Source organism: Lactococcus sp. S47 (assembly GCF_016517475.1).
GTDB lineage: Bacteria > Bacillota > Bacilli > Lactobacillales > Streptococcaceae > Lactococcus > Lactococcus lactis.
Map to the genome: position 1 here is coordinate 1 of NZ_JACVUB010000009.1, position 57,671 is coordinate 57,671.

59 protein-coding genes and 2 tRNA genes (1 of these 61 running past the window's edge) are annotated in these 57,671 nt (G+C 35.7%); 22 read left to right on the forward strand and 39 right to left on the reverse strand.

The window, feature by feature from the left end:
- Window positions 1-4,007: collagen binding domain-containing protein (locus IAE52_RS09420; protein WP_200136784.1), on the reverse strand; the 4,007-nt coding region annotated here is incomplete at its 3' end.
- Window positions 4,008-4,480: 473 nt separating this feature from the next.
- Between IAE52_RS09420 and IAE52_RS09425 the strand changes: the two genes are divergently transcribed.
- Together IAE52_RS09425 and IAE52_RS09430 are read left to right on the forward strand one after the other, a co-directional pair.
- Window positions 4,481-4,801: a hypothetical protein gene (locus tag IAE52_RS09425; RefSeq protein ID WP_003131836.1), complete on the forward strand. Its 321-nt coding sequence runs from the start codon at window positions 4,481-4,483 to the stop codon at window positions 4,799-4,801.
- 127 nt (window positions 4,802-4,928) lie between these two features.
- Window positions 4,929-6,875, forward strand: coding sequence for an alpha-amylase family glycosyl hydrolase (locus tag IAE52_RS09430; protein ID WP_109990581.1), 1,947 nt, complete (start codon window positions 4,929-4,931; stop codon window positions 6,873-6,875).
- An 80-nt stretch (window positions 6,876-6,955) separates the two neighbouring features.
- On the opposite strand, the gene IAE52_RS09435 is transcribed toward IAE52_RS09430, so the two are convergent.
- Window positions 6,956-7,501 (reverse strand): TetR/AcrR family transcriptional regulator, encoded by a 546-nt coding sequence (locus IAE52_RS09435; RefSeq protein ID WP_010905153.1) that lies wholly within the window; start codon window positions 7,499-7,501, stop codon window positions 6,956-6,958.
- A gap of 111 nt (window positions 7,502-7,612) precedes the next feature.
- Between IAE52_RS09435 and IAE52_RS09440 the strand changes: the two genes are divergently transcribed.
- From IAE52_RS09440 to IAE52_RS09455, 4 genes are all read left to right on the forward strand, one after another.
- Window positions 7,613-8,398: an SDR family oxidoreductase gene (locus tag IAE52_RS09440; protein ID WP_109990580.1), complete on the forward strand. Its 786-nt coding sequence runs from the start codon at window positions 7,613-7,615 to the stop codon at window positions 8,396-8,398.
- A gap of 9 nt (window positions 8,399-8,407) precedes the next feature.
- Window positions 8,408-8,719, forward strand: coding sequence for a DUF2316 family protein (locus IAE52_RS09445; protein ID WP_012896982.1), 312 nt, complete (start codon window positions 8,408-8,410; stop codon window positions 8,717-8,719).
- A 19-nt stretch (window positions 8,720-8,738) separates the two neighbouring features.
- The gene (locus tag IAE52_RS09450) at window positions 8,739-9,524 is read left to right on the forward strand and encodes an SDR family NAD(P)-dependent oxidoreductase (RefSeq protein ID WP_012896981.1); all 786 of its coding nucleotides are present in this window, start codon (window positions 8,739-8,741) and stop codon (window positions 9,522-9,524) included.
- A 93-nt stretch (window positions 9,525-9,617) separates the two neighbouring features.
- A complete protein-coding gene (locus IAE52_RS09455; RefSeq protein WP_003131824.1) occupies window positions 9,618-10,169 on the forward strand; it encodes a TMEM175 family protein in 552 nt (183 codons plus the stop codon).
- Window positions 10,170-10,199: 30 nt separating this feature from the next.
- Here IAE52_RS09455 and IAE52_RS09460 read toward each other — a convergent pair whose 3' ends face one another.
- From IAE52_RS09460 to IAE52_RS09500, 9 genes are all read right to left on the reverse strand, one after another.
- Window positions 10,200-10,523 carry a DUF1292 domain-containing protein gene (locus tag IAE52_RS09460; protein ID WP_003131822.1) on the reverse strand — a complete coding sequence of 108 codons (324 nt, stop codon included), beginning with the start codon at window positions 10,521-10,523 and terminating at the stop codon, window positions 10,200-10,202.
- 152 nt (window positions 10,524-10,675) lie between these two features.
- A complete protein-coding gene (gene ruvX / locus IAE52_RS09465; RefSeq protein WP_012896980.1) occupies window positions 10,676-11,107 on the reverse strand; it encodes a Holliday junction resolvase RuvX in 432 nt (143 codons plus the stop codon).
- Window positions 11,107-11,373, reverse strand: a complete 267-nt coding sequence (locus IAE52_RS09470) for an IreB family regulatory phosphoprotein (RefSeq protein ID WP_003131820.1) — start codon at window positions 11,371-11,373, stop codon at window positions 11,107-11,109. Before IAE52_RS09470 ends, ruvX begins: the two co-directional genes overlap by 1 nt.
- A 319-nt stretch (window positions 11,374-11,692) precedes the next feature.
- Window positions 11,693-12,604: an aldo/keto reductase family oxidoreductase gene (locus tag IAE52_RS09475; protein WP_109990579.1), complete on the reverse strand. Its 912-nt coding sequence runs from the start codon at window positions 12,602-12,604 to the stop codon at window positions 11,693-11,695.
- Window positions 12,605-12,811: 207 nt separating this feature from the next.
- Window positions 12,812-12,946 carry a 50S ribosomal protein L34 gene (gene rpmH / locus IAE52_RS09480; RefSeq protein ID WP_003131818.1) on the reverse strand — a complete coding sequence of 45 codons (135 nt, stop codon included), beginning with the start codon at window positions 12,944-12,946 and terminating at the stop codon, window positions 12,812-12,814.
- A gap of 131 nt (window positions 12,947-13,077) precedes the next feature.
- Window positions 13,078-13,992: an RNA-binding cell elongation regulator Jag/EloR gene (gene jag, locus IAE52_RS09485; protein ID WP_003131817.1), complete on the reverse strand. Its 915-nt coding sequence runs from the start codon at window positions 13,990-13,992 to the stop codon at window positions 13,078-13,080.
- A gap of 88 nt (window positions 13,993-14,080) precedes the next feature.
- Window positions 14,081-14,890: a YidC/Oxa1 family membrane protein insertase gene (locus tag IAE52_RS09490; protein ID WP_010905140.1), complete on the reverse strand. Its 810-nt coding sequence runs from the start codon at window positions 14,888-14,890 to the stop codon at window positions 14,081-14,083.
- Entirely contained in the window at window positions 14,887-15,255 is a 369-nt protein-coding gene (gene rnpA, locus IAE52_RS09495) for a ribonuclease P protein component (protein WP_003131815.1), read from the reverse strand. Before rnpA ends, IAE52_RS09490 begins: the two co-directional genes overlap by 4 nt.
- A gap of 136 nt (window positions 15,256-15,391) precedes the next feature.
- Window positions 15,392-15,967, reverse strand: a complete 576-nt coding sequence (locus IAE52_RS09500) for a TetR/AcrR family transcriptional regulator (protein ID WP_003131814.1) — start codon at window positions 15,965-15,967, stop codon at window positions 15,392-15,394.
- 195 nt (window positions 15,968-16,162) lie between these two features.
- On the opposite strand from IAE52_RS09500, the gene IAE52_RS09505 reads away from it, so the two are divergent.
- A complete protein-coding gene (locus IAE52_RS09505) occupies window positions 16,163-17,359 on the forward strand; it encodes a multidrug efflux MFS transporter (protein ID WP_012896978.1) in 1,197 nt (398 codons plus the stop codon).
- A gap of 15 nt (window positions 17,360-17,374) precedes the next feature.
- Here the strand turns inward: IAE52_RS09505 and argH are convergent, their stop codons facing one another.
- Complete coding sequence (gene argH / locus IAE52_RS09510) at window positions 17,375-18,754, reverse strand: argininosuccinate lyase (protein ID WP_003131811.1); 1,380 nt, start codon at window positions 18,752-18,754, stop codon at window positions 17,375-17,377.
- Window positions 18,755-18,784: 30 nt separating this feature from the next.
- A complete protein-coding gene (locus tag IAE52_RS09515; RefSeq protein ID WP_026138845.1) occupies window positions 18,785-19,978 on the reverse strand; it encodes an argininosuccinate synthase in 1,194 nt (397 codons plus the stop codon).
- Between the two features lie 156 nt (window positions 19,979-20,134).
- Between IAE52_RS09515 and IAE52_RS09520 the strand changes: the two genes are divergently transcribed.
- Window positions 20,135-20,221, forward strand: a tRNA-Ser gene (locus IAE52_RS09520).
- Between the two features lie 194 nt (window positions 20,222-20,415).
- Here the strand turns inward: IAE52_RS09520 and IAE52_RS09525 are convergent.
- Together IAE52_RS09525 and IAE52_RS09530 are read right to left on the reverse strand one after the other, a co-directional pair.
- A complete protein-coding gene (locus IAE52_RS09525; RefSeq protein ID WP_014570341.1) occupies window positions 20,416-21,579 on the reverse strand; it encodes an MFS transporter in 1,164 nt (387 codons plus the stop codon).
- Between the two features lie 121 nt (window positions 21,580-21,700).
- Complete coding sequence (locus IAE52_RS09530) at window positions 21,701-22,021, reverse strand: SugE family quaternary ammonium compound efflux SMR transporter (protein ID WP_021723289.1); 321 nt, start codon at window positions 22,019-22,021, stop codon at window positions 21,701-21,703.
- A gap of 241 nt (window positions 22,022-22,262) precedes the next feature.
- Between IAE52_RS09530 and IAE52_RS09535 the strand changes: the two genes are divergently transcribed.
- The 3 genes from IAE52_RS09535 to IAE52_RS09545 all read left to right on the forward strand — a co-directional run bounded on the left by IAE52_RS09535 (window position 22,263) and on the right by IAE52_RS09545 (window position 23,886).
- Entirely contained in the window at window positions 22,263-23,198 is a 936-nt protein-coding gene (locus IAE52_RS09535; RefSeq protein ID WP_109990578.1) for an alpha/beta hydrolase, read from the forward strand.
- Window positions 23,199-23,282: 84 nt separating this feature from the next.
- Window positions 23,283-23,368, forward strand: a tRNA-Leu gene (locus IAE52_RS09540).
- 218 nt (window positions 23,369-23,586) lie between these two features.
- Window positions 23,587-23,886, forward strand: a complete 300-nt coding sequence (locus IAE52_RS09545) for a YbaB/EbfC family nucleoid-associated protein (protein ID WP_010905131.1) — start codon at window positions 23,587-23,589, stop codon at window positions 23,884-23,886.
- 41 nt (window positions 23,887-23,927) lie between these two features.
- Here IAE52_RS09545 and IAE52_RS09550 read toward each other — a convergent pair whose 3' ends face one another.
- From IAE52_RS09550 to secA, 5 genes are all read right to left on the reverse strand, one after another.
- Window positions 23,928-24,236 (reverse strand): hypothetical protein, encoded by a 309-nt coding sequence (locus tag IAE52_RS09550; protein WP_033900257.1) that lies wholly within the window; start codon window positions 24,234-24,236, stop codon window positions 23,928-23,930.
- 162 nt (window positions 24,237-24,398) lie between these two features.
- Complete coding sequence (gene ptsP, locus IAE52_RS09555; protein ID WP_010905129.1) at window positions 24,399-26,126, reverse strand: phosphoenolpyruvate--protein phosphotransferase; 1,728 nt, start codon at window positions 26,124-26,126, stop codon at window positions 24,399-24,401.
- A 2-nt stretch (window positions 26,127-26,128) separates the two neighbouring features.
- Window positions 26,129-26,395 (reverse strand): phosphocarrier protein HPr, encoded by a 267-nt coding sequence (locus tag IAE52_RS09560; RefSeq protein ID WP_003132292.1) that lies wholly within the window; start codon window positions 26,393-26,395, stop codon window positions 26,129-26,131.
- A 250-nt stretch (window positions 26,396-26,645) separates the two neighbouring features.
- Window positions 26,646-27,683: a 3-deoxy-7-phosphoheptulonate synthase gene (locus tag IAE52_RS09565; RefSeq protein WP_012896956.1), complete on the reverse strand. Its 1,038-nt coding sequence runs from the start codon at window positions 27,681-27,683 to the stop codon at window positions 26,646-26,648.
- A 128-nt stretch (window positions 27,684-27,811) separates the two neighbouring features.
- Entirely contained in the window at window positions 27,812-30,409 is a 2,598-nt protein-coding gene (secA, locus tag IAE52_RS09570) for a preprotein translocase subunit SecA (RefSeq protein ID WP_010905127.1), read from the reverse strand.
- A gap of 173 nt (window positions 30,410-30,582) precedes the next feature.
- Here secA and IAE52_RS09575 point away from each other — a divergent pair, with 173 nt between their 5' ends.
- A complete protein-coding gene (locus IAE52_RS09575) occupies window positions 30,583-31,227 on the forward strand; it encodes an NAD(P)H-dependent oxidoreductase (RefSeq protein ID WP_033900259.1) in 645 nt (214 codons plus the stop codon).
- Between the two features lie 34 nt (window positions 31,228-31,261).
- On the forward strand, window positions 31,262-31,753 hold the full coding sequence (locus IAE52_RS09580; protein WP_010905125.1) for a MarR family transcriptional regulator: 492 nt from the start codon (window positions 31,262-31,264) through the stop codon (window positions 31,751-31,753).
- 38 nt (window positions 31,754-31,791) lie between these two features.
- Here IAE52_RS09580 and IAE52_RS09585 read toward each other — a convergent pair whose 3' ends face one another.
- From IAE52_RS09585 to dtd, 5 genes are all read right to left on the reverse strand, one after another.
- A complete protein-coding gene (locus IAE52_RS09585; RefSeq protein ID WP_003132283.1) occupies window positions 31,792-32,433 on the reverse strand; it encodes a 1-acyl-sn-glycerol-3-phosphate acyltransferase in 642 nt (213 codons plus the stop codon).
- A gap of 148 nt (window positions 32,434-32,581) precedes the next feature.
- Window positions 32,582-33,991: an APC family permease gene (locus tag IAE52_RS09590; RefSeq protein ID WP_047206169.1), complete on the reverse strand. Its 1,410-nt coding sequence runs from the start codon at window positions 33,989-33,991 to the stop codon at window positions 32,582-32,584.
- Between the two features lie 139 nt (window positions 33,992-34,130).
- Window positions 34,131-34,754, reverse strand: coding sequence for an HAD family phosphatase (locus IAE52_RS09595; RefSeq protein WP_025016997.1), 624 nt, complete (start codon window positions 34,752-34,754; stop codon window positions 34,131-34,133).
- A 2-nt stretch (window positions 34,755-34,756) separates the two neighbouring features.
- Complete coding sequence (locus tag IAE52_RS09600) at window positions 34,757-35,752, reverse strand: TMEM175 family protein (RefSeq protein WP_021723310.1); 996 nt, start codon at window positions 35,750-35,752, stop codon at window positions 34,757-34,759.
- On the reverse strand, window positions 35,745-36,200 hold the full coding sequence (dtd, locus tag IAE52_RS09605) for a D-aminoacyl-tRNA deacylase (RefSeq protein ID WP_109990577.1): 456 nt from the start codon (window positions 36,198-36,200) through the stop codon (window positions 35,745-35,747). Before dtd ends, IAE52_RS09600 begins: the two co-directional genes overlap by 8 nt.
- A gap of 190 nt (window positions 36,201-36,390) precedes the next feature.
- Here dtd and IAE52_RS09610 point away from each other — a divergent pair, with 190 nt between their 5' ends.
- Entirely contained in the window at window positions 36,391-37,326 is a 936-nt protein-coding gene (locus tag IAE52_RS09610) for a glycosyltransferase family 2 protein (RefSeq protein WP_038603046.1), read from the forward strand.
- A gap of 15 nt (window positions 37,327-37,341) precedes the next feature.
- Here IAE52_RS09610 and IAE52_RS09615 read toward each other — a convergent pair whose 3' ends face one another.
- The 8 genes from IAE52_RS09615 to IAE52_RS09650 all read right to left on the reverse strand — a co-directional run bounded on the left by IAE52_RS09615 (window position 37,342) and on the right by IAE52_RS09650 (window position 45,564).
- The gene (locus IAE52_RS09615; protein ID WP_003132277.1) at window positions 37,342-39,564 is read right to left on the reverse strand and encodes a bifunctional (p)ppGpp synthetase/guanosine-3',5'-bis(diphosphate) 3'-pyrophosphohydrolase; all 2,223 of its coding nucleotides are present in this window, start codon (window positions 39,562-39,564) and stop codon (window positions 37,342-37,344) included.
- A 200-nt stretch (window positions 39,565-39,764) separates the two neighbouring features.
- A complete protein-coding gene (locus IAE52_RS09620; RefSeq protein ID WP_012896949.1) occupies window positions 39,765-40,721 on the reverse strand; it encodes a polysaccharide deacetylase family protein in 957 nt (318 codons plus the stop codon).
- Window positions 40,722-40,749: 28 nt separating this feature from the next.
- The gene (locus IAE52_RS09625) at window positions 40,750-41,502 is read right to left on the reverse strand and encodes a 16S rRNA (uracil(1498)-N(3))-methyltransferase (RefSeq protein ID WP_014570338.1); all 753 of its coding nucleotides are present in this window, start codon (window positions 41,500-41,502) and stop codon (window positions 40,750-40,752) included.
- 99 nt (window positions 41,503-41,601) lie between these two features.
- Entirely contained in the window at window positions 41,602-42,555 is a 954-nt protein-coding gene (prmA, locus tag IAE52_RS09630) for a 50S ribosomal protein L11 methyltransferase (RefSeq protein WP_012896947.1), read from the reverse strand.
- A 17-nt stretch (window positions 42,556-42,572) separates the two neighbouring features.
- A complete protein-coding gene (locus IAE52_RS09635) occupies window positions 42,573-43,061 on the reverse strand; it encodes a YdeI/OmpD-associated family protein (protein WP_033900273.1) in 489 nt (162 codons plus the stop codon).
- Between the two features lie 37 nt (window positions 43,062-43,098).
- A complete protein-coding gene (locus IAE52_RS09640; RefSeq protein ID WP_010905114.1) occupies window positions 43,099-43,383 on the reverse strand; it encodes a hypothetical protein in 285 nt (94 codons plus the stop codon).
- 130 nt (window positions 43,384-43,513) lie between these two features.
- Window positions 43,514-45,067 carry an ABC-F family ATP-binding cassette domain-containing protein gene (locus tag IAE52_RS09645; RefSeq protein ID WP_033900266.1) on the reverse strand — a complete coding sequence of 518 codons (1,554 nt, stop codon included), beginning with the start codon at window positions 45,065-45,067 and terminating at the stop codon, window positions 43,514-43,516.
- Window positions 45,068-45,096: 29 nt separating this feature from the next.
- Window positions 45,097-45,564 carry a DUF3013 family protein gene (locus IAE52_RS09650; protein WP_010905112.1) on the reverse strand — a complete coding sequence of 156 codons (468 nt, stop codon included), beginning with the start codon at window positions 45,562-45,564 and terminating at the stop codon, window positions 45,097-45,099.
- A 151-nt stretch (window positions 45,565-45,715) separates the two neighbouring features.
- Here IAE52_RS09650 and IAE52_RS09655 point away from each other — a divergent pair, with 151 nt between their 5' ends.
- The 3 genes from IAE52_RS09655 to IAE52_RS09665 are packed head-to-tail and all read left to right on the forward strand — an operon-like array spanning window position 45,716 to window position 48,347.
- Window positions 45,716-46,204: a GNAT family N-acetyltransferase gene (locus tag IAE52_RS09655; RefSeq protein ID WP_012896945.1), complete on the forward strand. Its 489-nt coding sequence runs from the start codon at window positions 45,716-45,718 to the stop codon at window positions 46,202-46,204.
- Window positions 46,205-46,247: 43 nt separating this feature from the next.
- Window positions 46,248-47,507 carry a replication-associated recombination protein A gene (locus IAE52_RS09660; protein ID WP_109990576.1) on the forward strand — a complete coding sequence of 420 codons (1,260 nt, stop codon included), beginning with the start codon at window positions 46,248-46,250 and terminating at the stop codon, window positions 47,505-47,507.
- A 54-nt stretch (window positions 47,508-47,561) separates the two neighbouring features.
- Window positions 47,562-48,347 carry a ParB/RepB/Spo0J family partition protein gene (locus IAE52_RS09665; protein WP_021722894.1) on the forward strand — a complete coding sequence of 262 codons (786 nt, stop codon included), beginning with the start codon at window positions 47,562-47,564 and terminating at the stop codon, window positions 48,345-48,347.
- A gap of 51 nt (window positions 48,348-48,398) precedes the next feature.
- Here the strand turns inward: IAE52_RS09665 and IAE52_RS09670 are convergent, their stop codons facing one another.
- Window positions 48,399-50,180 (reverse strand): heavy metal translocating P-type ATPase, encoded by a 1,782-nt coding sequence (locus IAE52_RS09670; protein ID WP_109990575.1) that lies wholly within the window; start codon window positions 50,178-50,180, stop codon window positions 48,399-48,401.
- Between the two features lie 363 nt (window positions 50,181-50,543).
- Between IAE52_RS09670 and rpmF the strand changes: the two genes are divergently transcribed.
- On the forward strand, window positions 50,544-50,717 hold the full coding sequence (gene rpmF, locus IAE52_RS09675) for a 50S ribosomal protein L32 (RefSeq protein WP_010905107.1): 174 nt from the start codon (window positions 50,544-50,546) through the stop codon (window positions 50,715-50,717).
- A gap of 29 nt (window positions 50,718-50,746) precedes the next feature.
- Window positions 50,747-50,896: a 50S ribosomal protein L33 gene (gene rpmG, locus IAE52_RS09680; RefSeq protein WP_003132258.1), complete on the forward strand. Its 150-nt coding sequence runs from the start codon at window positions 50,747-50,749 to the stop codon at window positions 50,894-50,896.
- A gap of 78 nt (window positions 50,897-50,974) precedes the next feature.
- Here rpmG and IAE52_RS09685 read toward each other — a convergent pair whose 3' ends face one another.
- From IAE52_RS09685 to IAE52_RS09705, 5 genes are all read right to left on the reverse strand, one after another.
- On the reverse strand, window positions 50,975-51,565 hold the full coding sequence (locus IAE52_RS09685; RefSeq protein ID WP_003132255.1) for a flavin reductase family protein: 591 nt from the start codon (window positions 51,563-51,565) through the stop codon (window positions 50,975-50,977).
- A gap of 10 nt (window positions 51,566-51,575) precedes the next feature.
- Window positions 51,576-52,745: a ring-cleaving dioxygenase gene (locus IAE52_RS09690; protein WP_017863957.1), complete on the reverse strand. Its 1,170-nt coding sequence runs from the start codon at window positions 52,743-52,745 to the stop codon at window positions 51,576-51,578.
- A 50-nt stretch (window positions 52,746-52,795) separates the two neighbouring features.
- Entirely contained in the window at window positions 52,796-53,416 is a 621-nt protein-coding gene (locus tag IAE52_RS09695; protein WP_012896940.1) for an alpha/beta hydrolase, read from the reverse strand.
- 30 nt (window positions 53,417-53,446) lie between these two features.
- Window positions 53,447-53,644, reverse strand: coding sequence for a DUF4649 domain-containing protein (locus tag IAE52_RS09700; RefSeq protein ID WP_012896939.1), 198 nt, complete (start codon window positions 53,642-53,644; stop codon window positions 53,447-53,449).
- 127 nt (window positions 53,645-53,771) lie between these two features.
- Entirely contained in the window at window positions 53,772-54,239 is a 468-nt protein-coding gene (locus tag IAE52_RS09705; protein ID WP_010905090.1) for a universal stress protein, read from the reverse strand.
- A 400-nt stretch (window positions 54,240-54,639) separates the two neighbouring features.
- Here IAE52_RS09705 and IAE52_RS09710 point away from each other — a divergent pair, with 400 nt between their 5' ends.
- The 3 genes from IAE52_RS09710 to IAE52_RS09720 all read left to right on the forward strand — a co-directional run.
- Window positions 54,640-55,473, forward strand: a complete 834-nt coding sequence (locus tag IAE52_RS09710; RefSeq protein ID WP_033900271.1) for an SDR family NAD(P)-dependent oxidoreductase — start codon at window positions 54,640-54,642, stop codon at window positions 55,471-55,473.
- Window positions 55,474-55,698: 225 nt separating this feature from the next.
- Entirely contained in the window at window positions 55,699-56,979 is a 1,281-nt protein-coding gene (locus IAE52_RS09715; protein ID WP_033900272.1) for an O-acetylhomoserine aminocarboxypropyltransferase/cysteine synthase family protein, read from the forward strand.
- A 273-nt stretch (window positions 56,980-57,252) separates the two neighbouring features.
- Window positions 57,253-57,671, forward strand: the 5' portion of a protein-coding gene (locus tag IAE52_RS09720) for an Rgg/GadR/MutR family transcriptional regulator (protein ID WP_033899627.1). It continues 415 nt past the right edge of the window; the window shows 419 of its 834 coding nt (coding positions 1-419); its start codon is at window positions 57,253-57,255; its stop codon lies off the right edge, out of view.

Consider the following 57,671-nt stretch of genomic DNA (forward strand, 5'->3'; position numbering starts at 1 on the left):
CCTGTTGGAGCTTTGGTTTCAACAAAGGAATAATCTCCAGGGGATAAACCAGTAGCCGTAACTTTACCATCTTTATCAGAGCTTAAATTAGTTTGGATTGTATTACCATCTTTATCAATAACTTTGAAAATCGCACCTGATAAAGCTTGACCATTACTGTTATGTTTAATGAGTTGTGCTGAACCCTGATAGTTAACTTTTTCCAAGTTGATATCTGGGATGATTCCTTCTTCATTGGCTTTAAGCTCAAAGTCAATTGGGGTTGGGTCCAAAATATAACCCGCTGGGGCTTTGGTTTCAACAAGTGAATATTTACCAGGTGTTAGTTTTTCAATCGTTACATTTCCAGAACTTTCAGAAGTAAGTTTTTCGTAACCTGAAACAACTTGACCGTTGCTGTCTAGTACTTTAAATTCTGCACCTTGAAGTGGATTTTTTACCTCTTTACCATTTTCAATGGTTAGTCCTACTTTTTTCAAGATTACTTTCGTTGGTTCATTTTCAACGTCTTGAATTGGGAAATTAGAAACTTCTCCGTCTTTTGCAACTGTTATTTTCTTACCTTTGACTAGTTCTTCATCAAGTGTATACCCTGTTGGGGCCTTAGTTTCAATAAGAAGATAATCAGTAACACGCAAATTCCCAAGTTTTAAATCACCATTTTTGTCGGTATCTCCTTCACGAATTAATTTATCTTTTTTACCATCTGTACCGATAGACCAAAGTTGAAGATGAGCTCCCGCAAGTTTTGCTTTGCCGGGACCAACTTTTTCCAAAGTAACTGAACCTTTTGATCCGTTTGCACTTCCGTTATGATTAGTTACGGGTACATCTTTTTCAACATCTTGTTCTATTGTTTTCTCGTTGTCTCCAGTAATATGGGCTTGATTAGTTACCACATCATTAGCTTTGTCAGAAGTAATTAATGCACGATATTCTACAACATATGCTGTGTTAATTTCTGATAAAAATTTAATTTTAACTGTTTGAGCCCCTGTAGAATTGTCAGTTTGGATATCAACAGAATAATCTTTGCCTTGTTCAAGAATAATATTTTTGTTCTCAGTAATATTACCAGAAGCATCAATACTTGTTCCATAAATAAGAATATCTTTTGCTACAATATACTGATTTGAGGAAGGATTATCAGTGACTTCAACATTTTTTAAGGTAGATTGCGAGGCGTTTACTGTAAGTTTCCAATTTACATAATTAGAATCTGTACTTGACTGTGAACCATCTTTCGTTACGAATTCTCCTTGATGTGCTGGAGTAACACTAGCACTTAAATCATGTGAAATGTCCTTATTTGTAAATGTCGCTTTGTTTTTGTACTCCTTCTGATTGATGAGGTTACCTTCTAGACTTGTTTCAAATATTAGAACATAGGCTTTTGTGCTTCCATCTGGTAGTTCTACCTTAACACTTCCTTTGCTTTCTACTATTTTTATTCCCATATCTGAAGTAACTTCAGCACCTAAAGTATAAGTACCATTTTTATTAATCGTAGCTTCATATACTTTAGCACTTCCAGAAACATAGTTTTGATCATCAGAGATTGGATCAGTTATTGAGGCATTGCTTAATTCTTGTTGATTGAAATTTGCTGCAATTGTCCAGGTAATTTTTTTGCTGGTTGCATTATATGAACCAGATTTTTGTCCATTATATTGGAACGGAGGTATTGGTTTAAATTCTTTATGATCATTATTAGTATGATCTCCTCCATTTTTATCCTTCCAAGTCATTGAAGCATCATTTACAAATTTGATATCTCCTTCATGACCAGACCCATTATCAATCACACTAGTATCAAATTTTGTTTTGTATTTAATTTGATATTTATGATCTGTCCCCTCCTTAAGTGGGGAATTAAAGGAAACTGAAAAGCCTGCTGTTGTTTTTATCAGTGTATATTCTGTTGGGGAGAGTACTTTATTTCCAGCAGTTTTATCAATAATTTGGAAAGTATTTTCAAGGAAAGTCAAACCTTCAGACATTTTGTCTTCAAGTGACCAGTTTTCCATCCAATAGCCTGCACTATTAATATCTATTTTCCATGGAATTTCTCTATTCTCGTAATCAATAGCTCCATCAATATTTTTAACGATTCCTTGTTGAGTTGCATTACCACCTGACTCGCTGTTATCTCCCGTATCAGTTGTTACTGAGTTATCAATGGTAACATTTCCATCTACGATATCTTTAACCTTCGTTTGATATTCAACTTTTACTGCATAATCGATATCAGTAATAAACTCAATTTTAAATTTTTGAGGATTATCAGGGTCTTGTACAAGTTTATAATCTTCCCCTTCTTTTAATTGAGCACCTTTAATTTCTTTTCCGTTACTATCAAAAGTAATTTTATAAAGTTTAACACTTCCGTTCACCAGCTCGATGGCATCACTCATGGTATCTTCAATAAATGACCCTGCTTTATGATTTTTTTCATTATAATTGTATTCTATATTCCAATTATAAATTTGATCGTTCCCTGTTGTAAATGGTCCATTTTTTTTAATTGGCCCTTTATATTGCGCAGTAACAGAGGCACTTGCATTGGTATCTGTTTTTCCATCATTTAATGTCGCTGTATTTTTAAAACTTACAGATCCCTCTTTTTCCGGAAAACTACTTTCATCGATAGTTGTTGTATAGACAACATTGAACGCTTGATCGGTGGTAGCATATTTACCAATAAAAGTAATTTTTCCATTTGAATCAACAGTATAATCTGTACCTTTTACTAAAGGATGTTCTTTATCAATGGAAATGATTTCTCCATTTTTTCCAACTGTCTCAGGGTAAATTTCGACGGATTCATAAGTTGTTCCTTCTGGCATTGGATCGGTAAGTGTAGCATTTTCCATTGTATTTAATGGACGGTTAATATTTATTTCCCAAATCACTTTACTAGGATTTGGAGTTTTATCGAAATGTCCTGATTTATCAATTGCTTGGTCATAGGTTGGCCGAACATGAATTTCTGAAGGGGGAAAATTTTCCTCCGTTGGTGTATCAACTACAACTTCTCCTGGAACAATTGTCTTATCGAAATGTGCATCATAATGAAAGGTACCCTTAATATCATGATAGGTTTCAACTTTTTCATTGAAGACGAAACGAACGGTTCCATCTGCATTAATTGTATAGGTTCCATAATCTCCCAGTGACGATGTCGCTTGCTCAATTGTTACACCATCAGGAAGTTTAAAATCAAAGTAATCTCCTGATTTCAATGGTAAAATATCTTCTGGAATACTCCAGGTATAATCGATTTGAACTTCTGCATCTATCGGAACATCTGTTTGATCTGGATAAGGTTTTCCTTCTTTATCAAGATATATGACCTTAGCTGAGTCGATAATAGTCGCTGGTGAAATTCCTGAGTCTTCTAGAAGTTTACGAATATCTTGACTTTCCACAGTTTTTATAGCTTGCTCTGAATGTTTAGTCGTACTACTTTCTTTTTCTTTGATTTCAGGTGTAACAGTATTTTGAGTCACAGTGGAAGTTGACTGACTTGGGGTTTCTGAAGTTGAACTCGTTTTTGGCAACAATACATCAACCTGGCTATCATTTAATTTGGCTGTTAATCGCTCAAAGTTTTTCAAAACTTCTTTAGAGATTGAAAAATTGACTTTCACTTCGCCTGTATTTAGTGAATTAAGGTCTATTGTCAATCTATTTTCGTCAGCAGTATAAGATGCTGTTGACTTTTGTCTGTTAGCCTCATTTGGTTCATTAATTTTAATTGATTTATCTAATTCAATAATAGTTGTTTTACTTTTCAATATTGACTGATTAATCTTGAGACTTAAATCAAATGTCATTAAATCAGCATTACTTTCGGATTCATCTATTTTAAATTGACTTAATGTTATATCCGAATCATTTGTTTCTTCATTTATTGCTCCTGCAATTGCTCCAACTGGGGTAATAACATATTGTAAAAGCAGCATTAAACCTAAAATTATAGAAATAACTTTTTTTCTACTTTTCATAATGTCCTCCTTTTGATTTTAAATCAGTTTTGTAAGCGATGTATTTTATTAATTACATTTTCTTATAAAAATTGCTGATTCTAGGACATTATAGCATAATACAATACAAATGTGTAATAAATTTCGTACATTAAATTCTATTGTCTTACTTTTATTTATATTTTTGTTAGTTCCTAATATAGCCTTTTTGCAACATAATGGCTCCATAAAGCCATTAGCCCCTTTTTTTAATATTTCATAAATATTTAAATGATTAATAAAAAAAGACCGATAAAAATTAAAAATTTGAGTCTAAATCGACTTTTATAACAAAAAAAACAAGATAATGCTTTTTTAAAAGGGGAAAGTTTCACATTCGTTTTATTATTTTTACATTACACCTCTAAATTGAGTCTTATTTTAAATAATAAATATTACCGCTTAAGCATTAAGGATAATAATGTATAATAAAGAGAAAGGAACGAGGAACAAATATGGATTATAATGATTTTATGAAAAGTAAGCACATTGCTGAACGTTGGGGAGAGTTTCAGGCTAATTATAAAAATTTAAATAAAACAAGTGAATTAAAGGCTTATCATGATTTACTGACAGAGTTTTATGATTATATTCAAAGCCTAGAAGCTCATCTTTTTAATGACGAAAAAGTTGCTGACCAAAAAAATTTACTGACAGAAAATGTAGCAACTCCTTCGCAAATTTTTAATGCTCCCAAAATTCCAGAAACAGTTTCTTTTGGTCAAGAAGCACTCGGAGGTGAGGAAGACCCTTGGTTTGGTTTTAATGATGAATAAAAAATATTTACTGACCCATTCTGTCAGTAAATATTTTTTATTTTATATGGGAATTTCATTGTGAAAACCTTTGCAAAAGTGATAAAATAGAGCTAGAAATGATTTTCAGTAAAAAGGAGAATAGCTTATGCCTCTAAATATTTTGGATTACGACCCTTATTTGGAACCTTTCAAAGAAGATTTGTCTTTGCGGCTTTTTGAATTTGCTCGAACAAAAAAACGGCTTTTAGGAACTGATGGTTCGCTTGTTGATTTTGCTAATGGTTATAAGTATTTTGGCTTTCAACAAGAAAGTAAACACTGGACTTTTCGCGAATGGGCACCAAATGCTAAAAGAGCTTGGTTGGTTGGAGATTTCAATAATTGGGAAAACAATTTTGAGTTGAAACAGGCCTATGGTGGGACTTGGGAAATTTCAATTCCGGGTATGCTACCTGTGGGTTCTAAGGTGAAGGTTAAGCTGCTTTTACCGTCTGGTGAAACAGTTTATCGTGTTCCCTCTTATATTATGTTTGCTGTCCCCAATGAGCGCCATGAATTGGATGGAGTGATTGTTCAACCAAAATATGATTGGAAGAATAAAGCCCCTCAGTTAAAAGAAGCTCCTTTGATTTATGAAGCACATATTGGTATTTCAACTGAAGAATATAAAATTAATTCTTATAAAGAATTCACGCGCGATGTCTTACCAAGAATTAAAAAGGCTGGTTACAATACTATTCAACTGATGGCAATTATGGAACATCCGCTCTATGCTAGTTTTGGTTATCAAGTTTCCAATTTCTTTGCAATTTCTAGTCGCTTTGGTCAGCCAGAAGATTTGATGGAATTGATTGATCAAGCTCATGGTATGGGTTTGCGAGTGCTTTTAGATGTGGTTCATTCACATGCTGTAAAAAATATCGAAGATGGTCTCAACTATTTTGATGGGACAGAAAATCAGTATTTTCATGAAGGTGAACGAGGAAATCATCCAGCTTGGAAGACAAAACTTTTTAATTATGGCAAAGATGAAGTGATTCATTTTCTACTTTCAAATCTTAAATTTTGGTTGGATACCTATCATTTTGACGGTTTTCGTTTTGACGGTGTGACTTCAATGCTTTATCATGATCATGGTTTAGGGACTGCATTTACTGATTACAGCAAATATTTTTCGCTCAATACAGACATCGAAGCGGTGACTTATTTGATGTTGGCAAATGAATTAACACATTTATTCAATCCATCAGCAACAACAATCGCTGAAGAAATGTCAGCCATGCCGGGAATGGCCCTACCTATTTCAAGTGGTGGAATTGGTTTCGATTACCGTTTATCAATGGGAATTCCTGATTTTTGGATTAAACAATTGAAAGAAAAAACGGATAATAGTCTTGACTTATTGAGCCTTTGGTGGGAATTAACAACGCGACGTCCCGGTGAAAAAAATATTGGTTATTCTGAAAGTCATGACCAAGCTTTAGTTGGTGATAAAACGATTATGATGTGGTTAGCTGATGAAGAGATTTATTGGAAAATGGACCTTAATAGTCAATCTCTAAAAATTGACCGTGCCATAGCACTTCATAAATTAATTCGCCTAATTACTTTTAGTTTGGCTGGTGAGGGTTATTTAAATTTCATGGGTAATGAATTTGGCCACCCCGAATGGCTTGATTTTCCGCGTCAAGAAAATCATGATGATTTCCAACATGCTAGAAGACAATGGTCTTTAGCTGATAATAAAGATTTGCGTTTCCAATATTTATTGGCATTTGACCAAGCGATGATTAATCTAGAGCGACATTACAAGTTTTTAGAAAGCCCAGAACCTGTCCAACAACTTTGGATAAAAAATTCGGATAAATTACTAGCTTATAAAAAAGGGCAACTTCTTTTCGTCTTTAATTTCCATCCTAGTTATGAACAAGAGCTTCAACTCCAATTTCCTGAAAAACCAGAACTTATCTTCGATAGTGATGACCAAAAATTTGGTGGTTTTGGTCCAAGAAGTAGTTTTGGTTGGTCAAAAGGGCATTTAAATCTAATCCTTGAACCTAGAACTGCCATGGTTTTCCGAATTAAAGAATAAAAACCTGTCAATTGACAGGTTTTTTTACTGACAAAATCGTAAAAGTTACTGACAGAAATCCAAAAAGTCTGTCAGTAACTTTAAAAGGCATTTAAATTCGGTTCAAGCAAAGTCCAGAGATTTTCAAATTGATTTTGAAATTGGTCATCCCACTGTGGGGCAATTTTTGGGTGATGAAAATAAACAAAAGCTTGAATATAAGCAGCAGCTTCCTCTTCACTTTCAAATTTAGCAGCTGTCTTTAGACTCTCAACCATTTCTAAAATATGTTTACGTCCCAATTCTAAATTTTCTCCAATGTAGGTTGTGTATAAGGCAAACATTTCTGGAGTTTTTCGATGTGCTTCATATTTGGCAATGGCGACTGACCAGAGCCAATCATGAACAATCTCTTTTTGATGTTCATACTTGCTTGTGTCAAAAGGAAATATTTTTACAAGTGTCTGACCATTGAGCCAACGAAGGGCAAGTATCGTTAAAAGTTCATCTTTACTTTTAAAGTGCTTATAAATAGCTGGTTGACTAATATTGAGTTCCTTAGCAATTTTTGAAATGGTGAGTTTCTCTATTCCATTCTCTAAGATAAATTCTTCTGTTTTTCCTAATATCTTTTCACGTGTATTCATAAATTAATTGTAACACAAGTTATAATTCTTGACAAATATAACTTTCTGGTTTATAATTCATTTTATTGGTTATAAAAGTTAAAAAAAATAACCTCATAAAAAGGAGAAATCATGACATTTACAGGACATACGATTTTAATCACAGGTGGTACAAGCGGAATCGGACTTGGTTTTGCTAAAAAGTTTTCCGAATTAGGAAATAAAGTCATCATTACCGCCCGAAATGAAAAACGTCTTAATCAAATTTTAAATGAAAATCCAACTTTTACAGGATTTGTCAGTGATGTTGCTGACAAAGACTCCCTCCCCCAATTAGTCAAATTCATCAAAGAAAATTTCCCTCAACTTGATGTCATTATGAACTGTGCCGGAATTATGCGTGCGATTAATTTATTTGAACAAGCTGACAATTCTCTGGAAGTACTGACAGAAGAAATTCATATTAATTTATTAGGAACAATTGCTGTGACACAAGCATTTTTGAAAATCCTTGTCGCAAATAACGGACTAGTCATTAATGTTTCATCAGGATTATCAAATCTGGCTGACGGTGCACACCCTATTTACAATTTGACCAAAGCTGGGGTTCATTTTTACTCTGATGCGCTTCGAGAACAAGCTAAATATTTTGAAAAGACTTTAAAAGTCATCGAATTAGTTCCACCATTAGTTGCTGAAACAAATCTCGAAAGCCATACAAATACTGACGCACCCAATAACCTGGCACTTTCAGACTTAATTAGTGAAACTTTAGCCGGGCTTGAAAATGGCTTAGACCGGATTGACGCTGGTTTTGCTAAACAACTTCACCAAATGGGCAAAGTAAATAGTGACGAAAACACCAAACTACTTTCTCAACAAATGCTCAGCAATTATTTTCCCAAAATGAAAGATTAGAGAAGAAAAATGTCACTTAATCCCCTTCAAATGCATAATACCAAAAAAGAACTCCGCAAAAATTTTGAACTCACAGGACTTAGCAAATCTGAAATTGCTAATGATTTAAAAATTAGCGAAGTAAAACTTGAAAAAATATTTAATCTTAAACAAAGAACACTCGAAGATACTTGGATTTTACGAAATTATTTACTAGAAAAAGTAGAAAAAACAGGTCAACAACCTGTTCCCTTTACCGCTTTATCTGGAGATTGGCACCGTCACTGGTTTTTAAATTCCAATCTAATTGACCAACAACAAATGTCTAAAGGCGACAACTAAAACTCAAAGGAGAAAAATCATGAAAACACTTATCACTGGCGCAAATAAAGGAATTGGTTTTGCACTTGCTCAAAACCTTGGTCATCGCGGCTATGAAGTCTTGGTCGGAGCCCGTAATGAAACGCGTGGACAAGAAGCCGTTGAAAAGCTGAAAGCCGAAGGAATTACTGCCAAATTTGTCAAAGTAGATTTAGATGACTTAAATCAATTGACGAGCTTGTCAGCACTGACAGATATTGATTTACTTATTAATAATGCTGGAATTTCTGGGAATATTCATTCAGATAAAGGGCATCTTGATATGGAAAAATCAGCTTTTGATTATTCAACAACTGATTTAGAAGAAACAATTAAAACCAATTTTTTGGGAACACATGCTGTGATCAAAGAACTTCTTCCACATTCACTGACAGAAAATGCTAAAATTATTAACATCACCGTACCCGTTTCTCAAGAATATTGGATGCCACTTGCTTATGTCACTTCAAAAGCTGCACAAAATGCCATGACCTTTGCTTTTGGTCATCAATTCAAAAAAGATAAATCTAAAAAACAAATCTTTGCTGTTATGCCTGGTGCAGTTGCAACAGATTTGAACGGTGCAAAAGTTGGGGATAGTCCATTTGTAAAATCTCCTGAAGAAACAGCTCAAATGATTAGTAAATTTATTTTTGATGACAAAAATCATAATGCTCAAATTATTAATTTTGACGGAACAATTTATGATAACTATGAACCAGGCTTACGTAACAAAGTCATTAAAGATGTCGCTAAAAATGGTTTAAAGCGTAAATTTAAAAAATAAATAAAAAAGTTACTGACAGATTAGTCAGCAACTTTTTTATTGTTTTTTGAAAAAAGCGTAAGCAAATCTTAACATTTATGATAAAATAATTCCATGGAAAAAGAAAGATTTTTGGCTTTTACAGATGCTATTATTGCCATCATTGCAACGATTATGGTTTTAGAATTTAAAACCCCTGATAAAAGTGGCTGGCCTGCTCTGGCAGAATTAACCATCCCACTTTTAGCTTATGCTTTGAGCTTTTTTATGATTATGACCGTATGGTATAATCATCATCAACTTTATCGTGATATTAAAAATATTACTCCTCGAATATTCTTATTGAATACGCTCTGGCTATTCATTATGTCATTTTTCCCCTTCACCACGGGTTGGGTCGGAAAACATGCAAGTGAGTTTCTCCCTGAATTTTTCTATTTGATTGTTATTTTTCTCTGGGCGGCTGTTTTTCATCTTATGGACCATGAGCTGCTCAAAGAAAATCCTGATAAAGAATACAAAGAACTCACACACAGTCTTTCAGGTAGAAATCTTTTTCTCATCAACTTTCTTTCTATTGTTATCGTTTGGTTTTGGCCTCCTATCGGCTTAGTTTGCGTTGCTATGCTTGCTACAATATCCCTCATAAGTTTCTTAAAGAAATAAAAAGCCGTCAGTTAATGACAGCTTTTTATTTTAATCTTCTTGTTCATCCATAAAGCTATTGAAGACTTCTTCAATCATATCCCATTCATCTTCAGCATCTTCAGGGATTGGTTGCAAATCACCCTCAGTACCGTCAGCATTCTCAGTAAATGAGTAAGCCAAAACATCGATAAGACCTTGTTCATCTTCTTCAAACTCAGTAGGTTGTAAAACAACATAGTTTTTGCCAAATTCTTCTTGTCCATCAATGGTAATCAAAATTTGGAACAAGCTTTCGTTTCCATTTTCATCAACCAAAGTAATATAGTCAGGTTCATGATTATGGTCATGTTCGTGATCATGTGTATGAGTCATTTTATTTCCTTTTCTTCATCCTTAATTAGAGGAATTTTCTGCTATTCATAATAAAATAAATAGACAACTTTTACTGACAGAAAATCCTACGAATACTTGTCAGTATTTTTATACTTACAAATAAACTAAAGCTTTCATCAGTAAACCAAAAATTATAATTTTAATGCATGAGCATCCAAATAATTTTGTAAAATCAAAACAGCAGCCAATTTATCAATCGATTTTTTGCGATCTTTACGACGCACACCACCATCAATCAATACTTTTTCAGCTTGCGCAGTTGTCAATCGTTCATCTTGATAAGCGACTTCCAAACCGAATTCATTGGCTAATTTTGTACCATAATCCCGTGATGCTTCGGCACGAACCCCTTCATCACCGTTCATATGTTTTGGAAGACCAAGAACTACCTTTTCAGGTTTGTATTCTTTAATCAAAACGCCCAAACGTTCAAAGCCAAGCTCACCGGCTTCACTGTCAATCTTAATGGTTTCAACAGGTTGAGCGGTCATCCCAAGTAAATCACTGACAGAAACTCCCACAGTTTTTGTTCCGACATCAAGCCCTAAAATTCGTGCAAACACTATAAATTGACACCATTATCTTTCAAATAATTCTTGATTAATTCCTCAACAATATCATCTCGGTCAAAACGGCGAATTTTATTACGCGCATCATCATGACGAGGGATATAAGCAGGGTCTCCCGACAAAACATAACCCACGATTTGATTGATAGGATTGTAACCCTTAGCCTCAAGCACATTGTAAACATCAACGAGTGTTTCGCCAATTTCTTTCTTGTCCGAATCACCAAATTCAAAACGGACTGTTTCATCTGTAAAACTCATAAGACACCTCCTTTAAATTTATCTGTAAAGCCAGATTAAACTAAAAATCAATAATTTCCATCCCGTCAGCCAACTGATGTCCACATTTTTAGAAGACAATCATTTTATTTACTGACAGAAATATCCCATTAAAAATTTCTTAGATACATGTTAATTATACGTTATTTTTTGCTTGAATTCAACCGTTTTCTCCATTAAAGTAAATAAAAGCCTTCTATCAAGGCTTTTAAATTTAAGTTAAAAATTTCCAAAGATATAAATTATAAAAATAAGTTCAATAAAAGACTAGTTTTAAAAACTAGTCTTTACTACAATGATTTTAAGGTAAAATATTTCCAGCTGCCATGTACAAGTCGTACCATTCCGCACGTTCTAAGACAATATCTGAAGCAGCCGCAATTTCTTCAATTCGGCTCAATGTCATCGTTCCAATAATTGTTTGGATATTAGCAGGATGCCGATTAATCCAAGCGACAGCAATTCCAGTTGGAGTAGAATTGTATTTTTCTGCATAAAATTCCAATTTTTTATTCAAATCAGGGAATTTTTCATTTCCAACAAAGACGCCTTCAAAGAAACCATATTGGAAAGGTGACCAAGCCTGAATAGTCATCTTATTAATACGAGAATACTCTAAAATACCATTATCATGAACAAAAGAACCTTCATCACTCATATTTACATGAATCCCAGCATCAATCATTCCCGTATGTTTTAAGCCAAACTGTAATTGATTAAACAACAACGCCTCTTTCACCGCTGTTTTCAACAGTTCAACTTGACCAGGATTTTGATTAGAAACCCCAAAATAACGTACTTTTCCTGCTTTTTCCAATTCATAAAAAGCCTCAGCTACTTCTTCAGGTTCGACTAAAGTATCTGGACGATGCAAGAGCAAAGTATCCAAATAATCAGTTTTTAAACGAGATAAACTCCCCTCAACCGATTCAATAATATGTTTTTTTGAAAAATCGAACATTTTCCCAGGAACAATTCCGCATTTTGACTGTAAAATAATATCTTCTCGTTTTACTGACGATTTTTCTAGAGCATCTGCAAAAATCGATTCACAAGCTCCACCCCCATAGATATCAGCATGGTCAAAGAAATTTATCCCTTGCTCCACTGATTTTTCAATGACAGCAATCGGATCTTTTCCCTCTTCATTAATTCTCATACAACCTAAAATAATTTGAGAAGCTTCAAGTTCACCAATTTTGAATTTTTTCACGACAAAACTCTCCTTTAAGTGTGAGATTTCACCTTATCTTCAATCAACAAAGGAAAAAATTTCACTAATTATTTAATAAAACCATTATAACACAATTAATGAAACCGTTTAACAAAATATATTTAATCATCAGCCGACTCCTGCCTTATTTAGGAATAATCAAATAAAAAAAATCAGCCATAAGCTGATTTCAATTTCATTTACAAATTAAACTGTAAGTGAAGCACGTCCTTTACGACGACGAGCTGCAAGGACACGACGTCCGTTTTTAGTTGCCATACGGCTACGGAATCCGTGAGTAGTCTTACGAGATTTTTTGTGTGGTTGGTAAGTACGTTTCATTTTATATAAGTCCCTGGGCTACTTCACTTTTGGTTGAAAGTAGCTCCACCTTTTCGGTGTTCCTTTCATCTTTTTACTGCTATTAAAAGCATACCTTACAATTCTACACTATGAAAGGTCTTTTGTCAAGGCTAAATCTCTTTAGCCACAACAATATAGCGATTATATTCCTGTCCTTCTGAATGACTTGATACACCATTTTCCTGACCAATAATAGTGTGAACAATTTTACGTTCATTAGACTGTAAATCATTAATATAAACAGTTTCACCGCCACGCGCACGTTCAGCTGCACGATGAGCAAGACTTACGATATAAGCTTTGCGTTTTTCATGATAATCACCCACATTAACAGCAATATTCATTCGTGTATTCAAAATACTATTAGCGTAAGCTTTTGCTAAAATTTGCAAACTTTGTAAAATTTTACCATGTTTGCCAATAAGCAAAGCATCATGATTAGAAGTCAAATTGAAAACTGTTAAATTTCCGTCACGAGAAACTGAAACACGCGTTGCAATTCCCATTTCTTGTGTGATAGTTGTTAAATAGCTTGAAATTTTTGAAGCAATTTTTTCATCTTCGTTTGAAACTTCTTTCTTCGCTTCAACTTCTTCTTTAACAGCAGAAACCACATCAGAGAGGTCTGCTGTTCCTTGACGATTTTGAACAACCGTCTTTTTAGCCACTTCAATAATCGCATTACGCTCTTCTTCAGTGATTTCACCATTTTGTTCTCTCTCAGCCGCACGGACAGCTTTAACCACTTGGCTTAATTCAAGTGTTGCTTCCATAGCAGATTGTGACTTAGGCACACCAAGATTAATTGTATCATCCACACCACGTTCTGCTAAATGGTCAGCTTTACGCACTGTTTCTTCATGGATTGGCTCAATATTAACCCGAGCCCGTTTTTTTCCAAATCCTAAGAAACCCTTTTTTTCTTTTTGTTCAATATGAATATGAACATTTTCACGCTTAACATTTAAGCGATTTAAGCCACGTTCGATTGCATCTTCGACCGTTTCACCAGTAAAAATAGCCATAATAAAACTACTCCTGTCATATGATAAAGCCTATTGACAATTTCTAGCACAACTTCCAAATTAAAATAAAAACTGCCAATGGTATTTTTTATTTTTTTCTTGCTTTCTTCAATGCTTTTTCGCGAGCTTTAATTTTGTCTTTTTCGACCTGTACCTTAGCTTCACGCGCCGCAATAATTTTGTATGGGTTTGCCAACAACATTGTTTGGAATACTTGGAAAGCATTAGAGATTACCCAGTAGAGTGCAATCCCAGCAGCAAAGTTAACCCCCATAATCAAGATGAAAATAGGCATGATATAAGTCATTGAAGTTGTCATTGCATTTCTTTCTGGAGCAGATTTCATCATCAAGTATGAACTCAAGAAAGTAAAGACCGCAGCCAATATAGGCAAAATAAAAGTAGGGTCTTTAGCACCAATTTCAAACCATAGGAAAGTTCCGTGTTTCAAAAAGTCCACACGAGACAAGGCTTGATAAAGTGCCCATAGCACTGGCATTTGAACAACTAGTGGTAAACAACCCATGTAAGGGTTGACTTTATTTTCTGCATAAAGTTTTTGAATTTCCTCGTTCATCAAACGACGAGATTCCATATCTTTGCTTGGGTATTTAGCCTGAATTTTTTTGATTTCTGGCTGAATTTCTTGCATACGTTGGCTAGATTTGATTTGGATATTCATCAAGGGAAGCAATGCTGCCCGAATAACAATCGTGAATAAAATAATACCAACTCCGGTCAAACCACCAAATGACAAGAAACGAATAACCTGTGCAAAGCCATATACAATTTGGTCCCAAAGGTTGGTTGAACTACTTGTCACAGCTGTTGTTCCACAAGCTGTAAGCAACAAAAGAGCCGCCCCTGCCATTGCGATCAAACTAAATTTCTTTTTCAATCGTTTTCTCCATCCACATAGATTTTTGACAACTTCAAAACGTGTTTTAGATTTTTCTTTACTTCCTCAAAACTGAGTGTTTCAACACCCGAACGTGCAATAATTACAAAATCTTCATCTGTCAAATAAGGCTTAAATTCAGCAATGGCATGGCGTAAAAGACGTTTAATTCGATTACGCAAAACCGCATGACCAAGCTTTTTGCTTACTGATAGACCTACACGAAAATGAGGTTGATTTGTGTTTAATTTATAGACCACAAATTTTTTATTGGCAAAGCTATGTTTCGCTGAAAAAATTTGGTCAAAATCCTTTGAGCGTTTAACGCGATATGTTTTTTTTATAGCCAAGCCACTCTCTCCCATTTTAGAAATTATCGTATTAATTTTATCATAAACTTGCTAAAAAGTCACTATATCACTTGAAAACGTTCTATATAGAACGAAGGAATTATCAGTTACATTTAGCATTTAAAAATACCATGTATTTAACAAGGTATTTTTAAATATTTTCTGGATTATCTAGACGACTAAGCAGATGATCGACCATGTAAGTAAAGGATTCTTCTTTAGAAATTGATCCAGACTGACGGAAATATCCTAATTGTGTTAAAGTGATAAATCCATGAAGCGTTGAGCGAAACATCCGACTGATATGAAAATTTTCTTCTTCTGACAAATGAAAATTTTCCAAGCTTCGACGAACCAAACGAATATTTTCTTTTGCCAAATATTCAAGTTCCCCATTATTTGTTTGGTGTATTACATTAATCAGTTCATAAACTGCTTCATATTTTTCAGCGAATCTTTTATAACTCTCAGCATAAGCCCTAAGTGCTGCCAAAGGAGTTAGTCCCACCATTGCATGAGTTAGTTCATAGTTTAATTCTTTTTGGAGGTAGACTGCCGTTGCCACACGTACTTCTTCCATATTTTTAAAATGATTATAAAGTGACGGAGCTTTAATTCCAAAATACTCAGCTAAGCGCGGAAAACTAACATTAGAGAGACCAATTTTACCAGCTAGTTCAATAGTAGCTTGAACGATTTTATCACGAGTCAATGCAATCCTTGCCATAATTGGATTCCTTTCAATACTTTCGATGCCGAAAGTTTACTCGAAGTTTGAACTTTTATAGTCGATTCAAACTATCTTACTATCAGTATAAAACTATTCTCAATCTTTTTCAAGCAATGATTCGTCATTGACAAACTATGAACAATAGTTTTATAATATTATTATGAATACATCAAGAAAGAAGGACATTCATTCATGAAAGAATCATGGCAACGAAATTTAATTGTCCTTTGGTTTGGGACATTTATGACGGGGATAGGTTCAAGTCTTATCGCCCCTTTTATATCACTTTACATCAGTACACTTGGCCATTACTCAAAAACGGAATTAAACATCTGGTCAGGCTTGGTCTTCTCATCCACCTTTATTGTTTTAGCAATCGTTTCTCCCCTTTGGGGAAGATTAGCTGACCAGAAAGGTCGGAAATTGATGCTCTTACGCGCTTCTCTTGGGATGGCAATTTCAATTTCATTAATGGCTTTTGTTACAGCTGCTTGGCAATTGCTTATTTTACGCATGCTACTTGGGGCCTTTTCTGGTTTTGTCTCTAATTCAATGGCCTTAATGGCCAGTTCTGCACCAAAGGAAAAATCAGGGGCCGTCTTATCGCTCCTTACAACAGGATCTGTTGCTGGAACTCTTATCGGTCCAATCATTGGCGGAATACTTGTTAATATAACTGGTTATCGTCGCGTTTTTAGCGTCACAGGAATCATTATGTTTCTCGTCTTTTTCCTTGCTTTATTTTTTGTCAAAGAAACATTTAAGCCCGTTGAGAAGAAAAACATGCTTTCCTATAAACAAGTTTGGGAAGTTGTTACCCACCCAGCCATTATTTGGGGCATGTTTTTTGCAACCCTCATTACTCAAATGACCAATCAATCGATTAATCCAGTTCTTTCACTCTATGTACAAGAACTTATGCATGGTCAAGGAAACATTACTTTCATGGCCGGAATTGTCGCTGCTGCCCCAGGAATCGTTACATTAGTGGCTGCTCCATTCTTAGGTCGTCTAGGTGATAAAGTTGGTCAAAGAAAAATCCTTGGTTTTGGACTTTTCTTTTCACTAATCGTCTTCTCAATCACAGCAATGACAACTAATGTTTGGTTTTTAATTGTTATGAGACTACTTGTCGGAGTCTCTGATGCGGCAATTCTCCCTTCAGTTCAAGCCATCTTAGCAAAAGAATCTCCTCAAGCTATTACTGGTCGAATTTTCTCTTATAATCAATCTGCTCAATCAATTGGTGCTTTTGCAGGTCCCTTACTTGGTTCAGCTATTGCTGGATTTATTGACTATCGTTATGTCTTTGTGGGTTCAGCAATTCTGGTTGTCTTTAATTTAATAAACTACTTTACACATACTAAATCACTTGCTGTAAAAAACTAATTATAAAAAAGAACTTCAAATTTGAAGTTCTTTTTTTGCTTCTTCTATTTGTTTTTTAACTGATTCAAATCCTGTACCACCTAGAGAATTTCTTCTTGAAACTGCCGTTCTTGATTTTAAAACTTCATAAACATCTTCATTGATTAATGGAGATAGCATTTGATAATCTTGTAAATTTACATCTTGGAGGTAAATTCCTTTTTTTATACAATCTAATACTAAGAGACCAACTAATTCATGAGCTTTTCTAAAAGGAAGGCCCTTTGCTGCAAGGTAATCGGCCAACTCTGTCGCATTAGAAAAATCTTGTTCAGTTGATTTTTCCATGTTTACACGGTTTACAGTTAAAGTTGACAACATCCCATTCATAACTGTTAAAGAAGTTATTATAGTATCAGCACTATCAAACATTCCTTCTTTATCTTCTTGCAAATCTTTGTTATAAGCTAAAGGTAAACCTTTCATCACCGTCAATAAAGCTGTAAGATTTCCATAAACGCGGCCTGTTTTTCCTCTGATTAATTCTGCCATATCTGGATTCTTCTTCTGTGGCATAATAGAAGAACCCGTAGAATATGCATCAGACAGACTGACAAATTTGAATTCATGACTAGACCATAGTAAAAGCTCCTCACAAAATCTTGATAAGTGCATCATTAACAAACTTGCATTTGAGAGAAATTCTAAAATAAAGTCACGGTCACTGACCGCATCCATTGAATTATCATAAGCCTTCTCAAAACCAAGTAATTTTGTCGTCAACATTCTATCAATCGGAAACGTTGTCCCAGCTAGAGCTGCCGCTCCTAAAGGATTCATATCTGTATGCTTAACATTAAATTCAAAACGTTCAAAATCACGTGTCAGCATTTGATAATAAGCCATTAGATGTTGACCAAAGGAAATCGGTTGTGCATGTTGTAAATGAGTATAACCAGGCATAATAGTGTCAATTTGGTTTACAGCGAGCTTTACAATTGTTTCTCTTAACCCTTTTAAAGCTTCTAAAACGGCCTCTAAGATACTTTTGAGGTATAGATGCATATCTGTTGCCACTTGATCATTTCTAGAGCGAGCCGTATGCAATTTACCAGCTAGTGGACCAATTTCTTGATGAAGATAAGATTCCATATTCATATGGATATCTTCATTTTCCATCTTGAATTCAATTTGGCCATTAAGAAGCTTTTCTTCTACTTTTTTCAGACCTTCGGCAATTTTTTGGGATTCCTCGGTAGTAATAATTCCTGTTTCACCCAACATCTTTACATGAGCTAATGAGCCTTTTAAATCAAAAGGAGCAAGTCGTTGCTCAAATTTAATTGATGCTCCAAATTCTTCCGTTTGTTTATCTAGTGACGCCTCAAAACGTCCTCCCCAAAGTTTTTCTACCATTCTCTTACTTTCCAAATTTTCCTATAGCTATTATTTGAGATTTACTTGAGCATTGACTTGAGTAGGTAGACCCCACAATTTAATAAATCCAACTGCCGCTGCTTGGTCAAACTCATCTGCAGCAGTATATGTTGCTAATTTTTCGCTGTAAAGCGAATTAGTTGATTTACGTCCCACTGGTGTTGCTAAACCTTTATATAATTTAATTTTTACAATCCCGTTAACTACTTTTTGAGTTTCATCAAGATAAGCGATCAAAGCCTTAGTAGCAGGATTGAACCACAAACCATTGTAAATCAAGTTTGCTAATTCATTTTCAAGAACTGGTTTAAAATGTGCAAGTTCTCGAACGAAAGTTAAATCTTCCAAATCTTTATGTGCTTTTAATAAAGTAATGGCAGCAGGACATTCATAAAATTCACGGGATTTAATCCCAACCAGGCGATTTTCAATATGGTCAATCCGACCAATTCCATGTTTTCCTGCAATAATATTCACTTCTTTAATGATTTCATGCAATTCTAAGCTTTTTCCATTTAAGGCGATTGGTAATCCTTCTTTAAACTCAACCTCGATATATTCAGCTTCGTTTGGAGCGTCCTCCACAGAATTAGTCATAAAGAAAGCATCCTCTGGACAAGTATTCCAAGGATTTTCAAGAACACCAGCTTCAATCGCACGTCCCCATAAATTCATGTCAATTGAGTAGGGATTGTCTAAATCAGCAGGAATAGGAACACCATTTTGATTGGCATATTCGATTTCTTCTTCGCGAGCCCAATGCCACTCACGAACTGGAGCAATGACTTCAAGCTCAGGCGCAAGAGAATGGATGGCTACTTCAAAACGCACTTGGTCATTTCCTTTTCCTGTACAACCATGAGCAATAGCCGTTGCCCCTTTTTCTTTGGCTACTTCTACTAATTTTTGAGCAATCAAAGGGCGACTCAAAGCGGATACTAAAGGATATTTATTTTCATACATTAAATTTCCTTTGAGTGCAGCTCCAACAAATATTTTAGCGAATTCTTCCTTGCAATCCAAAACAACAGATTCCACTGCCCCTACTTGAAGCGCCTTATCATGAATAAAATTCAAGTCTTTTCCTTCACCAACGTCCATGCAGGCAGCAATGACGTCAAATCCTTTATCAGTCAACCATTTTACAGCAACACTTGTATCCAATCCACCCGAATATGCCAAGACAATTTTTTTGTTTCCCATCATTTTCTTCTTTCAAATTAATATAAATGCAATTGTACAGCATATTTATTCATTTGTCAACATTTTTGTATAAATATGCGTTTTATTTTTCGTTTTATGTTCATATTATTTCAAGAAGTGAATTAACTATGATATAATGAAATTAAATAAGGGAGTGGAGCCATGGCAGAGTGGTAATGCAGCGGACTCGAAATCCGTCGAACCGTTTATAACGGCGCAAGGGTTCAAATCCCTTTGACTCCTTTTATAAATGGATTTTTCTATCCTATTTGAGAAAAATTATAGAATATCCAGTAACCAGTATGCTTACTCCTTTTCCTCCTGAATGTATAAGATTACATCAGGAGGTTTTTTATTCAAAAAAATTTTTGTTTATGAAAAAACTACCACTTTTTGCAAGGTAGTAGTTATAAATATAATAAAATTGAAAGTTTTATTTAGATTTTACTGAAATTTTTTCTGTTTAAGAATAGTGATAAAAATCCGGTTCCCAGTAGAATAATCGCAGAGATATAATATGGAAATAAATGGTTAAGGTCAAACATATAACCCGCGGCCATTGGCCCTAAAATATTTCCAAAACTCGTAAAGGCTGAGTTCAAGCCATTAATTGCCCCTTGCCGATTGCCCGCATGCTTTGAAAGATAGGTTGTTACAGCCGGTCTAAATAAATCAAAGGCCAGAAAAACAACAAATGTAGAAAGAGCAACGACTAAATTTGATTTTGTAAAGGCAATAACAGCAATGAAGATTGCACTGGCAAAGAAAGTTAATTGAATCAAGCCAAGTTCACCAATTTTATTGACGATTGCATCAAATAAGAAAAGTTGGAAAAAGAGGGCTAAAATTCCACTCACTGTAATTACCAAAGCAATTTCACTCATACTAAAACCAAAGTTAATACTTGCCATGATACTATAAATTGACTCAAAGGCCTGTAAACCAAATGATGAAATCAAAATTATAATAAAGAGTGAACCAAATAATGGATTTTTGAGAATATCAAGAAATGAAACTTTTTCGATTTCTTGATGACTTTCAATTGTGCGCTCTGGTTCTCTTAAAATTGTGATAGTTAAAATAAAACCAAGGAAAGCTAAAATTGCTGCAACATAAAAAGGAACACGTATTCCAAAATGGGCAATAAAACCACCCACTCCAGGACCAATAATAAAGCCACCACTGATTGCTGCTGAAACAAGTCCCATCGCTTTAGGACGTTCAGCAATTGTGGTCATATCAGCCACATAAGCAGTAACTGAAGGCATGAGCATCGCAGCTGCGACACCCCCTAGCGCTCGCGAAATATAAAAACCTGTTTTCGCTTGTGCTAAACCAAATAAAAGTTCAGAAAAAGAAAAAATAATCATTCCAATGGCAATGAGTTTTTTGCGCCCAATTTTATCAGATAAAGCACCAGCGACTGGTGAAGCAACCAATTGAGCAATTGCAAAAATAGAAATCATCATTCCCATTGTTGTTCCTGAAAAGTGCATTTGTTCTTTAAGGGTTGGCAAAACAGGAATGACTAAACCTGCACCCAAAAATACTAAAAAGAGATTAGAAATTGCTAAATTCATCATGCTTTTTTTGTTTTTCATTTTTTCCTCCTCATTAAAAATAGCAAATAGATTATTCTATTGCTATTTCTTTTATTTTTTACCAATTCTCTTATTATATCATGAAATCTATATACTAAAAAATTAAAAGACTGTATCATCTTTAGTGACCGCTTGTTACTTTTATTCCAATAATACCCACGACTAAACAGGCAATGAAAAGCCAAGTTAATGGTGGGACTTTATCTTTGAATAGAATAAGTCCGATTAAGATTGAGCCAACGGCTCCGATCCCCGTCCAAATTGGGTAAGCAATCCCTAAAGGTAATTTTTTTAGAGCTAGCGCAAGAAAACCAAAGCTAGCAATCATTCCGATGATTGTCAGTAGTGTAAACTTCAAATTTGAAAAGCCGTGGCTCAACTTCATTGTTGTTGCCCAAGCCACTTCAAATGTTCCCGCTATAAGTAAATAAATCCAAGTCATTTTTGCCTCCTCAGCTAAAAAAAGAACGACCATCTACATTTCTTCTCAGACCTACTGAAATGCAAATAATCGTTCGTACGATTTAACTCCCGGTGGAGTATTTATTCTATTTTCTTCATTCTATCACACTTTTATTAAAAAAGCTAAATTTATTTTTTAGAGTTGAATGATTAAATCTATTATTAAAACAGAGAATCTTTTAATTTTGGTTTTATATTGAATTTCATGTATAATAAAATTCATGAAAAAATTTAGAAAAAAACAAATCTGGCGTGTAATAATTGGCCTTTTTGCTCTTCTTTTAGTTATTAATTTAGGAGCAACTTTATATTTTTATCAAATTGCCTGTGTTCGAAATAATCAACAGATTGGTCAGGTCAAAAGTAGCAGTCCTAATTATTCTTTAGTACAAAAATTCGATAAATTATCAAAAAGTACTGAGTCAATTAAAAATGATGGTCTGAAACTTGATGCATGGTATGTTCCAGCCGAGCACAAAACTAATAATACAGTAATCGTGGTACATGGTTTTCGCCAAGATAAGTCGGCTATGCGTCAGTATGGTCAACTTTTTCATGAATTAGGTTATAATGTGCTCATGCCAGATAATCGTGGGGCCGGTCAGTCGGAAGGCAAATTCATCACTTTTGGTTATCATGACAAATTTGATGTCATTGCTTGGGCTAACTATTTAACTGACAAGAATCCTGAGAGTCAAATCAGTCTTTATGGACTGTCCATGGGAGCTTCTACAGTAATGATGGCTTCCAGCGAAAAATCTTTGCCTTCGTCAGTAAAAAATATTATTGAAGATTGTGGATATACCAACGCTTGGGATGAAATTACTTATCAAGCAAAAGAAAGTTATAATATTCCACCTTTCCCACTCGTTTATAGTGTTTCTCTTGAAAGTAAATTGCGACAAGGTTGGTTTTTCCAAGAAGCTAGTGCTACAAAAGCACTGACAAAAGATAAACTTCCTATTCTATTGATTCATGGAAGTAATGATACTTATGTCCCTACTTCGATGGTTTACGAAAATTATAAAGCTGTCAAAAAAGGAACGCCAAAAGAATTATTGGTTATCAAACGGGCTGCTCACGCCAAATCATTTGAAACAAATCCTGAACTTTACCGCCAAACAATTTCAAAATTTATGAAAGCTTATAATCCATAATTTACTATGAATCTTGTCAGTAAATTACGAGTTAATTCTTGACAGAGAACAATGAAAATGGTATTATATTTAGGTACTGTTTTCGCGGTGGTGGCGGAATTGGCAGACGCGCAGGATTAAGGATCCTGTCGGGAATTTTCTTGGTGCGGGTTCAAGTCCCGCCCACCGCACTAATAAAACTCAGCTAAGGCTGAGTTTTTTTGTCTCATTTTTTACTGACAGAACGCTCCTCAAACCTTTCTACTTCTGTCAGTAAATAAAAAGTGACTTTACATACGTTTCATTTGCCTCTCCTTTATTTTCCTATTTTTTTATTATCTTTTTTTATGGTAAAATAGAGAGGTGTTGAAAGGCTTTCAACAAAATTTCTAAAAGAGGTAATATTTCCATGATGAATATGCAATCAATGATGAAACAAGCACAAAAACTTCAAAAGCAAATGCAAGTTTCACAAGAAGAAATTGCCAATACAACTTTTGTTGGTAAATCTGCTCAAGACCTTGTAACTGTTGAATTTTCAGGTGACCGCACTTTGAAATCTCTCGACATCAAACCTGATGTGATTGATCCTGAAGATCCTGAAACTTTACAAGATATGGTTACTGATGCTGTTAATGATGCGCTAAGCCAAATCGAAAAAGTTACTGAACAAAAACTTGGAAAATTCACTAAAGGATTACCATTTTAAGCATGTATGAGTTACTGACAGATTTTTTGTCAGTAACTTTTTTACTGACCAAAAGGCAATGTTAGCAACCAAAAAGTTGTCACTGAAAGTAAAATACAATTCAATATCAGAATAATATATTTTTGTTTAGTCCAATAAATAGAATTTGAGGTCATCACCCGTTGAATTAGATTAGGCAAGGCCATCAAAATTGGTAGGACAATAATATTAAAAACTGAACCGCTAGTTTGCTTACTCGTCAAAACAAGCCAGAAATTAATATTAATTTGGCTAGGTAAAATCAATATCAAAATGAGACTGTAACCTTCCTCTCCAACTAACCAGTAATCAAAAAAATTTAATTTTGCCATTTCTCTCCACTTATCATTATTGTACGTTTTAACATTAAAATAATACAAAAAACTTATCCACGTGGATAAGTTTTTCTGTCAGTAAATTTGTTGTTGATAAATAGATTACAAAAAATCCTGTCAGAACTGACAGGATTCATTTATTCAAATCAATTGAAAAGATTATTTAGTGTATTCTTCAACGAGGGCAATAACTTCTTCCATTGTTGCACATTCGCTCAAAGCTTTGCTAGACAATTCTTCCATTTTCTTAGAATCCAAACGTTTCATAAGTGAACGAGTTTGGAGTACTGATGTTGCTGACATAGAGAATTCGTCAAGCCCCATACCCATAAGCAATGGTACAGCAGTTTGGTCGCCGGCCATTTCACCACACATACCAGCCCATTTACCTTCAGCGTGAGCTGCTTTGATTACATTGTTAATCAAACGAAGGATTGATGGATTGTAAGGTTGGTAAAGGTAAGAAACTTGTTCATTCATACGGTCTGCAGCCATTGTATATTGGATGAGGTCGTTTGTACCAATTGAGAAGAAATCAACTTCCTTAGCAAATTGGTCTGCAAGCATTGCTGCTGCTGGAATTTCAATCATGATACCTACTTCGATACCATCTGCAACTGGAACACCTTCAGCAATCAATTTTGCTTTTTCTTCGTCATAAATCTTCTTAGCTGCACGGAACTCAGTTACGAGAGCAACCATTGGGAACATGATACGAAGTTGTCCGTGTACAGAAGCACGCAAGAGTGCACGCAATTGTGTACGGAACATTCCGTCACCAGCTGTTGAAAGGCTGATACGAAGTGCACGCCATCCGAGGAATGGGTTCATTTCTTTAGGAAGATCAAAGTAAGGCAATGTTTTGTCACCACCGATGTCCATTGTACGGACAACAACTGGTTTACCGTTCATTCCTTCAAGTACAGCTTTATATGCTTCGTATTGGTCATCTTCTGTAGGGAAATCTTGTGCATCCATGTACAAGAATTCTGTACGATAAAGACCAATTGCTTCAGCACCGTTATCGTTAACACCTTCAACGTCTTTAGGTGTTCCGATATTAGCAGCAAGCTCATAATGACGTCCGTCAGCTGTAACAGTTTCAGCGTCTTTAAGAGCAGCCCATTCTGCTTTTTGAGCAGCATAAGCTTCACCAGCTTTGTGGAATTCGCTTTGTTGTTCAGTAGATGGATCAAGAATTACTTCACCAGTCAATCCTGAAACAGCCAAAAGTTGACCTTCAGAAACAAGTTCAGTAATATTATTTGTTCCAAGAACAGCAGGAATTTCCAAAGTACGAGCCATAATTGCAGAGTGAGAAGTACGTCCACCAATGTTAGTAACAAAGGCTTTAACGAATTTCTTGTCCAATTGAGCTGTATCAGATGGTGTCAAGTCTTCTGCTACGATGATTACTTCTTCATCGATAAGCGCTGGACTTGGCAATTTAACACCAAGAAGGTGAGCCAAAACACGTTTTGTAACGTCTTTAATATCAGCTGCACGTTCTTGCATATAAGCATTATCAGTCATCCCTTCAAAGATACCGATAAACATATCAGTTACTTCTTTGAGGGCTGATTCAGCGTTAACTTTTTTGTCGTTGATTACTGCTTTAATTTGAGCAGTCATATCTGGGTCAGCGAGGACCATCATATGAGCGTCAAATACAGATGCTGCTTCTTCACCAAGGGTTGTTACTGCTTTGTCCTTAATAAGTTGAAGCTCGCTTTGAGATGTAGCAAGTGCTGCATCAAGGCGAGCTTCTTCATTAGCTGTATCAGCAATTGTCTTTGTTTCAAAAGACAAATCTGGTTGGACAAGCAAGTATGCCTTAGCTACTGCTACACCTGATGATGCGGCGATACCTTTAAGCATAGTTGTCATGATTATTCTGCGAGTCCTTCTTTAGTCATTGTTTCAGCGATTGTTGAGATTGCATCGTCAGCATCTGCACCTTCAGCTGAAATAGTAACGTCAGCGCCTTGACCAACACCGAGTGACATAACACCCATGATTGATTTAAGGTTTACTGATTTACCTTTGTATTCCAAAGTGATTTCTGATGTGAATTTTGAAGCTGTTTGCACAAGCAATGTAGCTGGACGTGCATGGATACCAGTTTCTGCAACGATGTGGAATTCTTTAGATGCCATTTTTATGGTTCTCCTTAGATGTTTTTTCATTTTTATTGATGATATCTAAAATATCTATCACTCTTGAAATTGTACCACAAAACGAAAGGGTTTGCAATATCTGCTGTTAATTTTTCATTATTTTTTTCATGGCTGCTTTTGAATGGTTGCTAGACTTTGATTTCTTTTATCATCAAATAAGTATTTTTTATATTATTTTCCTGAAGAAAATGAGCTGAAAAAAAGCTGTCAGTTCTGACAGCTTTCATTTTTAGTTATTTTTGTTTTCAGCTTCGTAAATTTCTTGAACAAGTGCTTCTGTTTTATCCCAACCTAAACATGGGTCAGTAATTGATTTACCAAATACTTCTGGTTTATCTTGGCGACCATCTTCTAGGTAAGATTCAATCATGAAGCCACGAACATTTTGGCGAATTTTATCATCCCAGTCACGATTAACTAAGGTTTGACGAACAATACGGATTTGTTCCATAAATTTCTTACCAGAGTTATCATGGTTTGTATCAATGACAATAAAAGGATTTTTCAAGCCCATTTTTTCATAAATTTCAATTGTATCAAGTAAGTTATCAGTGTAGTAGTTTGGATGGTATTTTCCATTTTCATCTTGTCCACCACGCAAAATCGCATGTGCTAAAGGATTTCCTGATGTTTGAACTTCTGCACGACCAAAGAGGAAATCTTGTGATTGTTGAGCCGCGTAAATTCCATTAAACATCACTTTCAAATTTCCTGATGTTGGATTTTTCAAACCAGTTGGCACATCAATCCCAGAAGCAACAAAACGGTGTTGTTGATTTTCAACAGAACGTGCACCAATCGCATGGTAGCTGACCAAATCATCTACCATTGGAAGATTTTCTGGGTAAAGCATTTCATCAGCAGTTGTCAAACCAGTTTCAGTGATGACCTTGTAATGTAAGTCACGAACCATTTTGATTCCATTGATTAAATCAGTATGACCGTCAGCATCTGGTTCGTGAATCAATCCTTTATAGCCATCGCCATTTGTACGAGGTTTTGCAGTATAGACACGCATGACCATAAAAATTTTATCTTTAACTGTTTCTTGAAGTTTAGCTAAACGGCGAGCATATTCTAAAACTGCTTCTTCATTGTCTGACGAACATGGCCCAATAATCAAGAGTAAACGGTCATCTTCACCTTTTATAATTGCTTCAAGTTCTTTATCCCGTTGCAATTTTTTTTCTTGTTGCTCACTGTTGAGATGTCCCAACATCTTAATTGCATCAATATTTATCTTAGGACTTATTTCTTTAAAACTCATTCCAATTCCTCGTATTTCGCTTTGTTATTTTATCTATTGTATCAAAAATTTATTTAATTCTATACTTATTTGCGTCCATTAATATAAAAAAATTTACTGACAGAGCTGTCAGTAAATTAATTGGCCTTTTAGGCAATATGTGTACGTCCGTGACAATTTTTAAACTTCTTACCAGAACCACAAGGACAAAGGTCGTTACGACCAACATTTTCAAATGAAATTTCTTCACTAACAGAATGTTCAGTATCAACATTTGTAATATTTTCTTGTGAAGCTGTGGTTGTCATTCTTGGCGCTTCCTGACGGATTGCCGTTTGTGGTTGAATTTGAGCTTTCATCATCAAACGAGTCACTTCAAATTCAATCGCACCAATCATATTATTGTACATTTTATATGATTCTTCTTGATATTCAACAATAGGGTTATTTTGGGCATAACCACGAAGTCCTACTGATTGACGCATTTGGTCAAGCGCATCAATATGTTCCGACCAGTTATTATCAACAACTCGTAAGATAACTGCACGTTGGAATTCCAACTGACGTTCTGGGTCAGATAATTTTTCCATTTGTGAAGCATAACGAGCTTTGACTTTATCAAAAATCAAATCTTTCATTGCTTGTACTGACAAGCCTGTCAGTTCAGACAATTCAATGCCATCTTCTGGCAACATTGTATTGTGCAATGTTTGCAAGAGATTTTTGACATTTTCTTCATCTTTAAGACTTCCTGCAAGTTCATGACCATCCACTTGACGATCAATTGTTCGCTTGAACATGCCCATCAAAACAGGAGTCATATCTTCTGTAGCCAAGATAACTTCCTGACGTTGCGCATAAATAACTTCACGTTGCTCACGGATGACATCATCATATTGCAAGACTTGTTTACGAGAATCGTAGTTATTTCCTTCGACACGTTTTTGTGAACTTTCAATCTGACGAGTAATCAAGCCAGATTTGATGACAGCATCTTCACCAGAAATACGCATTCTATCTAGGAAAGCTGAAACACGTTCCGAACCAAAACGTTTCATTAATTCATCTTCAAGAGAAAGATAGAATTGTGAAACCCCTGGGTCACCTTGACGTCCAGAACGACCACGTAATTGATTATCAATACGACGAGATTCATGACGCTCAGTACCAATAACAGCAAGACCTCGGAATTCAGGGTCTACATGATCAATTACACCAGGCCCAAGCTTGATATCAGTCCCACGACCGGCCATGTTGGTCGCAATCGTTACTGCTCCTTGTTGACCCGCATTCATGATGATTTGTGCTTCACGGAAGTGATTTTTCGCATTCAAAACTTCGTGAGGAATTTTTGCTTCAACCAATTTCTTAGAAATCAATTCGGAAGTTTCGACAGCAACAGTACCAATCAATATTGGTTGACCTTCAGCATGACGACGTTTAATATCATCAATAACTGCTTTAAATTTAGCTTCCAAAGTTGGGTAAAGTAAATCTGGATGATCTAAACGTTGAACAGGACGGTTGGTTGGAATTGGTGTGATTTGAATGTTATAAATCTCACGGAATTCTTCTTCTTCGGTTTTAGCAGTCCCTGTCATCCCTGACAGTTTTTTATACATCCGGAAGTAGTTTTGAATCGTAATTGAAGCCATTGTTTTTGATTCATCTTGAATTGGCACAGCTTCTTTAGCTTCAATTGCTTGGTGAAGACCATCAGAATAGCGACGTCCAGGCATCGTACGTCCAGTAAATTGGTCAATAATCAAAACTTCTTGGTTTTCATCAACCATATAGTCGATGTCGTGAAGCATGATAAAGTTGGCACGTAAAGCATTATCTACAAAGTGAGTTAAGGCAACATTTTCCATATCATAAAGATTTTCGATTTGGAAGAATTTTTCGGCCTTATCAATTCCTTCTTCAGTTAAGGAAATTGTTTTTGATTGTAAATCAATCTTGTAATCGTCGCCTTCTTCATATTCAGAAGTAGCAACATTCAAGTTTTGACCTTTTAATGTCTTAGTAAATTGGTCAGCACGATAGTAAAGTGCTGATGAACTTTCAGCTTGTCCAGAAATAATCAAAGGTGTTCTGGCTTCATCGACCAAGATTGAGTCAACTTCATCAACAAGAGCATAGTTCAATGGCTTTTGAACCATATCTTCGGCACGTGTCACCATGTTATCACGAAGATAATCAAAGCCAAGCTCAGCTGATGTTGAATAAGTGATGTCACAGTTGTAAGCTTCACGTTTTTCTTCTGGTGATTTTGAATTCAAGTTCAAACCAACAGTCAATCCAAGCCAGCTGTAAAGTTCACCCATTTCAGTCATATCACGTGTTGCCAAATATTCATTGACAGTAACAACGTGAACGCCTTTACCTGACAAAGCGTTAAGATAAACTGGCATTGTCGCAGTTAAAGTTTTACCTTCACCAGTACGCATTTCGGGAACGTCACCATTATGTAAGACAATCCCACCCATAATTTGAACGTGGAAAGGGTATAAGCCAAGCACACGGCGGGCTGCTTCACGACAGACAGCAAATGCTTCATAGAGAAGATCATCAAGACTTTCTCCTTTTGCAATACGTTCTTTTAATTCGGGTGTTTTGGCTTTCAATTGCTCATCAGTCAAATGTTCCATTTCATCAGCGAAACTTTCAACTTGAAGCGCCATTCTATTGAGTTTTTTGAGCTCTTTTTTATCGTTTTCGACAAGTTTTCTAATAATATTCGGCATAATTTCTCTTTCACAAAAATAAGTGGATATTACCATTAATTGTAACACTTTTACATAGCTTTTACAAACTGAAATACCACAAATAATTCGAATTTAATTCGTTTTCATGTTGACAAGCAACAAAATTAAGTTTATAATGTTGCTTATCAACAAAAAGGAAGAAGAATAAAAAAATGACAACTTTACTTATAATTTTAGCTCACCCACATACTGACGACTTTAGCTGGTCTCTTGCTACAGTAGAAGAATTCAAAAAAACTTATCAAGAGTCTCATCCTTTAGATAAAATAATCATCCGTGATTTATTTTCAGAAAAGGTCCCAGCTCTTGATAATGAAACTTTTGCTGCTTGGAAACGTAATAAATATGCTCCTGATACACTGAGTGCTGATGATAAAAATTTACTACATCGACACGAAGAATATTTAGAAGAATTTCTATCAGCTGACAAATATGTTTTCGTCAACCCTATGTACAACGGCTTTGTCACTGCTGAATTGAAACAATATATTGATGTTATTGCTGTGCCTAGAAAACTTTTCCGTTATACTGAAAATGGTCCGATTGGCTTACTTGAAGGAAAAAAATCGCTTCATATTCAATCAGCCGGAGGATTTTATCATAATGAACAAGACCCAACACATATGGCTAACGATTTAGGTGCTGCTTATATTGACCAAACAATGAAAATGGTAGGACTTACTGACGAGAACCGTCAACAACTTTTCGTAGAAGGATATGCTCGCTACCCAGAACGTGCGGATGAATTAAAAGAAAAAGCATTTACCAGTGCAGAAAATTTTGGGAAAGCCTTCTAATTCCCTTTTATTGTATAATGTAAGCATGGATAAGATGACCTCAGCAGACCTAAACCAACAAATCTCAAAAGAATTGCATGAGTTACGACATGCAACTGACAATCGTTCTCAGGAAAGAAGCTGGATTTTAGCTCAATTAGATAATGATAAATTGGAAAAAGAAGTTTTGACTTTGTCAGTTGTTGCCCTTCACATTTTGTCAGCTTTGACCAAAGAAGATTTAACCGGTATTGAATTAGCCACAAAATTATCCGTCACTCGTGGCGGAGTGACTCGTGCTGTCCAAAATTTAATCAAATATCAGTTTTTAACTACTTATCAATCTGAAAGTGATAAAAAGAAAATTTTCTATCACCTGACAGTCAAAGGTCGAAAAGTAGCGACCATTCACGATAAAATGCATAAAATCATGGATATTAGACTTGGACAAATTTTCGATAAATATAATGAACAAGAAAAATCAATTATTTTGAGCTTTCTGTCTGATTTCAATCTGACAGAAGCAGGACTTTTTGATTCAGAATAAGTCAAAAAAAACCTAGCAAATCAATTTGCTAGAGTTTTTTATTTTGCTTCATAATGAAAATCTGGGTTCAATTCTTTATCAAGTTCTGCAAAAGCAACTTCCATTCGACGGTTAACTTCGGCAATGCCTGCTTCATCCATTTTTTTAATATCTGAAATATCAATTGGATGTCCAATATTTATTGAAACTTTTTGACGCTTGAAAACACCTTTCATCGTCAAAGGCCCTTGATAGACGGCAGGTACAATTCGGACTTTTGCCATTTTAGCAATGACCGCAACCCCACCTTTCATCTCTGCACTATGACGACTTCCTGATGGAAACATAATCATTGATTTATCTGATTCTTTAAGCATTTTAACCGCATGTTTTAAAGGCTTAGTTCCTGGATTTTCACGGTCAACTGGAAAGGCACCACACATTTTAATCCACCAACCCCCAAAACCTTTAAACAATTCTTTTTTCGCCATGAAAATAAATTGTTTAGGACGAGTTGCAAAAGCAAACCAAACTGGCTCCCAAGCCATTCGGTGAGGGGCGACTAATATATAATTTTCATCTTTAGGAATTCGGTCAACATTGTAGTATTTACTTTTTCCATTCAAAATCAAAAGTAAAAAAGCGACAAGATTGCGTAAAAAGACATAAAAGATTCGATGTTGTTTTTCATATTCTTTCATTTTTGGGTAATTTACTCCTCATATCATAGTTGCTGATAACTTCCCTATTTTAACTTATTTTAGTAATTTTAGCAATTTTTGTCCGCTCCAAAATGATGACAAAAAAATGGTTCCAAAAGATTTTGAAACCATTTTTTATAATATCTTTTTATTTTTCTTCTGATTTTCTGCTTCGACGATTTCCATAAGCAAAATAAATCAAAATTCCAATAAGGAACCAAATTCCTGAATAAAGTTTTGCTTGCACATCCAATCCCCAAAATACAAATAATGAACCAATAAAACCAAGAGCTGGTAAAACTGGATAGAAAGGCATTTTGTAAGTTGCTTCTGGCAAATCTTTTCCTTGACGACGACGAAGTGAATAGATTCCAAGTGTAACAAACATGAAAGCAATCAAAGTTCCTGCTGAAATAAGTTGAGCAAGGAAAGCAAAGGGGAAGAATGCCCCGATGATAATAGCAACAATGGCTAAGGTCCACACACCATTTGCTGGAAGATTTCGAGCATTCATTTTACCCAAACCTTTAGGTAAAAGTCCATCGCGTCCAAAAGCATAAAGCAAACGTGAACCTGCAAGAACCATTCCCAAAAGGGCGATAAACATTCCGGCAAGTGCAATAGCTGTTACAACTTCTGATAAAACAGAATAACCTGATTGTTGAAGAGCCCAACCAACTGGCGCTGCATTTCCTGCATAGGCTGAGTAAGGATGCATCCCTACAAGTACCAAGGTTACTGCTGCAAATAGAACAACAGCAATTAGAAGCGACCCAATAATTCCACGTGGCATTGTTTTTTGGGGGTTTTTAGCTTCCGCTGAATTGGCTGCAATTGAATCAAAACCGATATAGGCCAAGAAAATCATTGATACCCCAGACCAGATTCCCGAGAAGCCACCAAAACCTGTTTTGGGATTGTGTGGTGGAATAAATGGATGGTAATTTGCTGGCTTAATGACCGTAATCCCAACAATGATGAAAGCAATGACAGCCGCTACTTTAAGCACAACAAGAATTTGACTGATTCGTCCAGCATCAGATGCCCCACGAAAGACAATAATTGCCGAGAGTAAAATGACTAAAAGTGAAATAATATCGACAACTCCACCGTCTGTACCAAATGGATTGGCCAATACTTTTGGGAGATGGAAACCGAGTGGCGCTAGCAATTGTTGCAGATTTGCTGAGAAGCCTGAACCAACAAAGGCAACGGCAATAAAATATTCCGCAAGCAAAGCCCAACCAGCAATCCAACCAAAACCTTCGCCAAATAAGACTGAAATCCAAGAATAGGCTGAACCCGCAAATGGCATCACTGTTGACATTTCAGCATAAGCCAAGGCAACAAAACCAGCGACCAATGCAGCAAGCAGGTAAGAAAAGACAACACCTGGGCCTGCAAATTGAGCAGCGACCTGACCTGGTAAAGTAAAAATAGAAGTCGAAATAATTGTTCCAACACCTAGTGCAAGAAAATCACGTGTGGTTAACACCTGATTATAGTGTTTATCTGCATCTCGATAAAGCTCAAAATCAGCTTTTCTCATAAATCCCATAATAAATCCTCATTTTTCTGAATTTGTAACTAAATAATTTCAATAAACTGTATTTTACCGAATTGTCTGACAATTGTCAAGAACTAACTTTATGCAGTATAAAAATATTTTTTCCAAAAAAAAATTACTGACAGACTTGTCAGTAAATTATTTCTTGGAAATTGAGTTCTGTCAGTACTTTTGGCGCCTTTAGATGATAAGTTTTCAAACCTGCTGCTTGTGCGCCCAAGATATTATCCGCATTGTCATCAATAAATAAAGTTTCATCAGCCTTTAAATTTGACTGACGAAGAACCTCTTGAAAACTTTCAACTGTTGGCTTTCTTAAATGCAAGTCATGTGAATAATAAGTTTTTCTAAAATAAGTTGATAGAGGCTGACCCATTTCTTCGATACAACGTTGCTCAAAACACTTAGCGTGAATAGCATTCGTATTTGAAAAAAGATAGAGTGAAAAATCTGCTGACAGCTCTGTCAGTAAATCCATTCGTTCTTTTTGGAAATCTTTTAGAATTAAATTCCAATTTTCTTCAATTATTTCATCTGTCAGTTGGCTATTTGTTGCTTCTCTAAACTTGTCATAAAAAATTTCGGGAGAAATAAGACCTAATTCTAATTTCTCAAAAAAATCGACTTGCTTTTGCGGATTAAAATAAGCAGAAAAATCTTTTATTCCTAAGTTCTCAAAGGAATTGACCATTCGTTCAAAACCTAAGTCTAAAATTACACCACCTAAATCAAAAATAATATTTTTTACAGTCATTATTAACCTTCTTTCAAATAAGGAACACCGATAGAACGTGTAGCAGCATAAACTTCTTCCTCCTGATTGCGGTCATTAACCATGCGGAACAAAAAGTTAAAAATAGGAACAATAACAAAGAGCCAATGTCCATAAAATGGAAAAATAATGGCAATAATCATGATGACAACATTCATTAGAATAGTTGAAAATAGCCTGATTAACCAAACACGACGCCAGAATTTAAATGATTTAGGCATTTTATGAAAATGATCTTTAGTAATTGAATAACTTAAAAGCTCCTGCTGAAGTAAAATCACAATCAAAACCAGACCAAAATTCAGGGCACTAAATGATGTTGGAGCAACCATAATCCATTTGGTCAACAGCGGAATTAGTGAAAGCAAACCAATAAAGATAAAATCTTGAACAATGATTTTTTCCGTAATTTCCTCTGTCAGAGCAAAAATCTTGTGACGATTGAACCAAAAATTAGCTGTAACAACAAAACTTACTAGGAAGATTCCAACTGAACTGATGAACTCCCAATAACCTTGATTACCAGAAGGGACAGGAATTTCAAGGAGCATAATAGTAATGATGACCGCAATAATTCCGTCAGCAAATGCTTCAATGTGATGACGGAGCTTTTGTTTTCTAAGCTTCTCATCTTCTAAAGCATGATGAGTCATTGATTCTTGCAATTCTTCACTCGTCATCTTGGCATATTGTGGATGCGTATTGAGAAACTCTTCTTTAAGTTCTTCACGCGCTTGAATCATCTCCGGATTGCTTTGCATTTCCTCAATTTTTCGTTTCTGACGTTCAGTCAGGTTTTGACTTTGTTGTTTTCTAGCCTGCTCTTTTGAATAACCGTTATCAAGTGAGCCAATAATATTATTTTGCCAAATTTCACCAACTTGGTCAGGTTTTTCTGAGGACTGATAAGTTTTTATTTTACTGACAGAGCGAACAGGAACCCGTTTTTTTACGCTACTTTTTTGCAGTCTTTTAGGCATTTTTTCTAGCTTCTTTCGTATCTAAAATAATAGTGACAGGGCCATCATTTATCAACTCAACTTGCATATCAGCCCCAAAAACTCCTGCTTTAACCGGCACAATCTGAGCTAAGCTATCATTAAATTTTTCATACATTGCTTTAGCAAAATCAGGTTTTCCTGCTGCCGAAAAGCTCGGACGATTCCCTTTTTTAGTCTCCGCATACAAAGTAAACTGAGAAATTGACAAAATCTCTCCTTGAATATCTTGAACAGAGAGATTCATTTTATCAGCTTCATCTGAAAAAATACGCATTTGCGCGATTTTACGTACTGCATAATCCAAATCAAAATTACTGTCAGCATCTTCAACCCCAACCAACAACAAAAAGCCTTGATTAATTTTTCCCTTAATGACTCCATCAACACTGACAGAAGCTGACTTTACACGTTGAATTACTATTTTCATAATCTTTATATTTCACTCCTATGATAATCTCTTTACTGACAGTATAGCACAAAAAGTCCAATTTTAATCAGCTCTCTTTGGGCATTTATTCATTTTAATAACCTCAAAAGAAAGCTTGACATCACAGGACTCTTTAGGTATTATCATAAATAGGTACTAAGATAAGATAAAAAAACAATAAAGGAAAAAAATGGAAGAATTAGCGATTGTTGTCCCCGTTTATAACGAAGAAGAAACGATTGAGCTCTTTATTAAAGAGGTAAATGACAAAACAGAAAAACTCGAGCTAAAAAAGGTTTTTTACTTTGTAAACGACGGTTCTAGTGACCAAACGCTTCCTCTTATAAAAAAATTAGCGAGTCAAGTTGATAATATTAACTACATTAGTTTCTCAAGAAATTTTGGTAAAGAAGCAGCTTTACTTGCTGGTTTAGAAGCTACTACAGAACCTCTTGTTACAGTAATGGATGTTGATTTACAAGATCCACCTGAACTACTTGTTTCTATGTATCAGAAACTTCAAGAAGGTTATGATAGTGTTGGTGCTCGCAGAATTTCACGTTCTGGTGAATCTCCACTGATTTCATTTTTCTCTCGACTTTTTTATAAGATTATTAATAAAGTATCGACTACACCTATTGTAGACGGAGCCAGAGATTTTCGGCTTATGACTCGTCAAGTTGTGGATAGTATTTTGACACTCAGAGAAAATAATCGTTTTTCAAAAGGGCTTTTTTCTTGGGTCGGTTATGATGTAACTTATTTAGAATACGAAAATCACGAACGAAGTGCTGGTCAAACTTCTTGGTCTTTTAGTCAACTTCTCCGTTATTCTATTGATGGGATTATAAATTTTTCGGAAATGCCTCTCAATATTGCGACGTTTGTTGGCTTTTTTAGTTTTTTAGCCTCACTTTTACTCAGTATTTTTTATCTTCTTAAAACACTGATTTACGGTGACCCTGTCCAAGGTTTCCCAACTTTGATTGTTTTGATTTTACTTTTAGGCGGCTTACAACTTCTCTCTCTTGGAATTATTGGTAAATATATCGCTAAAATATTCCTGGAAACAAAAAAACGTCCCAATTATATTATTAAAGAAAGTAATTTAAAAGAGCTTGACTAAGTCAAGCTCTTTTTTTTAAGCATTTGTCCGTTTTACAGAATAAACATCTGGGGTCATTTTGATTTTATCAACAATCAAAGTCAAATCTGATAGATTTTTAATGCCTAAAGCGATGTGAATATTCGCCATTTTTTTATCTTTAGTGGGTTGGGCATTAATTGAAATCAAATTTTTAGTAGAATTTGATAAAACTTGCATCACATCGTTGAGTAATCCAGGACGATTAAAGCCATAGACATCAATATTAGCGACATATTCTTTCACTAAGTTTTCTGAATCATCCCATTCAACTTCAACAAGTCTTTGTTCAAAGTCTTCCATACTTCGCACATTTTGACAATCAGCTCTATGAACTGAAACACCACGCCCTTTTGTAATATACCCCACAATTGGGTCCCCTGGAACAGGATTACAACATTTGGCGATACGAACAAGTAGGCTATCAATACCAGAAACACTGACTCCACCATCGTGACGAATCTTCATGATGTTTTTACTTGATTCGCGTTTAACTTCACCCTTCATCAGCTCTTCAGCTTCGGCTTTTTGTTTGGCTCTCTCAACTTCACGACGTTCATTTTCAGTTAAACGATTGGCAATTGTTGTTGCTGAAAGCTCACCAAATCCAATTGCTGCATACAAAGCTTCCGCATTACGGTAGCTAATCTTATTGAAGACTTCATCTAGATGTTTCTTATCTAAATACTGATTTGGTACAAATCCACCTTCTTCCAAAGCTTCTTGTAACATTTCACGGCCTTTATTGACCGACAATTCTTTATCTTGGTTCTTAAAGAATTGTTTGATTTTGTTTCTGGCTTTATTAGTTTTAACTAGATTAATCCAGTCACGGCTTGGTCCAAAAGAGCTTGAGCTGGTAATAATTTCAACCCGATCACCTGTTTTTAGTTGAACAGATAATGGTTTCATTCGTCCATTTACTTTCGCTCCAGTCGCATGGTCACCAACTTTTGTATGGATAGCATAAGCAAAGTCAATAGGACCTGAACCTCTTGGTAATTCTTGGACTTCACCATTTGGAGTGAAGACATAAATCTTATCTGATAAAATATCTTCTTGAACGGCTTTGACAAAATCTTCTGCTGAATCACCAGCTTCTTCACGCAATTCCACAAGTTCATGAATCCAATTCAAGGTTTCAGAAATTTCATGAACATCAACTTTTGCTTTAATCCCTTGTTTGTAAGCCCAGTGAGCGGCAACCCCAAACTCAGCGATTTGGTGCATTTCTCGTGTTCTAATTTGGAATTCCATTGGGCCTTTGGGACCATAAACGGTTGTATGAACAGATTGATAACCATTGGCTTTTGGATTGGCAATGTAATCTTTAAAACGACCCGGCATTGGTTTCCAAAGGTCATGAATATAACCTAAAGTCGTGTAAACGTCACTTGTTGTTTCTGTGATACAACGAATGGCAATCAGGTCATAAATCTCATCAAAACGTTTCTTCTTATCGTGCATTTTACGATAAATAGAATAAATATGTTTTGGACGACCATAAATTTCTGCGTCAACTCCAGCTTTTTCGACTCGTTCTTGTAATTTACCAATTACTTCAGCAACAAGCGCTTCACGAGCTGTTCTTTTTTCATTCATGAGACCACGAATGCGATAAAATTCTGCTTCTTCAAGATAACGGAATGATAAATCTTCTAATTCCCATTTGATACTGGCAATCCCCAAGCGATGAGCAAGAGGGGCATAAATTTCCATGGTTTCACGTGAAATCCGCTTTTGTTTATCTGGTCTGAGATGTTTAAGCGTGCGCATATTGTGCAAGCGGTCAGCCAATTTGACCAAAATAACACGAATGTCTTTGGACATAGCCATAAGCATCTTACGGTGGTTTTCAGCCAATTGTTCTTCGTGTGACTTATACTCAACTTTACCTAACTTAGTAACTCCATCAACAATTTCAGCAATTTCGTCGCCAAATAATTCTTGCAAATCACCTTGGGTAAAATTGGTATCTTCAACAACATCATGCAAAAAACCACAGGAAACGGTAACGGCATCCAGTTTTAATTTGGCTAAAATTCCTGCAACTTGGGTAGGGTGGACAAAGTAAGCTTCTCCTGATGCACGATATTGGTCTGCATGGGCAAGTGAAGCACAAGCAAGTGCTTTTTCTACGAGTAAAAGGTCTGTTTCATTCATGTAGTCAGAACAGATATTGACAACCTCTGCTCCGGTTAAATCTGGTTCTTTAGGCATAACTTTAGATACTAGACCATTTTAAAAACGACTCTAAAATGGTGACCAGTTTTCCTCCTTATTTAGATTAATATATCATCTCATCAAATTTTGTAAGTTAAGGTTTATTTCACTTAATTTAATCTATTCTATCACATTTGTAGGTTAAGCAAAAGGATGACTATTGCAAAACTAAAGATAAAACTCCGATTATTCGGAGTTTATTTATTTTTTTCATTATAATCGGTTGAGGGTTGAATCATTTGTAGCATTTGCTCAGTTGTGGTAGAACTCATCATTCTAAAGCGTGGTAGCGTTAATAGACCATCACTTTCTTTGGCTGCTATTGCAATAGCACCATTACGGCCCGGGTCAAGCAAACCAAACTTATAACCTAACTCGTTAGCTAAATTCAAGGTATTCTGGTTATAACCCCCTGCTGGATAACAGATGATATCTGTTTTTTGCTCGAGGTTTTTATCTAAATCTGCTTTTGATTGTTCAAGTTCTGTTCGTTGAGCTTCCAAAGTGAGCTTTCCTAAATCAGGATGGCTGACCGTATGACTGCCAAAATCAACAAGTCCACTTGCTTTCATTTCCTTGATTTGCTCCCAGGTCAAAATTCCGCCTTGGCCTTTATTCACATAACCTGTAATAATAAAATTCGTGGCGTGCATATTGTATTTTTTCAATAAAGGGAAAATTTCAGTATACATTGTGACTGAACCATCATCAAAAGTAAGCCAAACCATTTTATCACTTGGTTTTTCTTTGGTCGTTAGAATTTTTTCGGCATCTGAGCCACTAACCGTTGTGTAGCCTTTTTCTTTCAGCGCTTTTAATTCATTTTCAAAGGTTACAATATTGATGTTATTACTATCTTGTGGGAGCTGATCAGCCCTTGAAGTGACATAATGAAACATCAAAATGGGCAGTTGATTTTCATTTGTTCCAGCCAGCCATTTTGTTTCTTTTGGTTGAGAAGCACTAGATGAGGCAGTGCTTTTAGCTTTTTCTTGACTTGAAGTTTGACTGCTTTTTGGGCTTGTATTTGTTTTAGGACTTAACAAATGAACCCCAGCAAAAGCAATTGCAATTATTCCAATTAAAAGAACGAAAACTGTGAGGATTGAAGCCCAGCGAATTCGTTTTTTGTTACGTTGTGCACGTTTTTTCATAATCGATTTCCTAAAAATTTTTCTTTATTTATAATAATTCAAAATAAGCTGAAATACTTGAGAGGGCATATAATGGAGCCGTTTCTGCTCTTAAAATTCGCGGCCCTAAGCCAATCATTTTTGCACCTAAATCGGAAAATTTTGTGATTTCGTCTGGACTAATTCCGCCTTCTGGTCCAAAAATGATAAGTACTTTTTGGTTGAGCGACATTTCTGTCAGTGCTTGTTTGAACATTGTTTTCTCACCCATTTTTGCTGATTCTTCATAAGCGATAAGAACTTGGTCAAAATCAGTAAACTTATCAAGTAAATCAGTAAATTGCTCAAAAAGTTGAAGTTCTGGAATCATTTGTCTGCGTGATTGTTCGGCTGCTCCTAGAGCAACTTTTTCCAATTTTTCTTGTTTTTTTGTCAGTTTTTTCTTGTCCCATTTACTGACAGAAGCTTTAAAAGGTGCTGACCAAATGGCTGTAGCTCCTAATTCTGTTGATTTTTCAACAATAAAATCGAGCTTGTCTCCTTTAGGAAATCCTACAGCTACTGTAATTTGAACAGGCAATTCTGAGGACTCTGTCAGTAATTTTATCAGCTTCACTGATTGGTCACTTGGCGAAATGACTTCTGACAGCCCAATTTCACCATCAGTAAAAACAAGACGGATTTGGTCACCACTTTTAGCCCGCATCACAGTGAAAATATGATGAGCTGCTGCTTGATTTTCAATGATAAATTCTTCGCCCAGTTCCGGTAATTTTTTAAATACAAAATATTGGTTGGCCATATTTTTTCCAATCATTTCTTAGAATAAAGTTTTGAATCTAATCTTTTCTTTATTGTGCTTCTCCATTGACTGAAAGATAAACGACTTTATTTAAGCCTTTTATCCACCAATGACGCCTTCACGATTTTCTGTTTTCTTGAAAATCAGGCAGTTCCATTCGCCTTGAATCATTCGTGTTTCAAGGAAAAATCCAGCTTTTTCTGCTGATGCAATGACCATGTCCGCTTTGTCAGCAATAATTCCTGACATAATGAGATAGCCTTCTTCTTTGACCAAGCGGAATGCGTCTTCTGTCATTAAAACAAGGATATCAGCCAAAATATTAGCCACAATGACATCCGCTTTTTTGTCAATTCCTTCAAGCAGATTGTTTGCTGAAACATGAATTTTTTCATGACCAGGATTGAGTTCAATATTTTCTAAAGCCACGCGCACAGCCACTTCATCAATATCATAAGCAAATATTTCTGATGCGCCAAGATATGAAGCTGCAACTGACAGCACGCCCGAACCTGTTCCAACGTCAAGTAACGTTTCTCCACCACGAAGAACTTGTTCTAAGGCATAGAGTGACATTTTGGTCGTTGGATGTGTCCCCGTCCCAAAAGCCATACCAGGGTCAAGTCGAATCAATTTTTCAGAGCCTGTCGCCACGTAATCCTCTGTCCAACTCGGCACAATGGTTAAATCATGCGTAATTCGTGCTGGTTCAAAATACTTTTTCCAAGCTTCTGCCCAATTTGTTTCTGACAGGTTATTCGTTGTTACTGACAGACCTGTCAGTGAAAAATAATCACTCAAATTTGCGATTTTATGTTCAATTTCGGCTTTGAGTTCCACAATTGGCATATTTTCTGGATAATAAGCAGTAATTTCAACAAAATCAGATTGTTCAATTTCAGGAAGAACTTCGCCAAATTGGTCTTCGTGATTGAGATAATCAGCACTGTCATTAATTTCAACGCCGGCTGAACCCGCCTCTATCAGCAAAGCTGAGATGGCCTCTTCGGCTTCCCGACTGATTTTTATTGTGATTGAATTCCAATTATTCATTTATTTCATCTTTCTTTCTATGGTTTATCTCGGCCTACAAAAGAGTTCTTTCCCAGTAAAAAACCAATCGCTCGCCTAACATTTCGCTCGATAGCTTCTTCTGTTTTCAACCTTGCAATATAACGATTAATTTCAACTTGTTTAGAGGGAATTAATTGGTCAAATACTTTTTTTGCTTCCGGATTTTTGGCCAATGCTTCACTTAAAACTTGTGGTTGCTTGACAATTCGTGGCTCTGAATCATAGTAAATTGTAAAATCAAAGATTTCCCCGATTCTTTTAGGCGAATTTTTCAGCATCGTCGTATTGACATATAAGCGCCAATCCCCTTTGAAAAACATGAGATTTTGCTGATAAGTTTTTTCATTAATCTGACCACAAATAGGAATGGGCGATTTTTCTCGTCCTGAATCCTGAAATATTTTCTGCAAAATATCTGGCGGTACAGCCACAAAGGGATTGATACCGATAATTTCCAGTTCAGCTTGAAAACTATAGCTTTTCATAGTGACCTTAAAGTCCTCTTTCCTGTCAGCAAAAAATTTACTTTTCAAGTTTTTTTAGTTCTCTTTGCATTCGCGAAACAAATTTTTTTGCTGACTTAAAATCTTCATCATCAACATATTCAACAGCATCTTCAAGCAAATCAATCCAACTCAATATCTCTGAGTTAAAATTGTTCACATCGTACTTTTTAAATTCTGTCAGTAAAATTTTAAGCGTCTTTACTAACTGTAAGCTCCGATAACGCCGCTCTGAGCGGCGTTTTGCCAAAGTTCGTGCATAATCTTGTTCGGGATTTTCCCAAGGATGAAGTTTCTGAGTCATTTTTCTCCTAATACTGTTTAATTTTTCATGCAAACCATTTCTTGTGTTTGTGCAAGCTAGTATAACTGCAGTTCAACTACCAGTTTTTAAGAAAAATTAGAGATGAACTAGCATAAGAATTAATCAGTAATTACAAAATACGAGTTGTCCATTCTTCACAGTTAATGACATCAGAAACTAGACCTTCATAAAATTCTGGTTCATGTGAAACCATCAAAACAGTTCCCGGATATTCAATAAGTGCACGCTTGAGTTCTTCTTTAGCGTCCACGTCCAAATGATTGGTTGGTTCATCCAAGATGAGAATGTTAGATTCGGTATTCATTAATTTAGCAAAACGTAATTTTGCTTGTTCTCCACCTGAAAGAACATAAACACGTGATTCAATTTGTTTAGCCGTCAAGCCCACCCGAGCAAGTGCCCCGCGGAGTTCTGCTTGATTCCAACTTGGATACTCATCCCATAAATCATCAAGTACCGTTTTTTGCGAAGGATTTTTGATTTCTTGCTCATAGTAAGCAATATCTTGGAAATTTCCTTTTTCAACTTCCCCATCAAGACTTGGAATCAAGCCCATTAAACTCTTAAGCAAAGTCGATTTCCCAATCCCATTGGAACCAATAAAGGCAATTTTTTGTCCAGCTTCTACTTTTAAATTAATTTCTGACGACAAAGGTTCATTGTAACCAATAACTAAATCTTTTGCCTCAAAAACGAGACGACTTGGTTTTCTACTAAATTTAAAATCAAAATGAGGTTTTGGCTTTTCAGAAATAGTCTCAACAATTTCCATTTTCGCCAATTTTTTCTCACGCGCTTTTGCTTGACCAGATGTTGCCACATTCGCTTTTTTACGGGCAATGAAATCTTTAAGTTTAGCTTGCTCAGCGACCTGCGCATTATGCAAAGATTCAAGCTGTGCCTTTTTCTCTTCAAAGACACGTTCAAATTCCGCATACCCCATTGAATAGCGGGTAATCCCTAGACCATGCACATGATAAATGATATTGACCACTTCATCCATAAATGGCACATCATGCGAAATCAAAATAAAGGCATTTTCATAGTTTTTAAGGTAATTTTTCAACCATAAAATATGTTCTTCATCCAAATAGTTTGTTGGTTCATCCAAAAGCAAGATATCTGGTTTTTCAAGCAAAAGTTTACCAAGTAAAATTTTTGTTCTTTGCCCTCCAGAAAGCTCGGCTACATCTTTATCCAAAAGAGGAGTTAAACCAAGACCTCGTGCTGTTTCTTCAACTTTGGCATCAATGAGATAAAAGTCACTATTATCCAATTCTTCTTGAAGTTCTCCTACATTCTCAAGCGCAGCATTCATCTCATCTTCTGACATTTCTGCCACTTTCATGTAAGTATCATTGATTTGCGCTTCTATATCAAAAAGATATTGAAAAGCCTCAGCCAATGCTTCACGTGTCGTTTTACCTTTTCCAAGCACAGCGTGTTGATCCATATAGCCAACCCGGTGTTTTTTCGACCAGATTACTTTTCCCTCATCAGGAACCAGAGTTCCTGTGATAATATTCATGAAAGTTGATTTACCCTCACCATTTGCCCCAACAAAGCCGATGTGCTCACCTTTTAGCAAACGGAAACTTACATCTTCAAAAATTGCGCGGTCACCAAAACCGTGGGATAGATTTTTTACATTTAAAATACTCATTTTTTATTTCTTAAATCTTTCTAAATTTCTTAATATCTTGGATACTTATAAAAGTCTGTTTCAGATAAATCAGCAATGCCATTTTCAAAAGCTTCTTTATCCCAATTGACTGAAAATTCTTCGGCAGCTTCATCAGCTAGAAAGTCCATTAAATCATCCAAGCCTTGATCGGCACTTTCTTGTAAAAATTGAGCAAAATAAGCCAAAAATTCACGAGATAAGCCTTTTTCACCATAAGGAATTGTTGCCAAATAATCATTTTCATCAAAACGTGATTTAGCGGGATTATAAAATAAAACTGCATCCTCATAGACGATATTTTCTGCTGATTCTACTCCTTCTGCATCAGTCAAAAGCGCTCCAGAACTATTTTCTGCCTCTAGTAAAAAGCTGACTTCTACCGCAAAATTACGCTTATCCCAATTCATTTCAAAATCATAAGTAAATCCTTTTTCTAAAACTTCTTCCAAAACATCTAAAAATCCAAATTTAGCCATTGTTCACACCCTCTTTATATTATGTTAAAATAATTATAACAAAAATTTGCTCTAGAAAAGTCGCAAGACTTAATAAATCAGTTCATTTAATAGCTTTTTTACGTTTATAATGTGTAAATAGATATTTTTTTAGAATTTGGAGAAAGATTTAATGGAAATTAGAAAAATAGAACCACGTGACTTTGTCAAAGTTGCTCAATTGGAAAATGAAAACTGGACCCTAGCTTCAACTCCACATGTCATGGATTCCTCAGCAGAAAAAATTATCGGTAAAATTATGACTGGAACCACTTATTTTCTGGCAGTAGAAAATGATGAAATTCTTGGAATACTTGATTACGGCCCCCGCCACAAATCTGAATTTGGAAGACATACTGTCACCTTTGGCATTATGACAGCACAAGAAGCCAGAGGTAAGGGCGTAGCTACTACACTAATAAACTTCTTTATTGATTTTGCAAAAAAAGAAGGATTCAAAAAAATTACAATTCAAGTGATGGGTTCAAATCCAGCAGCCTTGAAACTTTATAATAAATTAGGCTTTGTTGAAGAAGGACGTTTGAAAAAAGAATTTTTCATTGATGGTGAATATATTGATGATTGCATTCTCGCCTTCTATCTAGACAAAAGCCTTATGTAAACCAGATTTACATTTGTTGTAAACCTATGGATTGGAGAATAATATGGCACAAAATCTTGCAAGACGAATGAGACCAAGAAATATTGATGAAATTGTTGGACAAAAACATTTAGTTGGTAAAGGAAAAATCATTCGCCGAATGGTCGAAACTCAACTTCTTTCAAGTATGATTCTCTACGGACCTCCTGGCATTGGTAAAACTTCAATTGCTTCAGCGATTGCTGGAACAATGAATGTCGCATTTCGGACATTTAATGCAACGACAGACACTAAAAAAAGACTTCAAGAAATTGCCTCAGAAGCCGAATTTTCTGGTCAGCTTGTTTTATTACTTGATGAAATTCATCGCCTAGACAAACCTAAACAAGATTTTCTTTTACCACTTTTAGAAAACGGACAAATTATTTTAATTGGAGCAACAACCGAAAACCCTTATTTTTCAGTTGTTCCAGCGATTCGTTCTCGCGTACAGATTTTTGAATTAAAACCTTTAGAACCAGAAGATTTAGAATTTGCTGTAAACCTAAGTTTACAAGATAAAGAACGTGGATTTGATTTTGATGTGACCATTGACGATGATGCACTTTACTTTTTAATTCATTCAACTAATGGGGATTTACGTTCTACTTTTAATTCCTTAGAATTAGCCGTTCTTTCCTCAGAAGAACACCATGTCACTTTAGATGATATGGAAAATTCTTTGCAAAGAAAAGCTGCAACTTTTGATAAAGATGGCGATGCTCATTATGACTTGCTTTCTGCTTTACAAAAGTCAATTCGTGGTTCTGATGTCAACGCAAGTTTACACTATGCGGCTCGTTTAATTGAGGGCGGAGATTTGCAGAGTCTAGCCCGGCGCTTAACCGTTATGGCTTATGAAGATATTGGTTTAGCAAATCCTGATGCCGCACTTCATACGGTTTCAGCATTATCAGCAGCCGAAAAACTCGGTTTTCCTGAGGCACGGATTCCCCTTGCCAATATCATTATTGACTTGGCTTTATCCCCTAAATCAAATGCGGCTTATTTAGCGATGGATGAAGCCATTGCTGATTTAGGAAAATATGGAAATCTTGCTGTCCCACCACACTTACAGGATGGCCATTACGCTGGGGCAAAGGATTTAGGAAGGTCTGTAGAATACCAATATGCTCATAATTTTCCTAATCACTGGGTAAACCAACAGTACTTACCTGATAAAATTAAAAATGCTGATTATTTCCGTCCTGATGATATGGGAAGATATGAAAAAGCACTCCACAGTCGTAAAGAATGGATTGATGAACAAAAAAAGAGGAGCTGACAAATCTGTCAGTAAATAGAGCACAATAAAATTTACTGACAGAAAGTGAAAAATATGGTAGAACAAATCACTCAACTTAAGTTGTCAACAATTGTAAAAAACCCTTACCAGCCTCGTCTTGTTTTTGATGAGGATAAATTAAAAGAATTGGCTAATTCTATCCAAGAAAATGGCGTTTTACAACCCATAATCGTTCGTAAATCAAAACTTGTTGGCTATGAGCTTTTAGCAGGTGAACGTCGGTTTCAAGCTTCAAAATTAGCTGGTTTAGAAACTATACCAGCAATTATTAGAAGCTATTCTGATGAAGAAATGATGACTCTCTCAATTTTAGAAAATTTGCAGAGAGAAAATCTCAATCCCCTAGAAGAGTCCAAAAGCTTGGCACAACTGGCTGACAAATTGGGAATGACCCACGATCAAATCGCTAAGGCCCTTGGAAAATCAAGGTCTTATGTCTCTAATCTTATTCGTTTACTTGGTTTGCCTGACACAATTTTGAAGCATGTTGAAAATCGAGAGATTTCACCTGCTCACGCTAGAACACTTTTAGCTGAAAAAAATCCTAAAAAGCAATTAGAGCTCGTTGATAAAATAATTAAAGAGCAGCTCAATGTCAGAGCACTTGAAGCTATTATTTATGGTGAAGAAAAAGTTACTGACAAATCTGTCAGTAAATTAAATATCAATCTTTTTACTGACGAAACTGAAAAAGAACTGATGAAAAAATTGGGAAATAGGGTTAAGATTCAAGCAAATAAAAAATATCAAGGGAATTTATCCATTCACTTTGATAATCTTGATGAACTAGAACATCTAATAAAATTACTAAAAAAATAAAAAAATTTACTGACAGAGGACTTTTAAGCATTCCGTCAGTAAATTTTTTATTTATCCTCTTAAAGCCCGAAGCGCATAGAGAATTGAAACAACATCAATGATCTCTTGGAACAAAGCTCCAATCACAGCTGGAATCACTCCCAGAGCTGCAATAAACATCAAAATAATACAAATGATAATCCCAATCATGACCGCTTGTTTAGCAATTTTTAACGTATCACGACTGATTTCAATAGATGTCGTCACTTTCCTAAGGTCATTTTGCAATAGAACAATGTCAGCCGCTTCACTCGCAACTGTACCTGAGCCCACACCAATCGAAATTCCAACATCTGCTGTGGCTAGAGCTGGAGCATCATTAACTCCATCTCCAACCATAATTACTGGTCTATTCGTCGCATTTTTAATAAATTTTAATTTTTCATCTGGCATCAAACCTGCATAAACATTGTCAATTCCAACAGTGCTCGCAATTTTATCAGCAACAAGTTGATTGTCACCCGTCAACATTGTAATCTTTTCAAGACCAATTTTTCTCATCTGAGCAATTGTTTCTTTAGCTTCTGGTCTTAAAGTATCAGAGAATGTGACCGCCCCAACATATTTACCTGCTTTACTCACATAAAATGCTGTTTCATAGTTGAGATTATCAGGTGCAAAAGCAAAAGAACTTCGCCCAATTTTAATTTCTTGACCTTCGATTTCTCCAATCACACCAAGTCCAGCAACCTCAGTTAAAGAGGTCAATTTTAATGGTTGAACCTTTTTATTTTCAGCATATTCAACAACAGCTTTTGCTAAAATATGACCACTTGATTTTTCAACCGTGTAAACCAACTGTAAAAGTTCTACTTCATCTACTGTTCCTATTGGTTTTAGACTGTCAACCTTAATTGTCCCCTCAGTAATTGTACCTGTTTTATCTAAAAATATTTCCCGAGCTTTTGCTAATTTTTCGATGACTGTTCCATTTTTGATTAATGCTCCATTTTGACTAGAGCGACTCATTCCCGAAACAAACGCGATAGGAGCTGCCAGAATCAATGGACAAGGGCTTGCAACCACTAAAACTTCCGCAATCCGCACTGGGTCACCAGAAATAAAGTAAGCAACTGCTGCAATAAGATAGGCAATAATTGTAAAAGGAACCGCATAACGATCAGCCAGGCGTACAAATTGAGCTGGAGTTTTCTCCGTTTCTTTAACCAGTTCTACAATCTTTTGAAACTGTGATTCTGCCGCTATCACCGTAGTTTCAATCTGGATACTAGAATTCCCATTGATAGCTCCCGAAAGAACAGGATCACCTTTTACTAATTCATTCGGCTTGGTTTCACCCGTCAATGACGCTGTATCAAGTACCACTGCCTCAGAAATAAGTTTCCCGTCAATTGGAATAATTTCCATCGGTCTAATCAATAAATGACTCCCGACTTCCACATGGTCTATCGGTAAATCGACCACCTTATCTCCTTTTTGCACATGAGCAATATCTGGCGACTTATCTAATAAAGCAGCTAAAGCTCGGTGAGCTCGACCATTTGCATAGTCTTCTAAACTCTCACCTCCAACAAGCATGAGAATAATAATCAAAGAGGCCCAATATTCGCCCACTAGTAAAGTAGCAATAATGGCCGTGATGGCCAATAAGTCAACACCATAAGAGCCAGACCGTAAAGTTTTAATCATTTCAATCAGCATTGAGAAAGCCAAGACTCCCCCAGCAATTGTAACAATTAAGCGTGCCAAAAAAGGCTGATTAAAGCCAAAGTAAGCAATCAATGCCACGCCTGCAATGACAAAAACAAGAATCAGTTTTTTCCAGTTCTTCATTCATTTCTCCTTAAAAATTTAATTGTCCTAGAACATTGCCCTGCTTTGTGAGGAGTTTTTACGACCTGATTGTCTTCTCCTTACGCCGCTTTGATTCTTTCGAAGCTGAGCTTAAATTTTTAAGTTATCCGTTAAGTTACTTCTATTTTATCAAATTTGCGCTAAAGGCCCTATCATTTTAGTTGTCAAAGATATTTGTCAGTACTTTTGCTTACTCAAATTTTACTGACAGAAAGGTTTGCAAAAATTTGTCAAGTAATTTTACTTTACAAAACTTGCATTTCTGAAAATTTATGCTATACTAATAAAGTACGTTTTTGCACTCTGCAAGAACGAGATAAAATTCTACGGAGGAAAAAAACAATGGCAGTACCTGCACGTCACACTTCATCAGCAAAGAAAAATCGTCGTCGTACACATTACAAATTGACAGCTCCAACTGTTACTTTTGACGAAACTACTGGTGACTACCGTCACTCACATCGCGTTTCACTTAAAGGCTACTACAAAGGCCGCAAAGTTCGCGACACTAAATAATTCGACAAAAGTTATAGAAAGGGACTATCATGCGCGTAAATATTACACTTGAACATAAAGAATCTGGTGAACGTCTGTACCTTACTCAAAAGAACAAACGCAACACTCCAGACAAATTGGAACTTAAAAAATACTCTAAAAAATTGCGTAAACACGTAATCTTTAAAGAAGTTAAATAATAAAAATGACCTTCGGGTTATTTTTTTATTTTTAAAGCAAATAAAAACTTACTGACCAATCATCAGTAAGTTTTTTATTTATCTAGGTCGTAAAAGGCTGAATCGATTTCCTAAGGTACTGTAATCATCACCCGCTAAACGCCCAACTGGTTTGAGTTTATTTAGATTGACATGAAAGTTTTCCTCATCCAATAGTTCCTCTGCAAAAGAGAAATTGACAACTTCAAGAAGAACTAAATGCCCACTCTCTCCTAAAGGTAAATGATGATACAATTTAGTTTCTAAACGAACATTTGACTCCTTTAAACTTGGAACCTGAACTTTCTGAGAAGGGACAAGTTCAAGTGAAAATTCTTCCGCTTCACTAATATGCTCCGCTAATGGTGCTGCCGTTTGATTCATAAGCTCCACATTATCCTCATTCACAAGGTGAACCACTGCTTCTTTCGTCGTCAATAAATTATTCAAACTATCTTTATTTCCCGTAAACGAAATGGATAAAAGTGGTGGATTTGACGAAGCAACATTGAAAAAACTAAAGGGTGCCACATTAACTAGACCTTCGAGATTTTGACTGGTCACCCAAGCAATTGGGCGTGGAACAATACTGCCTGACAGAAGTTTATAGACTGTTTTTTCGTCGAGCTCATTTGCTTGATATGATTTCATCAGTTCTCCTTTATTGCACTGTTTCAGCCGGAGTTCCAGCTTTGTGTTCCAATACTTTTTCAACAGTCCATAGTTCATCTTTTGTGCGGTCACGATGAGCATCTGAAGTGTCCAATGGACGTAAACTTGCGGCTGTTCTCGCTTTAGTAGCTTCATCTCCTGGGAATAAATGAGGAGGTAAGCTCAAAGATAAACCTGATTCTTCCTTAGTTTGGTCAATCCAGAAACCAGAAGTAATTAGAGCTTCTTCATAAGAATCAACGGCTCCTAGACCTGATTTTGCCATGTCCAATGCCCCAATCCCTGGTGTGTAAGTCGCAATTTCAAAGAGAACTCCTGGTGCTACTCTGACATATTCACTTGAGAAATAGAAACGGTCAACCAAACCAGAATGTGGCAAACGGAAAGCCTTAATGCGTTCAATCCAATAGTTTAAAGTTTCAGGATTTGTTGTTCCCAGAGCTAAATGATGAATCGTACCATAACCTTGATAAGCGTAAGCTTCTTTTTCACCAGCTTCTTGAAGAATCAAAGCTGCTCCATTTCCACCATTCGCCACTTCAAAAAGATGTAAATCAGCTTCTTGCCCAGCGTAACGGAAGCCAAAAACTGTTTCCAAAATGGTCCGAAGATTTTCGGCATTTTCAACTTTTACAAAAACAGGACCAAGCCCAGTAATTCCATGTTCTTGCGGAACATTAGAAAGTTGCCAAGAACGTCCTTTTGAATCATCCCCACTATTATTTTGGTCAGAAATCAATTGATACAATTGACCATCAAAATCTTCAAACTCTAAGGTTTTTTGACCAAATTTACTAGAAATTTCGCCATGTTTAACATGGGCATTGTCAAAACGACGAGTCCAATAATCTAAGGACGCATCTGTCGGTACACGAAATGAAGCACGTTCAATATTATTAACTCCATGATTTCCTTTAGGAATATCTTTGAAATCAAAGAAAGTCATATCAGCTCCATGCCCATCTTCTTCTGTGAAAAAGAGGTGATAAGTTTCATAGTCATCTTGATTGACTGTTAATTTTGCTAAACGCAGACCCAAGATATTTGTGAAAAAATCATAGATTTTTTGAGCACTTGAGGTGATTGCTGTTACGTGGTGAACACCACCAAGAGTAAGATTTTCAGGTATTTTTGTTTCAATTTTTGTTAATTCAGCCATTTGTTTTCTCCTATTTAGTTACTTTGCACTGAAATTTTTTCAATACAAAATTATTTTGTTTCTGTAAGCCATTTTTTAGCGGCTAAAACTTCCTCTTGCGTCAATTGATGACCAAGTGAACTTTCATATATTTCAAGCTGACAGCCTGAATCTTCCAAATCACCTTTTAAATCACCAAAGTTTTTCTGAGGAACAATCATATCATTTGGTGCATAGCTTAGAAAGACATGCTTATCATCAAGTTGAACGGTCTGTTCAAAGTCTTCCAATTGCATCCCATGAAAGGCAATAATTTTATCAAAATTTATTTTTCCTCTAAGAAACATATTCAAAGCTACATTTGCACCATTTGAATAACCGATAGCTATCATTTTATGGACGTCAAGGTCATGTTTTTCAGCCAACAAACTGACCTCATCCGTCAACCAGTCTGTTTCTTCATCTAAAGATTCAAGATCAAAATTTTCTTTAGTAAAACCACCTAAGCCTCGGAGTTTAAAATAACGATTGACTCCTTGCTCATTAATACGTCCACGAATTGACAAAATAGGATGTGAAGGGGCAATCATTTCAGCAATTTCTACTAATTGATGCTCATCTCCACCCGTGCTATGTAATAACAAAAGAGGTGCCAAATCTTTACGACCTGCCTTAAAAACATAATCTGTCATCTTTCCTCCTCCATTCACGATTTCAGATTCTTATTTACTAAGTTTGAAATACAAATCAGCAACATTTCCACTAAATTCTTCAACTTGTCCAGAAATTACAACTTCAAGAACTTTCGCTGAATCATCAATTGCCGGAATTTCACGATTTTGTAGTGTTACGAATTCATCTACACTAGCAAATTCTTTAGTCATTGTACGTCCATCAAGGGTTTTAAAAGTAACTTTCATTGTTCAATCCAACTTTCTCATTTCTATGTTTACAATTGTAAACGAAAAGAATTTCATTGTCAAGGAATTTATTTTTAAAATACAAAAAAACCAGCAAATGCTTGCCGATTCTTGAAATCTATCTAATTTATTTGATGATTGTTACACTACAAGGTGCATGTTTAACCACGTAAACTGCTGTAGAGCCAAGCAACATTCGGTCAAGAGCGCCTTTTCCTGAAGAGCCCATCACAATCATATCAATTTCATGTTCTTTAGCGAAATCGACAATTTCATTTTTTGCCGAACCATCAACTCGAATTTCTTCAAACTTCACTTCATTATTGATAATTGCCAAAGCTTTGTCTAAAACTTCTTTAGCTTCATTATCTGCACTTTCTTCAAGTACAGGAACTGCTGGAACTACTGGAATAGCTGGTGCAGGAACCACAGGAACTGGGTTACCAGCTGCATAAATACTGTTTTTATCCGTCGCATGTAAAACGAATAATTGTGAGTTGTCTCTTTTAGCAAGGACAATAGCTTCTTTTAACGCTTCTTCTGCCTGCTCAGATCCATCAATTGCGACTAGGATTTTTTTATAATTTTTACTCATTGTAACCGTCCTCCTCACTACAATTTTACGTTATTTCAGAGAGCAAGTCCAATTAAACGCTGTACAATTTATTCTATAAACCATTTATAAAAAATCACTTTCTTACTAAGAATGCTTCAAACTAGCATTATCACTCAATCATCAGGTCCTTATAGTTAGAATTGATTTATAGAAAAGGGATTCTAAAAATACAAAAACATTTTCTTTTTCATTTAAGTTTCATTTCAGCATTATAACGTATAATAGTTTCCATACTCCTAAATAAACTTTTTTCATAAATACTCCTAAAACTTCCGTTTACTCCGCGGAAGTTTTTTTAGCCTTTGATTTACTAAAGTGGTATAATTACTTTTAAAATCATGAAAACAAGATACAGACAAATTGAAAGGACTCTAAAGAGATGACACAAAAAATTGTTGCAATCACAGGTGCTTCAAATGGAATGGGATTTGAGGCAGCAGAACTTTTTGCCAAACGGGGTTGGAAAGTATACGCTGGGGCACGCCGCGTTGAAAAAATTCCACAATACGAGAACAACATCAAAGCACTAAAACTAGATGTTACTAGCTCTGAATCAAACCAAGCCTTTGTGAAAAAAATTTTAGATGAGGCAGGTCATATTGACGTCCTCATCAATAATGCAGGTTATGGCGAATACGGACCAGCCGAAGAAATCCCAATGGTTAAAATTCGCAATCAGTTTGAAACCAACTTCTTTGGTGCGGTTGAATTAACTCAACTTGTCTTACCAACAATGAGAGCTCAAAATTATGGACGAATTGTTAATATTTCATCAATTGGTGGAGATGTCTATATGCCACTTGGTGCTTATTATCACGCTACAAAAGCCGCCCTTCAACAATGGTCTGACGTTTTGGACCTCGAAGTTTCCCAATTTGGTATCCGTTCAGTTTGTGTTCAACCTGGTGGAACTCAGTCAAGCTGGGGAAATATTGCCCTAGAAAATTCTAAAAAGAATATGAGTTCAAACTCTGCTTACCAACCTTTGGTAAATTCTGTTGCTTCAGGACTTGACCGTTTTATGAAAAATAGTGCTAAAGCTTCTGATTTAGCTGAAGTTTTTTATAAAGCTGCGACAGAGATTAAACCGAGCCTTCGCTACCTCCACTCTTTCGGTGATAAATTCATGGTAAATGTTGCTCGTAAACATCCAAAAATCTTTCGTAAAGCTCTTCTTATTACAATGCGTTACTTTGAAAAGCACAATCAATAAAAATACAACCTTGAGTTGTATTTTTTTATTTCTACTTTTAAAAGTTCTATCAGCTCCATTAAAAAATCATATCGCTAGAATTTTCTGAATTTCTTATAATTATAATAAGTTTTATAGCTAAAGGAGAAAGCTATGGTTCAAGAATTGCTGACGAATAATCAACGAATGTGATTAACGACTATTTTTTATACTAACTAAAATTTTCGAAAATAGGAGAAAAAAACTATGACTAATCACAATTATAAATTCGACACTTTGCAAGTCCATGCAGGACAAGTCCCTGATCCTGTCACAGGTTCACGCGCCGTTCCGCTCTATCAAACAACTTCTTTCGTTTTTAACAATTCAGACCATGCCGAAGCTCGTTTTGCTTTACAAGATCCTGGAGCTATTTATTCACGTTTAGGAAATCCAACCAACGATGTTTTTGAAGCACGCATCGCAGCTCTTGAAGGTGGAAGTGCAGCCCTTGGTGTTGGTTCTGGCTCAGCCGCTATTACCTATGCCATCTTGAATATCGCTACAGTCGGTGATAATATTGTTTCCGCAAGTACCCTTTATGGTGGAACCTACCACCTTTTTTCTGGGACTTTACCAAAATATGGAATTACAACTAAATTTGTCAATCCAGATGACCCGAAGAATTTTGAAGAGGCGATTGATGAAAAAACCAAAGCTATTTATTATGAAACTTTGGGCAATCCGGGAAATAATGTGATTGATTATGATGCCATTGGTCAAATTGCTAAAAAACATGGAATTCCCGTTATTGTTGATGCAACGTTTACTACCCCTGTGGCCTTTAAACCATTTGAACATGGTGCTAATGTAATTGTTCATTCAGCAACGAAATTCATTGGCGGTCACGGTACTTCTATTGGTGGAGTCATCGTTGATGGCGGAAACTTTGATTGGGCAAATGGTAAATTTCCTGATTTTACACAAGCTGATGAAAGCTACAATGGGATTAAATTTGCCGAATTGGGTGAAATTGCTTTTGTGACTCGGATTAGAGCTATTTTATTACGTGATACGGGTGCGGCTTTATCGCCTTTTCATTCTTGGCTTTTCTTACAGGGGCTAGAAACACTCTCACTCCGGGTAGAACGTCACATCTCCAATACTAAAAAGATTGTAGAATTTTTAGACAATCATCCTAAGGTGGAACTTGTTAACCATCCTCTGCTTGAAAGTAATTCCTATCATGCGCTCTATCAGAAATATTATCCAAAAGACGCTGGATCTATCTTTACCTTTGAACTCAAAGACAAAGATGAGAAAAAAGCGCGTGATTTGATTGATCATCTTGAAATTTTCTCACTTCTAGCCAACGTTGGAGATACCAAATCATTGGCCATTCATCCTGCTTCGACCACTCACCAGCAGCTGAATGCCGAAGAACTTGCTAGTGCAGGGATTTCCAAAGGAACCATTCGTTTATCGGTTGGTATTGAAGATGTAACTGACTTGATTGCTGATTTAGAGCAAGCATTAGAAAAAATATAAAAAAATGAGCGGTAACCAGCCGCTCATTCTTTTGTTTAGGAGTAAACTTTATGAAAAATTTTATTGGAATAAGTATATTATAGTCAACTTGACTTAAGTTTTACTAAAACTAGGCTAAAATAAAACTTGAATTCCTACTAATGTATTAAACATACAAAAAATTTTATCATTATATCTTCTAGCCTTGAATCAAAACTTAACAGTTTTTTTGATGACAAAAATTACAAAAAACTGTATAATCATGTTAAATATTTTACTTATCAAGGAGAAGCAATGCCATATACAGGTTATGGAAAAAACTTTAGGTTAATCCGCAAACAAAAAGGATTGCCTTTATCCTATTTTCAAAGAGTGGGTATCGACAAAATTGGATTGAGTCGTTTTGAACGTGGATTAAGCATGATGGGATTTGAAAAAGTTGATGTGATGTTGCAAGAAATGAATGTCAGTTTAGCAGAATATGAACTTGTAATTAATCATTTCGTTCCTGACTTTCAAGAAGAGTTTCTATTTGAAGTTGAGGAGGCAGATTTTGCTCAAGACGAAAAAAAATTAAAGTCACTCTATAAAGAGGCCAAAGAATCAGGCTTTTCTTATTTAGCTTTATCTGTAAAATCACGATTTGAGAAACTTACATTGTCGGAGATAAATTTTGTCGTTAAACTTTTAACAGAAGTAACTTCATGGGGCTA

Excerpts from the sequence above, each read along its gene's own strand:
- IAE52_RS09425 (WP_003131836.1), top strand. The coding sequence starts at position 4,481 with ATGGATTATAATGATTTTATGAAAAGTAAGCACATTGCTGAACGTTGG.
- IAE52_RS09430 (WP_109990581.1), top strand. The coding sequence starts at position 4,929 with ATGCCTCTAAATATTTTGGATTACGACCCTTATTTGGAACCTTTCAAA.
- IAE52_RS09435 (WP_010905153.1), bottom strand. The coding sequence starts at position 7,501 with ATGAATACACGTGAAAAGATATTAGGAAAAACAGAAGAATTTATCTTA.
- IAE52_RS09440 (WP_109990580.1), top strand. The coding sequence starts at position 7,613 with ATGACATTTACAGGACATACGATTTTAATCACAGGTGGTACAAGCGGA.
- IAE52_RS09445 (WP_012896982.1), top strand. The coding sequence starts at position 8,408 with ATGTCACTTAATCCCCTTCAAATGCATAATACCAAAAAAGAACTCCGC.
- IAE52_RS09450 (WP_012896981.1), top strand. The coding sequence starts at position 8,739 with ATGAAAACACTTATCACTGGCGCAAATAAAGGAATTGGTTTTGCACTT.
- IAE52_RS09455 (WP_003131824.1), top strand. The coding sequence starts at position 9,618 with ATGGAAAAAGAAAGATTTTTGGCTTTTACAGATGCTATTATTGCCATC.
- IAE52_RS09460 (WP_003131822.1), bottom strand. The coding sequence starts at position 10,523 with ATGACTCATACACATGATCACGAACATGACCATAATCATGAACCTGAC.
- IAE52_RS09470 (WP_003131820.1), bottom strand. The coding sequence starts at position 11,373 with ATGAGTTTTACAGATGAAACAGTCCGTTTTGAATTTGGTGATTCGGAC.
- rpmH (WP_003131818.1), bottom strand. The coding sequence starts at position 12,946 with ATGAAACGTACTTACCAACCACACAAAAAATCTCGTAAGACTACTCAC.
- jag (WP_003131817.1), bottom strand. The coding sequence starts at position 13,992 with ATGGCTATTTTTACTGGTGAAACGGTCGAAGATGCAATCGAACGTGGC.
- rnpA (WP_003131815.1), bottom strand. The coding sequence starts at position 15,255 with ATGGGAGAGAGTGGCTTGGCTATAAAAAAAACATATCGCGTTAAACGC.
- IAE52_RS09500 (WP_003131814.1), bottom strand. The coding sequence starts at position 15,967 with ATGGCAAGGATTGCATTGACTCGTGATAAAATCGTTCAAGCTACTATT.
- IAE52_RS09505 (WP_012896978.1), top strand. The coding sequence starts at position 16,163 with ATGAAAGAATCATGGCAACGAAATTTAATTGTCCTTTGGTTTGGGACA.
- argH (WP_003131811.1), bottom strand. The coding sequence starts at position 18,754 with ATGGTAGAAAAACTTTGGGGAGGACGTTTTGAGGCGTCACTAGATAAA.
- IAE52_RS09515 (WP_026138845.1), bottom strand. The coding sequence starts at position 19,978 with ATGGGAAACAAAAAAATTGTCTTGGCATATTCGGGTGGATTGGATACA.
- IAE52_RS09525 (WP_014570341.1), bottom strand. The coding sequence starts at position 21,579 with ATGAAAAACAAAAAAAGCATGATGAATTTAGCAATTTCTAATCTCTTT.
- IAE52_RS09530 (WP_021723289.1), bottom strand. The coding sequence starts at position 22,021 with ATGACTTGGATTTATTTACTTATAGCGGGAACATTTGAAGTGGCTTGG.
- IAE52_RS09535 (WP_109990578.1), top strand. The coding sequence starts at position 22,263 with ATGAAAAAATTTAGAAAAAAACAAATCTGGCGTGTAATAATTGGCCTT.
- IAE52_RS09545 (WP_010905131.1), top strand. The coding sequence starts at position 23,587 with ATGATGAATATGCAATCAATGATGAAACAAGCACAAAAACTTCAAAAG.
- IAE52_RS09550 (WP_033900257.1), bottom strand. The coding sequence starts at position 24,236 with ATGGCAAAATTAAATTTTTTTGATTACTGGTTAGTTGGAGAGGAAGGT.
- ptsP (WP_010905129.1), bottom strand. The coding sequence starts at position 26,126 with ATGACAACTATGCTTAAAGGTATCGCCGCATCATCAGGTGTAGCAGTA.
- IAE52_RS09560 (WP_003132292.1), bottom strand. The coding sequence starts at position 26,395 with ATGGCATCTAAAGAATTCCACATCGTTGCAGAAACTGGTATCCATGCA.
- IAE52_RS09565 (WP_012896956.1), bottom strand. The coding sequence starts at position 27,683 with ATGAGTTTTAAAGAAATAAGTCCTAAGATAAATATTGATGCAATTAAG.
- secA (WP_010905127.1), bottom strand. The coding sequence starts at position 30,409 with ATGCCGAATATTATTAGAAAACTTGTCGAAAACGATAAAAAAGAGCTC.
- IAE52_RS09575 (WP_033900259.1), top strand. The coding sequence starts at position 30,583 with ATGACAACTTTACTTATAATTTTAGCTCACCCACATACTGACGACTTT.
- IAE52_RS09580 (WP_010905125.1), top strand. The coding sequence starts at position 31,262 with ATGACCTCAGCAGACCTAAACCAACAAATCTCAAAAGAATTGCATGAG.
- IAE52_RS09585 (WP_003132283.1), bottom strand. The coding sequence starts at position 32,433 with ATGAAAGAATATGAAAAACAACATCGAATCTTTTATGTCTTTTTACGC.
- IAE52_RS09590 (WP_047206169.1), bottom strand. The coding sequence starts at position 33,991 with ATGGGATTTATGAGAAAAGCTGATTTTGAGCTTTATCGAGATGCAGAT.
- IAE52_RS09595 (WP_025016997.1), bottom strand. The coding sequence starts at position 34,754 with ATGACTGTAAAAAATATTATTTTTGATTTAGGTGGTGTAATTTTAGAC.
- IAE52_RS09600 (WP_021723310.1), bottom strand. The coding sequence starts at position 35,752 with ATGCCTAAAAGACTGCAAAAAAGTAGCGTAAAAAAACGGGTTCCTGTT.
- dtd (WP_109990577.1), bottom strand. The coding sequence starts at position 36,200 with ATGAAAATAGTAATTCAACGTGTAAAGTCAGCTTCTGTCAGTGTTGAT.
- IAE52_RS09610 (WP_038603046.1), top strand. The coding sequence starts at position 36,391 with ATGGAAGAATTAGCGATTGTTGTCCCCGTTTATAACGAAGAAGAAACG.
- IAE52_RS09615 (WP_003132277.1), bottom strand. The coding sequence starts at position 39,564 with ATGCCTAAAGAACCAGATTTAACCGGAGCAGAGGTTGTCAATATCTGT.
- IAE52_RS09620 (WP_012896949.1), bottom strand. The coding sequence starts at position 40,721 with ATGAAAAAACGTGCACAACGTAACAAAAAACGAATTCGCTGGGCTTCA.
- IAE52_RS09625 (WP_014570338.1), bottom strand. The coding sequence starts at position 41,502 with ATGGCCAACCAATATTTTGTATTTAAAAAATTACCGGAACTGGGCGAA.
- prmA (WP_012896947.1), bottom strand. The coding sequence starts at position 42,555 with ATGAATAATTGGAATTCAATCACAATAAAAATCAGTCGGGAAGCCGAA.
- IAE52_RS09635 (WP_033900273.1), bottom strand. The coding sequence starts at position 43,061 with ATGAAAAGCTATAGTTTTCAAGCTGAACTGGAAATTATCGGTATCAAT.
- IAE52_RS09640 (WP_010905114.1), bottom strand. The coding sequence starts at position 43,383 with ATGACTCAGAAACTTCATCCTTGGGAAAATCCCGAACAAGATTATGCA.
- IAE52_RS09645 (WP_033900266.1), bottom strand. The coding sequence starts at position 45,067 with ATGAGTATTTTAAATGTAAAAAATCTATCCCACGGTTTTGGTGACCGC.
- IAE52_RS09650 (WP_010905112.1), bottom strand. The coding sequence starts at position 45,564 with ATGGCTAAATTTGGATTTTTAGATGTTTTGGAAGAAGTTTTAGAAAAA.
- IAE52_RS09655 (WP_012896945.1), top strand. The coding sequence starts at position 45,716 with ATGGAAATTAGAAAAATAGAACCACGTGACTTTGTCAAAGTTGCTCAA.
- IAE52_RS09660 (WP_109990576.1), top strand. The coding sequence starts at position 46,248 with ATGGCACAAAATCTTGCAAGACGAATGAGACCAAGAAATATTGATGAA.
- IAE52_RS09665 (WP_021722894.1), top strand. The coding sequence starts at position 47,562 with ATGGTAGAACAAATCACTCAACTTAAGTTGTCAACAATTGTAAAAAAC.
- IAE52_RS09670 (WP_109990575.1), bottom strand. The coding sequence starts at position 50,180 with ATGAAGAACTGGAAAAAACTGATTCTTGTTTTTGTCATTGCAGGCGTG.
- rpmF (WP_010905107.1), top strand. The coding sequence starts at position 50,544 with ATGGCAGTACCTGCACGTCACACTTCATCAGCAAAGAAAAATCGTCGT.
- rpmG (WP_003132258.1), top strand. The coding sequence starts at position 50,747 with ATGCGCGTAAATATTACACTTGAACATAAAGAATCTGGTGAACGTCTG.
- IAE52_RS09685 (WP_003132255.1), bottom strand. The coding sequence starts at position 51,565 with ATGAAATCATATCAAGCAAATGAGCTCGACGAAAAAACAGTCTATAAA.
- IAE52_RS09690 (WP_017863957.1), bottom strand. The coding sequence starts at position 52,745 with ATGGCTGAATTAACAAAAATTGAAACAAAAATACCTGAAAATCTTACT.
- IAE52_RS09695 (WP_012896940.1), bottom strand. The coding sequence starts at position 53,416 with ATGACAGATTATGTTTTTAAGGCAGGTCGTAAAGATTTGGCACCTCTT.
- IAE52_RS09700 (WP_012896939.1), bottom strand. The coding sequence starts at position 53,644 with ATGAAAGTTACTTTTAAAACCCTTGATGGACGTACAATGACTAAAGAA.
- IAE52_RS09705 (WP_010905090.1), bottom strand. The coding sequence starts at position 54,239 with ATGAGTAAAAATTATAAAAAAATCCTAGTCGCAATTGATGGATCTGAG.
- IAE52_RS09710 (WP_033900271.1), top strand. The coding sequence starts at position 54,640 with ATGACACAAAAAATTGTTGCAATCACAGGTGCTTCAAATGGAATGGGA.
- IAE52_RS09715 (WP_033900272.1), top strand. The coding sequence starts at position 55,699 with ATGACTAATCACAATTATAAATTCGACACTTTGCAAGTCCATGCAGGA.